The 57,671-nt window shown below is 71.6% G+C and carries 45 protein-coding genes, 8 tRNA genes, 1 pseudogene and 1 riboswitch (2 of these 55 cut by a window edge); of the genes and pseudogenes, 29 read left to right on the top strand and 25 right to left on the bottom strand.

Going from position 1 to position 57,671, the window contains the following annotated elements; all coding sequences use genetic code 11:
- Positions 1–1,119, bottom strand: the 5' portion of a protein-coding gene (locus IO33_RS0114885) for an ATP-binding SpoIIE family protein phosphatase (RefSeq protein ID WP_031164723.1). It extends 534 nt beyond the left edge of the window; the window shows 1,119 of its 1,653 coding nt (coding positions 1–1,119); its start codon is at positions 1,117–1,119; the stop codon falls past the left edge of the window.
- 131 nt (positions 1,120–1,250) lie between these two features.
- Positions 1,251–2,630, bottom strand: coding sequence for an NAD(P)/FAD-dependent oxidoreductase (locus IO33_RS0114880; protein ID WP_031164721.1), 1,380 nt, complete (start codon positions 2,628–2,630; stop codon positions 1,251–1,253).
- Between the two features lie 376 nt (positions 2,631–3,006).
- Here IO33_RS0114880 and IO33_RS0114875 point away from each other — a divergent pair, with 376 nt between their 5' ends.
- Together IO33_RS0114875 and IO33_RS0114870 are read left to right on the top strand one after the other, a co-directional pair.
- Complete coding sequence (locus IO33_RS0114875) at positions 3,007–3,771, top strand: TetR/AcrR family transcriptional regulator (RefSeq protein WP_031164718.1); 765 nt, start codon at positions 3,007–3,009, stop codon at positions 3,769–3,771.
- Positions 3,772–4,011: 240 nt separating this feature from the next.
- The gene (locus IO33_RS0114870; protein WP_031164715.1) at positions 4,012–5,928 is read left to right on the top strand and encodes a sigma-70 family RNA polymerase sigma factor; all 1,917 of its coding nucleotides are present in this window, start codon (positions 4,012–4,014) and stop codon (positions 5,926–5,928) included.
- Positions 5,929–5,934: 6 nt separating this feature from the next.
- On the opposite strand, the gene IO33_RS0114865 is transcribed toward IO33_RS0114870, so the two are convergent.
- The gene (locus tag IO33_RS0114865) at positions 5,935–9,264 is read right to left on the bottom strand and encodes an ATP-binding protein (RefSeq protein WP_031164713.1); all 3,330 of its coding nucleotides are present in this window, start codon (positions 9,262–9,264) and stop codon (positions 5,935–5,937) included.
- Between the two features lie 457 nt (positions 9,265–9,721).
- A complete protein-coding gene (locus tag IO33_RS0114860; protein ID WP_031164710.1) occupies positions 9,722–11,797 on the bottom strand; it encodes an asparagine synthase-related protein in 2,076 nt (691 codons plus the stop codon).
- Between the two features lie 690 nt (positions 11,798–12,487).
- Between IO33_RS0114860 and IO33_RS0114855 the strand changes: the two genes are divergently transcribed.
- The 4 genes from IO33_RS0114855 (at position 12,488) to IO33_RS0114840 (ending at position 17,487) form a co-directional block, all read left to right on the top strand.
- A complete protein-coding gene (locus IO33_RS0114855; RefSeq protein WP_031164708.1) occupies positions 12,488–13,912 on the top strand; it encodes an NsdA family TPR-like regulatory protein in 1,425 nt (474 codons plus the stop codon).
- Positions 13,913–14,001: 89 nt separating this feature from the next.
- Positions 14,002–15,210 carry an L-2-hydroxyglutarate oxidase gene (lhgO, locus tag IO33_RS0114850; RefSeq protein WP_031164705.1) on the top strand — a complete coding sequence of 403 codons (1,209 nt, stop codon included), beginning with the start codon at positions 14,002–14,004 and terminating at the stop codon, positions 15,208–15,210.
- Positions 15,211–15,258: 48 nt separating this feature from the next.
- Positions 15,259–16,083, top strand: a complete 825-nt coding sequence (trmB, locus tag IO33_RS44140; protein WP_031164703.1) for a tRNA (guanosine(46)-N7)-methyltransferase TrmB — start codon at positions 15,259–15,261, stop codon at positions 16,081–16,083.
- Positions 16,084–16,125: 42 nt separating this feature from the next.
- Positions 16,126–17,487 carry a PrsW family intramembrane metalloprotease gene (locus IO33_RS0114840; protein ID WP_031164701.1) on the top strand — a complete coding sequence of 454 codons (1,362 nt, stop codon included), beginning with the start codon at positions 16,126–16,128 and terminating at the stop codon, positions 17,485–17,487.
- A gap of 39 nt (positions 17,488–17,526) precedes the next feature.
- Here the strand turns inward: IO33_RS0114840 and IO33_RS0114835 are convergent, their stop codons facing one another.
- Together IO33_RS0114835 and IO33_RS0114830 are read right to left on the bottom strand one after the other, a co-directional pair.
- A complete protein-coding gene (locus tag IO33_RS0114835) occupies positions 17,527–18,471 on the bottom strand; it encodes an aldo/keto reductase (protein ID WP_031164699.1) in 945 nt (314 codons plus the stop codon).
- Positions 18,472–18,613: 142 nt separating this feature from the next.
- Positions 18,614–19,642, bottom strand: a complete 1,029-nt coding sequence (locus IO33_RS0114830) for a M23 family metallopeptidase (RefSeq protein WP_031164697.1) — start codon at positions 19,640–19,642, stop codon at positions 18,614–18,616.
- Positions 19,643–19,651: 9 nt separating this feature from the next.
- Positions 19,652–19,828, bottom strand: a riboswitch (cyclic di-AMP (ydaO/yuaA leader).
- 344 nt (positions 19,829–20,172) lie between these two features.
- On the opposite strand from IO33_RS0114830, the gene IO33_RS0114825 reads away from it, so the two are divergent.
- A tRNA-Met gene (locus IO33_RS0114825) sits at positions 20,173–20,246 on the top strand.
- Between the two features lie 120 nt (positions 20,247–20,366).
- On the opposite strand, the gene IO33_RS0114820 is transcribed toward IO33_RS0114825, so the two are convergent.
- The gene (locus tag IO33_RS0114820; RefSeq protein ID WP_031164695.1) at positions 20,367–21,500 is read right to left on the bottom strand and encodes a dihydrofolate reductase family protein; all 1,134 of its coding nucleotides are present in this window, start codon (positions 21,498–21,500) and stop codon (positions 20,367–20,369) included.
- Positions 21,501–21,554: 54 nt separating this feature from the next.
- Between IO33_RS0114820 and IO33_RS0114815 the strand changes: the two genes are divergently transcribed.
- Both IO33_RS0114815 and IO33_RS0114810 read left to right on the top strand, forming a co-directional pair.
- Complete coding sequence (locus tag IO33_RS0114815) at positions 21,555–22,106, top strand: MarR family winged helix-turn-helix transcriptional regulator (protein ID WP_031164693.1); 552 nt, start codon at positions 21,555–21,557, stop codon at positions 22,104–22,106.
- A gap of 156 nt (positions 22,107–22,262) precedes the next feature.
- Positions 22,263–22,916 carry a GTP cyclohydrolase II gene (locus IO33_RS0114810; protein ID WP_031164690.1) on the top strand — a complete coding sequence of 218 codons (654 nt, stop codon included), beginning with the start codon at positions 22,263–22,265 and terminating at the stop codon, positions 22,914–22,916.
- 92 nt (positions 22,917–23,008) lie between these two features.
- Here the strand turns inward: IO33_RS0114810 and IO33_RS0114805 are convergent, their stop codons facing one another.
- Positions 23,009–24,430: a DHA2 family efflux MFS transporter permease subunit gene (locus tag IO33_RS0114805; RefSeq protein WP_031164688.1), complete on the bottom strand. Its 1,422-nt coding sequence runs from the start codon at positions 24,428–24,430 to the stop codon at positions 23,009–23,011.
- Positions 24,431–24,459: 29 nt separating this feature from the next.
- Positions 24,460–25,098: an NADPH-dependent FMN reductase gene (locus IO33_RS0114800; protein ID WP_245235787.1), complete on the bottom strand. Its 639-nt coding sequence runs from the start codon at positions 25,096–25,098 to the stop codon at positions 24,460–24,462.
- Positions 25,099–25,251: 153 nt separating this feature from the next.
- Here IO33_RS0114800 and IO33_RS0114795 point away from each other — a divergent pair, with 153 nt between their 5' ends.
- Both IO33_RS0114795 and IO33_RS44135 read left to right on the top strand, forming a co-directional pair.
- Complete coding sequence (locus IO33_RS0114795; protein WP_245235786.1) at positions 25,252–25,965, top strand: TetR/AcrR family transcriptional regulator; 714 nt, start codon at positions 25,252–25,254, stop codon at positions 25,963–25,965.
- A 354-nt stretch (positions 25,966–26,319) separates the two neighbouring features.
- Complete coding sequence (locus tag IO33_RS44135; protein ID WP_051926721.1) at positions 26,320–26,973, top strand: DUF2637 domain-containing protein; 654 nt, start codon at positions 26,320–26,322, stop codon at positions 26,971–26,973.
- Positions 26,974–27,453: 480 nt separating this feature from the next.
- On the opposite strand, the gene IO33_RS0114780 is transcribed toward IO33_RS44135, so the two are convergent.
- The 4 genes and pseudogenes from IO33_RS0114780 to IO33_RS0114765 all read right to left on the bottom strand — a co-directional run bounded on the left by IO33_RS0114780 (position 27,454) and on the right by IO33_RS0114765 (position 32,015).
- Positions 27,454–27,526, bottom strand: a tRNA-Lys gene (locus IO33_RS0114780).
- 110 nt (positions 27,527–27,636) lie between these two features.
- Entirely contained in the window at positions 27,637–29,142 is a 1,506-nt protein-coding gene (locus tag IO33_RS0114775; protein WP_031164679.1) for an amino acid permease, read from the bottom strand.
- A 103-nt stretch (positions 29,143–29,245) separates the two neighbouring features.
- Positions 29,246–31,251 (bottom strand): annotated as a pseudogene (locus IO33_RS44130) (DEAD/DEAH box helicase).
- A gap of 251 nt (positions 31,252–31,502) precedes the next feature.
- A complete protein-coding gene (locus IO33_RS0114765; RefSeq protein ID WP_031164677.1) occupies positions 31,503–32,015 on the bottom strand; it encodes a hypothetical protein in 513 nt (170 codons plus the stop codon).
- A 230-nt stretch (positions 32,016–32,245) separates the two neighbouring features.
- Between IO33_RS0114765 and IO33_RS0114760 the strand changes: the two genes are divergently transcribed.
- The 5 genes from IO33_RS0114760 (at position 32,246) to IO33_RS0114740 (ending at position 34,701) form a co-directional block, all read left to right on the top strand.
- Positions 32,246–32,587 (top strand): metallopeptidase family protein, encoded by a 342-nt coding sequence (locus IO33_RS0114760; RefSeq protein ID WP_209438858.1) that lies wholly within the window; start codon positions 32,246–32,248, stop codon positions 32,585–32,587.
- 171 nt (positions 32,588–32,758) lie between these two features.
- Positions 32,759–34,339 carry a metallophosphoesterase family protein gene (locus IO33_RS0114755; protein WP_031164673.1) on the top strand — a complete coding sequence of 527 codons (1,581 nt, stop codon included), beginning with the start codon at positions 32,759–32,761 and terminating at the stop codon, positions 34,337–34,339.
- A gap of 80 nt (positions 34,340–34,419) precedes the next feature.
- A tRNA-Glu gene (locus tag IO33_RS0114750) sits at positions 34,420–34,492 on the top strand.
- Positions 34,493–34,528: 36 nt separating this feature from the next.
- Positions 34,529–34,603 (top strand) — tRNA-Asp (locus tag IO33_RS0114745).
- A gap of 24 nt (positions 34,604–34,627) precedes the next feature.
- Positions 34,628–34,701: transfer RNA gene (locus tag IO33_RS0114740), tRNA-Phe, on the top strand.
- A gap of 133 nt (positions 34,702–34,834) precedes the next feature.
- On the opposite strand, the gene IO33_RS0114735 is transcribed toward IO33_RS0114740, so the two are convergent.
- A complete protein-coding gene (locus IO33_RS0114735; protein ID WP_031164671.1) occupies positions 34,835–35,035 on the bottom strand; it encodes a DUF1918 domain-containing protein in 201 nt (66 codons plus the stop codon).
- A 374-nt stretch (positions 35,036–35,409) separates the two neighbouring features.
- A complete protein-coding gene (locus IO33_RS0114730) occupies positions 35,410–36,141 on the bottom strand; it encodes a glycosyltransferase family 2 protein (protein ID WP_031164669.1) in 732 nt (243 codons plus the stop codon).
- Between the two features lie 169 nt (positions 36,142–36,310).
- On the opposite strand from IO33_RS0114730, the gene IO33_RS0114725 reads away from it, so the two are divergent.
- From IO33_RS0114725 to IO33_RS0114705, 5 genes are all read left to right on the top strand, one after another.
- Positions 36,311–36,505, top strand: coding sequence for a DivIVA domain-containing protein (locus IO33_RS0114725; RefSeq protein WP_031164667.1), 195 nt, complete (start codon positions 36,311–36,313; stop codon positions 36,503–36,505).
- 17 nt (positions 36,506–36,522) lie between these two features.
- Positions 36,523–36,831, top strand: coding sequence for a hypothetical protein (locus IO33_RS0114720; protein ID WP_425347964.1), 309 nt, complete (start codon positions 36,523–36,525; stop codon positions 36,829–36,831).
- A gap of 56 nt (positions 36,832–36,887) precedes the next feature.
- Complete coding sequence (gene hrpA / locus IO33_RS0114715; protein ID WP_031164663.1) at positions 36,888–40,832, top strand: ATP-dependent RNA helicase HrpA; 3,945 nt, start codon at positions 36,888–36,890, stop codon at positions 40,830–40,832.
- 95 nt (positions 40,833–40,927) lie between these two features.
- A tRNA-Asp gene (locus IO33_RS0114710) sits at positions 40,928–41,002 on the top strand.
- Between the two features lie 335 nt (positions 41,003–41,337).
- The gene (locus IO33_RS0114705) at positions 41,338–41,529 is read left to right on the top strand and encodes a DUF6274 family protein (RefSeq protein WP_031164661.1); all 192 of its coding nucleotides are present in this window, start codon (positions 41,338–41,340) and stop codon (positions 41,527–41,529) included.
- A gap of 461 nt (positions 41,530–41,990) precedes the next feature.
- Here the strand turns inward: IO33_RS0114705 and bldC are convergent, their stop codons facing one another.
- Together bldC and IO33_RS0114695 are read right to left on the bottom strand one after the other, a co-directional pair.
- Entirely contained in the window at positions 41,991–42,197 is a 207-nt protein-coding gene (gene bldC, locus IO33_RS0114700; protein WP_003949541.1) for a developmental transcriptional regulator BldC, read from the bottom strand.
- Between the two features lie 518 nt (positions 42,198–42,715).
- Complete coding sequence (locus IO33_RS0114695) at positions 42,716–43,558, bottom strand: DUF8083 family protein (RefSeq protein WP_031164659.1); 843 nt, start codon at positions 43,556–43,558, stop codon at positions 42,716–42,718.
- Positions 43,559–43,758: 200 nt separating this feature from the next.
- Between IO33_RS0114695 and IO33_RS0114690 the strand changes: the two genes are divergently transcribed.
- Positions 43,759–44,865, top strand: coding sequence for a Leu/Phe/Val dehydrogenase (locus IO33_RS0114690; RefSeq protein WP_031164656.1), 1,107 nt, complete (start codon positions 43,759–43,761; stop codon positions 44,863–44,865).
- A gap of 290 nt (positions 44,866–45,155) precedes the next feature.
- The gene (locus tag IO33_RS47290; RefSeq protein ID WP_069780012.1) at positions 45,156–45,407 is read left to right on the top strand and encodes a DUF3073 domain-containing protein; all 252 of its coding nucleotides are present in this window, start codon (positions 45,156–45,158) and stop codon (positions 45,405–45,407) included.
- An 81-nt stretch (positions 45,408–45,488) separates the two neighbouring features.
- Here the strand turns inward: IO33_RS47290 and purM are convergent, their stop codons facing one another.
- The 5 genes from purM to IO33_RS0114660 all read right to left on the bottom strand — a co-directional run bounded on the left by purM (position 45,489) and on the right by IO33_RS0114660 (position 50,271).
- Complete coding sequence (gene purM, locus IO33_RS0114680) at positions 45,489–46,556, bottom strand: phosphoribosylformylglycinamidine cyclo-ligase (protein ID WP_031164652.1); 1,068 nt, start codon at positions 46,554–46,556, stop codon at positions 45,489–45,491.
- 35 nt (positions 46,557–46,591) lie between these two features.
- Positions 46,592–48,121: an amidophosphoribosyltransferase gene (gene purF / locus IO33_RS0114675; protein ID WP_031164650.1), complete on the bottom strand. Its 1,530-nt coding sequence runs from the start codon at positions 48,119–48,121 to the stop codon at positions 46,592–46,594.
- A 202-nt stretch (positions 48,122–48,323) separates the two neighbouring features.
- Positions 48,324–48,758, bottom strand: a complete 435-nt coding sequence (locus tag IO33_RS0114670) for an META domain-containing protein (protein ID WP_245235785.1) — start codon at positions 48,756–48,758, stop codon at positions 48,324–48,326.
- Positions 48,759–48,824: 66 nt separating this feature from the next.
- Complete coding sequence (locus tag IO33_RS0114665) at positions 48,825–49,622, bottom strand: maleylpyruvate isomerase family mycothiol-dependent enzyme (protein WP_031164645.1); 798 nt, start codon at positions 49,620–49,622, stop codon at positions 48,825–48,827.
- 10 nt (positions 49,623–49,632) lie between these two features.
- Positions 49,633–50,271 (bottom strand): TetR/AcrR family transcriptional regulator, encoded by a 639-nt coding sequence (locus IO33_RS0114660; RefSeq protein WP_031164643.1) that lies wholly within the window; start codon positions 50,269–50,271, stop codon positions 49,633–49,635.
- Between the two features lie 96 nt (positions 50,272–50,367).
- On the opposite strand from IO33_RS0114660, the gene IO33_RS0114655 reads away from it, so the two are divergent.
- The gene (locus tag IO33_RS0114655; RefSeq protein WP_031164641.1) at positions 50,368–51,831 is read left to right on the top strand and encodes an MFS transporter; all 1,464 of its coding nucleotides are present in this window, start codon (positions 50,368–50,370) and stop codon (positions 51,829–51,831) included.
- A gap of 50 nt (positions 51,832–51,881) precedes the next feature.
- Here the strand turns inward: IO33_RS0114655 and purL are convergent, their stop codons facing one another.
- The 3 genes from purL to purS are packed head-to-tail and all read right to left on the bottom strand — an operon-like array spanning position 51,882 to position 55,086.
- The gene (purL, locus tag IO33_RS0114650) at positions 51,882–54,140 is read right to left on the bottom strand and encodes a phosphoribosylformylglycinamidine synthase subunit PurL (protein ID WP_031164639.1); all 2,259 of its coding nucleotides are present in this window, start codon (positions 54,138–54,140) and stop codon (positions 51,882–51,884) included.
- Positions 54,137–54,817: a phosphoribosylformylglycinamidine synthase subunit PurQ gene (gene purQ, locus IO33_RS0114645; RefSeq protein WP_031164636.1), complete on the bottom strand. Its 681-nt coding sequence runs from the start codon at positions 54,815–54,817 to the stop codon at positions 54,137–54,139. The genes purL and purQ overlap by 4 nt, the downstream gene beginning before the upstream one ends.
- Positions 54,814–55,086, bottom strand: a complete 273-nt coding sequence (gene purS / locus IO33_RS0114640; RefSeq protein WP_031164634.1) for a phosphoribosylformylglycinamidine synthase subunit PurS — start codon at positions 55,084–55,086, stop codon at positions 54,814–54,816. The genes purQ and purS overlap by 4 nt, the downstream gene beginning before the upstream one ends.
- 310 nt (positions 55,087–55,396) lie before the next feature.
- Here purS and IO33_RS0114635 point away from each other — a divergent pair, with 310 nt between their 5' ends.
- From IO33_RS0114635 to IO33_RS0114615, 5 genes are all read left to right on the top strand, one after another.
- Entirely contained in the window at positions 55,397–55,714 is a 318-nt protein-coding gene (locus tag IO33_RS0114635) for a histone-like nucleoid-structuring protein Lsr2 (protein ID WP_031164632.1), read from the top strand.
- A 169-nt stretch (positions 55,715–55,883) separates the two neighbouring features.
- A tRNA-Gly gene (locus IO33_RS0114630) sits at positions 55,884–55,955 on the top strand.
- Positions 55,956–56,033: 78 nt separating this feature from the next.
- Positions 56,034–56,109 (top strand) — tRNA-Gly (locus tag IO33_RS0114625).
- 129 nt (positions 56,110–56,238) lie between these two features.
- A complete protein-coding gene (locus tag IO33_RS0114620; RefSeq protein WP_031164630.1) occupies positions 56,239–57,183 on the top strand; it encodes an ABC transporter ATP-binding protein in 945 nt (314 codons plus the stop codon).
- Positions 57,184–57,329: 146 nt separating this feature from the next.
- Positions 57,330–57,671: the 5' portion of an ABC transporter permease gene (locus tag IO33_RS0114615; protein ID WP_425347963.1), read on the top strand. It continues 489 nt past the right edge of the window; the window shows 342 of its 831 coding nt (coding positions 1–342); the start codon lies at positions 57,330–57,332; the stop codon falls past the right edge of the window.

Below are 57,671 nucleotides of genomic sequence, written 5' to 3'. Positions count from 1 at the left end.
TTCGAGTGCGGCGATGCCCTCGTCCAGGTCCTCGTCGCGGCGCTCGACCAGGCCGTCGGTGTACAGGACGGCGGTGGCGCCGGGGCCGAGGGCGATGGAGCCGGAGGAGTGGATCCAGCCGCCGGTGCCGAGCGGCGGGCCGGTGGGCTCGTCGGCGCGGGAGACCGTGCCGTTCTCGTCGCGGACCAGGATCGGGAGGTGGCCGGCGGAGGCGTAGACCAGGCGGCCCTCGTTGGGGTCGTGGACGGCGTAGACGCAGGTGGCGATCTGGTTGGCGTCGATCTCGGTGGCGAGACCGTCGAGGAGCTGGAGCACCTCGTGCGGGGGCAGGTCGAGGCGGGCGTAGGCCCGGACGGCGGTCCGCAGTTGGCCCATCACCGCCGCCGCGCGCACCCCCCGCCCCATGACGTCGCCGATGACCAGTGCGGTGCGACCGCCGCCGAGGGTGATCACGTCGTACCAGTCGCCGCCGACCGCTGCCTCGGTGCCGCCGGGCTGGTAGGTGGCGGCGATGCGCAGGTCGTCGGGCTGTTCCAGCTCCTGGGGGAGCAGGGAGCGCTGGAGGGTGACCGCCGTCTCCCGCTGGCGGCGCTCGCTGGCGCGCAGGCGCTCGGCGGCTTCGGCGTGGTCGGTGACGTCGGTGGCGAAGACGAGCACGCCGGCGTCCCGGTCGCCGTCCTCGGCGACCGGGGTGCAGGTGAAGGTGTAGGAGCGGCCGTCGACGGCCTTGCGGGACTTCAGGGTGCGGGGCTTGCCGCTGCGCAGCACCTGGTCGAGGAGCGGCAGCAGGCCCAGTGCGGCGAGTTCCGGGAGGGCCTCGCGGGCGGGCTCTCCCGTCTCCCGTACGCCGAAGGCCGCCGTGTAGGCGTCGTTGACGTAGGCGATGCGGTGGTCCGGGCCGTGTACGAGCGCGACGAGGGCCGGGACGCGGTCGAGGACGTCACGCACGGGCAGTTCGTCGACGGCGGACACCGCGGGTGTGCCGTCGGCCGGCTGTTCGGCGCGGGCCGCGGGCACGGAGCCTTCCCCCCGCCGGTCCGGGGAGACCGGGGCCTCGGTCCGCGCGGCGGCGCGGCGCTGTGTTCCGGGGAGCCGGGCGCTCCAGCGCGTGAAGTTCACTTGGGAAGAAGCCTCGTGGGTGCTGTGGGCGGGCGGGTGGCCCCGCCGCGGACGTGGGGCAGTCTGGCAGGGGCGGCGCCGCGGCGACATCCGTCAGACGCCTGGGCGGGCCGGGTAGTTCCTGGGTCCGGTCAGGACGACCCCTTCGGGTCGTCCGAGGGGCTGTGAGGAGCCTTTCCACCGGCCGCGAGTTCGAACTCCGCTCGCGGATGTTCGAGCGAGCCGAGCGAGACGATCTCCCGTTTGAAGAGCCCGGCGAGGGTCCACTCGGCCAGGACGCGGGCCTTGCGGTTGACGGTGGGCACCCTGCTGAGGTGGTAGACGCGGTGCATGAACCAGGCAGGGTAGCCCTTCAGCTTGCGCCCGTAGACCTGGGCGACGCCCTTGTGCAGGCCGAGGGAGGCGACGGAGCCGACGTACTTGTGCGCGTACGTCTCCAGGGGCTCGCCGCGCAGTGTGTGGGCGATGTTGTCGCCGAGGAGCTTGGCCTGGCGGACGGCGTGCTGGGCGTTCGGCGCGGTCTCGGTGCCGGGCTCGGCGGCGGTGACGTCGGGTACGGCGGCCGCGTCGCCCGCGCCCCAGGCGTGTTCCGCGCCGTCGACGGTCAACCGGGCGGTGCACCTCAGCCGGCCGCGTTCGGTGAGCGGCAGGTCGGTCGCGGCGAGCAGCGGGTGCGGTTTGACGCCGGCGGTCCACACGAGCGTACGGGTGGGGAAGCGCTGGCCGTCGCTGAGGACGGCGACGCGGTCGGCGCAGGAGTCCAGGCGGGTTTCGAGGAGCACCTGGATGTTGCGGCGGCGCAGCTGGGTGACGGTGTAGCGGCCCATCTCCGCGCCGACCTCGGGCAGGATCCGGTCGGAGGCCTCCACGAGGATCCACTTCATGTCCTCGGGGCGGACGTTGTGGTAGTAGCGCGCGGTGTAGCGGGCCATGTCCTCCAGCTCGGCGAGCGCCTCGACGCCCGCGTAGCCGCCGCCGACGAAGACGAAGGTGAGGGCGGCGTCGCGGATCGCGGGGTCGCGGGTGGAGGAGGCGATGTCCATCTGCTCGATGACGTGGTTGCGCAGGCCGATGGCCTCTTCGACGGTCTTGAAGCCGATGCCGTACTCGGCGAGGCCGGGGATGGGCAGCGTGCGGGAGACCGAGCCGGGGGCGAGGACGAGTTCGTCGTAGCCGAGGAGTTCGGCCGCTCTGCCCTCGCCGGCGGTGGCGAGCGTGTGGACGGCGGCGGTGCGTACGGCGTGGTCGACGGAGGTGACCTCACCGACGACGACGTGGCACCGGTGCAGAACGCGGCGCAGCGGTACGACGACGTGGCGAGGGGAAATCGAACCCGCGGCTGCTTCGGGGAGGAACGGCTGGTACGTCATGTAGGGGTCGGGGGTGACGACGGTGATCTCGACCTCACCCCGCTTGAGCTCGCCCTTCAGCTTCCGCTGCAGACGCAGGGCCGTGTACATCCCGACGTAGCCGCCGCCGACAACCAGAATGCGCGCACGTTCCTTCACCATCCCATGACGCACCCGGCGCAGGTGTTTGTCCACAGCCCCGGCAAATTGTGTGACTGGTGGCCGGGTGTACGCGGGGCCGGGCCCGCTGTCCGGGCAGGACGAAAGGGGCCAGGTCAGCGGGGGCGGGCAAGGGGGATGGAAGGTGGGGAAACAGGACGTACGAGACCCGTACTCCGATCGGGGGGCGCACTGTGCGGAACCTGCCCCTTCTGAATTGACTCCCTCTCAACTATGTTCGTGTGTCGACGGGGTGTAGGGAATGTGGTCGAGCGGGTGCCGCGACGGGCGGACCCGGTCGAGACCGGTGCATGTTCCGCGCACTCCGCATTCAGTTGCGGGGAGTCTCCGGGGGGAGACGTCATTACCGGGGGAACACATGCATGTTCAGGACACGCATTGGTCATCTGTCACCGCGATCGCGTCCGGCGGTGGCGCGGTGAGCGCGGCGGCGGGCAACGGACGCGCGGACGCGTCGCGTACGACGCCGCTGCGCGTGGACGCACAGCGCAATCTGGAGCACGTGCTGCGTGCGGCGCGTGAGGTGTTCGGCGAGCTGGGGTACGGCGCGCCGATGGAGGACGTGGCGCGGCGCGCGCGGGTGGGTGTCGGCACGGTCTACCGGCGCTTTCCGAGCAAGGACGTGCTGGTGCGGCGGATAGCCGAGGAGGAGACGGCACGGCTGACCGACCAGGCGCGGGCCGCGCTGGGGCAGGAGGACGAGCCGTGGTCGGCGCTGTCGCGGTTCCTGCGGACGTCCGTGGCCTCGGGGGCGGGGCGGTTGCTGCCGCCGCAGGTGTTGCGGGTCGGCTCCGCGCAGGGCTCCGCCGGTTCGGCCGAGTCCTTCGAGGGGGCTCGGGTGCCGCAACAGCGGGTGCAGCCGGGGGCCGGTGAGCTGCGGCTGGTGCCGGAGTCCGGCGGGGCCGGCGAGGACAGCGGGGTCGGGGCGCTCCTGGAGGTGGTCGGGCAGCTGGTGGAGCGGGCCCGGGCGGCCGGTGAGCTGCGGGCGGACGTGTCCGTGGGGGATGTGCTGCTGGTGATCGCGACGGCGGCGCCGTCCCTGCCGGATGCGGCGCAGCAGGCGGCGGCGTCCGCGCGGTTGCTGGACATCCTGCTGGAGGGGCTTCGGTCTCGGCCGGTGTAGGAGCCGGGAGAGGTGCGGGGTGCGGAGTCGTCGGGCCGCGGGTCCGTCGTGGCTGGTGGCGCCGTTCCCCGCGCCCGGAGAGGAGCACGGTCCGCTCTTTCGAGTGGTGATCGCGCGCCTGTGCTGACCAGAGCCCTCGGATGAGTGGATGCCGTGCACATGCGGGTCTTGACCGAAAGACGGTGTGGCACGCTGAGCCGGTGACGGGTTGGGCTGGGCCGGTGCCGGGGGCTTTCCGCGATGGGCGTTGACGGGTGGGACGGGTCACGCGACGACGACGCGGGCGCGGAGGCCGCCGGGCTGACCCCGCCCCAGGTGCCCCGTCAGGGCGGACGTCCGGCTTCCGCCGACGGGCGGAGCGACACGAGCGTGCCCGCCCAGCGCGAGGGCAGTGTGCTGCCGCCGCGCCGGCGGTTGCCACCCGACGACGGCGACCTGATCGAGCGGATGCGCGCGGGTGACGACTCCGCCTACGAGGAGCTGTACCGGCGGCACGCGGACGCCGTACGGCGGTATGCCCGCACCTGCTGCCGGGACGGGCACACCGCCGACGACCTCACCGCCGAGGTCTTCGCCCGGATGCTGCAGGCGGTGCGCGGGGGATCCGGGCCCCAGCACGCCGTTCGCGCCTATCTGCTGACCTCCGTGCGGCGGGTCGCCGCGCACTGGACCAGGTCGGCCCGGCGGGAGCAGCTCGTCGACGACTTCGCAGGCTTCGCCCAGCAGGCGAGCCGGGTCCCGGCGGTCTCCGACGGCACCGCGTCCGCGGGCGCCTTCGGGGCGGGTTACGACCTGGGCGCCGACGTACGCGCGATGCACGAGGCCGAGCAGTCCCTGGCCATGCGGGCGTTCCGCTCGCTGCCCGAGCGCTGGCAGGCCGTGCTGTGGCACACCGAGGTGGAGGACGAGTCCCCGAGCGAGGTCGCCGTGCTGTTCGGGCTGGACGCCAACGGCACCCGGGTCCTCGCCAGCCGCGCGCGCGAGGGGCTGAAGCAGGCCTATCTGCAGGCCCACGTCAGCGCCTCGCTCGCCGGCGACGAGGAGTGCGCCCGCTATGCCGACCAGCTCGGCACCTACGCCCGCCGCAAGCTGCGCGTCCGCGCCGAGCGGGGTCTGCGCAAACACCTGGAGGAATGCGCCAGGTGCCGGCTGGCGGCCGCGCAGATCGAGGAGGTCGCCGACGGTATCCCCGGTGTCGTGCCGGTCGCGGTCATCGGCTGGTTCGGGACCGCCGGGTACGCCAAGGCGCTCGGGATCGTCGCCGGCAGCGCGGGGGCCGGGGCGGCCGGTGCCGCCGCCGCGGCCTCCGGGTCGTCGGGTGGTGCGGGCGGCGCGGGCGGGGCCGCGGCCTCCGAGGGGCTCGGGGCGCCGGTGAAGGCGGGAATCGCGGCCGGCGTGGTCGCGGTGGCCGCCGCCGCGGTGGCGCTCGCCCTGGTGAACGACAGCCACCCGCCGGCGAAGGAGGCGGCCAAGCCGTCGCCGTCCACACCGATCGTGCGGCCCGAGCCGCCGAAGCCCACCCCGCCGAAGCCGAGGCGGAAGCCCACTCCCGAGCCGGTCGCACTGGCTCCCGAGCCGGCCCCCACCCCGACGCCGACACCCACTCCCAGACCGGCGCCGAAGCCGGCCCCGCGCCCGGCCTCCACTCCCACTCCCACTCCCACCCCGACGCCGACGCCGGTCCCCAAGCCCCCTCCGAAGCCCACTCCGCCGCCGGCGACCACCGTCTACGAGCTGAGCGAGCTCAACTACGACCTCACCGGCGACGGCACCCGCCCCGAGATCCTGCTCGGCCGAAGCAGCTGGGTGTGGCAGCGCTACGGCATGTCGGTGGACGGCACCCGGTACACACGCGGGGTGACCGTGCACGGCGGGTCTTCCGTCGCCGTCGCCCTCAACCGGCAGTGCACCGCCTACGACGCGCTGGCCGGCGTGGACGACCTGACACTCGGCCGCGGCAAGGTGTCCTTCTCCGTCTACGCCGACGGGGTCCGGCTGTGGCGGTCCGGGACGGTCAGGGGCCACGACCGGGCCGTACCCGTCCATGTGGACCTGACCGGGCGCAGGACCGTACGGCTCGTCGTGCGGGCGCGGGGCGACCTCTTCGACCGGGTGGCGTTCGCGGACTGGGCGGAGTCCCGGTTCACCTGCCGGTAGCCGTCCTCACCCGTGCGCGACGGCCGCGCCCGGCGCGTCGAGGTCCCGCAGCACACCGGCCACGTCGAGGGACGCGCCCCGGTCGCGCTCGGCCGCGTACCGCTCGGCGGCCAGGACCGTGCGGGCTTCGGCCAGCACCCGGGCGGCCTCGCTGCGCTCCGGCTCGGGACGCCGGCCGTCGTCGCGCCAGCGGTCCGCCGCGGCGAACAGCCGGACCGCGCCGGCCAGATCACCGCACCGGGCCCGCAGCCCGGCCGCGGTGTCCACCAGCACCGCCGTGATCGCCTCGGAGCAGCGCTGGGCCACGGCGTCGCGCAGCGCCGCCGCGAGGATCGGCAGCCCGTGCCCGGGGCCCGACTCGTCGGCGGCGAGGAGCGCCTCGACGGTGCGCAGGGCCGACACGAACTGCGGTGGCGGGCTACCGCCGCGGGTCACCGCGCAGGTCGCCTCGTACAGCTCGCGGGCCTGGTCGGTCCGGCCCTCGTGCAGGGCGATGTGAGCGCGCATCAGCAGCACGAAGGCGCGGGACTCCGGCACCGCGTAGCGGTCGGCGGCGGCTCCCGCCTCGTCCAGGGCGGCCAGCGCGGTCTCGGGGTCGCCGGAGCGGTAGGCGATCTCGGCCAGCCGCGCCATCAGGAACGGCGACTCGGCGTAGGCGCCCACCTCGTAGGCGAGGCGCAGCGCCTCCTCGTACTCGGCGCGTGCCTCGTCGAACAGGCCGCGCGCCATGGCCGCCTCGCCGGCCGCGCTGCACACCTGGGCGCGCATCCAGCGGTCCCCGACGCGCGGGCCGAGCGTCCGCAGCTCGGCCAGGTCCTCGTCCACACCCCGCAGGTTGCCGGGGGAGTCGACGGTCACATGGGCGCGGTACATCAGGGAGACGGCGATCTCCCAGTCACCGCCGTGCGCACGGCAGTTGGCGACGGCCGCGGCCATGTCCGGGCTGAGGTCCACCGGGCCGCCCAGGTAGTAGGAGGTCAGCGGCCAGACGATGCCGGGGAGGCGGGCGGCCTGCGGACCGCCGGGCTCGAAGGCGGCCCGGACGCGCGCGATGTACTCCGGGGCCCGGGGGTCGGACGCGAGGTGTTCGGGACCCGACTCGGAGATCAGGAACAGGTCGAGCATCCGCAGGTCCATCCGCAGCTCCCGCAGCGGATGCCCTCCCTCGCCGTCGGGGGCGGCGACGAGGGCGCCGATCGGATCGGCCGACTCCACCAGGGCCGCCAGCGCCTCCGGGCCGTCGGCGGCATCCGCAAGAGACCCGGAGGGACGGGAAGCCTCGCGGGTGTCGAGGGCCACGCCCAGGCGCAGGACCAGGCGGACCCAGGACGCCGCCTCCTGACGGTGGTTGCGCAGCCACCAGAACCAGCCGATGGCCAGGACGATCGCGCCCGCCTCCGTTTCGTCGCCGGCGCGAACGGAGCGGTCCAGGGCCGCCCGGATGTTGTCCAGTTCGGTCTCCAGGCGGGAGATCCAGGGCAGCTGGTCCGCCGACCGCAGACGCGGCTCGGCCTCCTCGACCAGGGCCCGCACCCACGCGCGGTGCCGGCGCTCGGCCGTGGCGCGCAGGCCGGGGGACTCGTCCGCACGCTCGGTGGCGTACTCGTGGATGGTCTCCAGCATGCGGTAGCGCATGCCGCCCGTGGCGTCCGGAGCGGCGACGACGAGGGACTTGTCGACCAGGGCGCCGATCAGGTCGGCGGCCGGGCCGGTGCACACGGCCTCGGCCGCCGTGAGGTCCCAGCCGCCGGCGAACACCGAGACCTCGCACAGCACCGCGCGCTCACGCTCGTCCAGCAGGTCCCAGGACCAGTCGACGACCGCGCGCAGGGTCTGCTGGCGGGGCAGGACCGTGCGGCTTCCGGAGGTGAGCAGGCGGAAGCGGTCGTCGAGCCGGTCGGCGATCTGCCGCGGGGTGAGCAGTCTGAGCCGGGCGGCGGCCAGCTCGATGGCGAGCGGCAGCCCGTCCAGGCGGCGGCAGATCTCCGCCACGGCCCCGGTGTCGGCGAGCACCGCCTCGGCGTCGGGACGGACGGCCTTCGCGCGCTCGGCGAACAGGCGGTGCGCCTGCTCCGGGACGAGCGGCTCGACCGGGCGCACCGACTCACCGGGGACGCCCAGGGGTTCACGGCTGGTCGCGAGGATCGTGAGCCCCGGGCAGTGGGTGAGGAGGGTCTCGGCGAGGGCGGCGGCCGCGCCGATGACGTGTTCGCAGTTGTCAAGGATCAGGAGTTGGCTGCGCGGGGCGCAGTACTCGATCAGCAGGGCGACGGGGTCGGCCTGCGGGGTCGCCAGCTCGTTGGTCAGCAGCACGGTCTCGCGCAGACCGAGGGCGCTGACCACCGCGCCGGGCACCGCCTCCGGATGGTCGAGCGGGGCCAGCTCGACCAGCCATGCCTGGGGAAGCCCTGCGGCGGCCTCCTCGGCGAGGCGGGTCTTTCCGGAGCCGCCCGGTCCGGTGAGCGTGACCAGGCGGGCCCTGTGCACATCCGAACGAATGGCTTCGAGTTCGGGTTCCCGCCCGACGAAGGACGTCAGACGGGGGCGGAGGTTGCCGGTGCGCTCGGGGGGTCGGGAGGGGGGCGCTGCTCTCCGGGTCTCCGGCTGGGTCGGTGGTGCCTGCTGTTCGAGCAACGACGCGTGCAGAGCCTTGAGTTCCGGACCCGGGTCGGCACCGAGGGTGTCGGCGAGGGTGCGGCGGGCGGACTCGTACGCGGCGAGGGCGTCGGCGGGTCGGCCCGTGTCGCGCAGGGCGCGGATGAGGAGGGCGTGCAGGGGCTCGTCCAGCGGGTGGGCCGCGGTGAGTTCCGTCAGCTCCGGTACGACCTCCGGGGCGCGGCCCAGTTCGAGGGCGGCGGCGGCCCGGGTGTGGGTCGCCGCCAGGCGCAGGGCCTCCGGGCGGGTCGCGGCGGTGCGGTCGGGCAGGTCGGCGAGGGCGGGGCCGTGCCAGAGGGCGAGGGCCTCGGTGAGCGTGCGGTGGGCGGTGGCCGGGTCGCCTGCGGTGAGGGCCTTGGTGCCGGTGTGGGTGAGGCGTTCGAAGACGTACAGGTCGATGTCGTCCTCGGTCGCTTCGAGGCGGTAGCCGCCGGGGGCGGAGGCGATGGCCCGCCTGCCGAGGGCCCGGCGGAGGCGGCCGACGAGGGCCTGGAGGGCGGCGGGGGCGTCGCTCGGGCGGTCGTCGGCCCAGATCTCGTCGATGAGGGTTTCGGGGGTGGTGGTGCGGTTCGGGCGGAGGGCCAGGGCGGTGAGGAGGGTGCGCAGGCGTTGGCCGCCGATGGGGATGAGGGTGCCCTGGTCGTCTGCTGCTTGGGTTACCCCCAGGATTCTGTACCGCACCGGGACATTGTCGCGGGGGCCGCGGGGGCGGGGCGACGGGGTTTCGCTCGACGCCGCCGAACCGACGCCCGGTACTGCGGCCGCGCAGGCCGGGGGCACTGCTCACCGAGGAGGAGCTGCGGCTGGGCGAGGGGGGTCGCTGCTCGCCGAGAAGGGGCTGCGCTGGACAGGGGGCCGCTGCTCGCCGAGGGGGCCCCGTCGCACCACCCGTACCGCCCTGGAGTCCCCCAGGCCGCCGAGGGGCGCGAGGAACTGCGCGACCAGCCACGACGAACCCACGGCGACCCACAACAGGACCCGCCAGGAAGGCCGGCCCCCCCAATCCTCCAAGCGCCGGCGGCCAAAACCCCCCAAGGGGCGCGAGGAACGCCGCGACCAGCCACCACGAACCCGCAGCACTCCACAACAGGACCCCAGTCGCCCGCATCCCAGCACTCACCCGCCGGAGGCCCGACGCTCAGCCGCCGGAGGCCAGCGCTCCTCTTCTCGGCTGGATCCCGGAGGGAACCGCACGGGCGCGTGCCGGTGTTCCCGTCCAGCAGGTGCCCCGGCGGGAGAGGAGGCGGTGGAGCCAGAGTTCGAGGGAGACGAGGTCGGCGAGGCCGTCCAGGGGCAGGGGCTCGCCGGCGGCCCCCGCGCGGAGCGCCTTGCGGATGACGCGGGCCTCCACCAGGCCGGCGTCGGCCAGGAGGGGGGTCGAGAAGAGATCCAGGAGGGGATCGGCCGCCACGCGCAGGCCCGCGCGTGCGGCGGCTGCCGACGAGGCGTGGGAGGGGGCGCCCCAGCCGGGCGGCAGGTCGGTGACGCCGGCGCCCTCCAGGACCGTGCGGAGGATGGCGGCGCGAGCGCCGGGCTGGACCCGCAGGGCTTCCGGCAGGGCGCGGCAGGCGCGGACGACCTGGTTGTCGAGGAACGGCGCGTGCAGGCGCTGCGAGCGGATCTCCGCGGCCTGTTCCAGGACGCGCAGGTCGGCGGCGTGGCGGGCGAGAGCGGCACGCGCGCGATAGTCACCGGGACGCTGGACGCCGGTTGCCGAGCGGTCCGCCTCCGCCTGCAGCAGAACCGATACTTCTGCCAGAGCCTCCCCCGTGAGCCAGCGCGCGGCCGGCCCGGGTCTGGCCCAGGTCAGTCCGGCGAGGGACGCGCCGACCGCGCCCACGGGCTCGTCGAACCGGCGCCGCATGAGCCGCTCGGCCAGCACCTCCAGGCCGGCCCGGTAGGGCGTGCGGGCGAGCCGGCGGGCGGCGCCGTACACGCGCGCGGGGACCATCACCGAGCCGTCGGCCTTGGCGAGTGCTGCGACCGGGCGGACCAGATGACGGCGTTTGCGGTCCATGAGGAGGTCGGCGAGGCGGGCGGGGTGGGCGTCCAGGACCTGGCGGGCGCCGTGGCCGGTGAAGTGGTCGGCGCTGCCGGCGGCGAGCCGGGCGCGGTGCCGGGCGGCCATGACCAGCGAGGGTCCGGGTTCGTCGGTGAGGGGGCCGTCGAGGTCGGCGTACGGCAGGGTCTCCTCGGCGCCGGTGACCACCACGTGGTGCAGCCGCGGGTTGGCGGCGAGGGCGCCGGCGCGTTCGAGTTCGGCCTCGCGGCCGGTCACGGCCAGGTCGTTGAAGGTGACGGCGAGGAGCCGTTCGCCCGCGCCGGTGCCGTGGCCGAGGAGTGTGCCGGGTCTGCCGGGCAGCCCGGCGGCCAGCAGCGCGAGGGTGCCGGAGGCGGGGCCGCCGGAGAGGTCGGCGCCGATGCCCGGCACCGGCATCCCGCGCCGGGCCCGCCGCTCGGCCGGACCCATGCCGGGCACCGGCCCGGGGTCGAGGTCGGGCACGTGCCGGGGTGCCGACAGCCGGGTGCGGACCGCCTCCACCAGGGCGTCGCGTACGGCGTCCACGGCGCGTTCGGGGTCGGCGGGGGCCGCGGCCACGGCGAGGGAGGCGACCGGCTCGTACCCGGCGATCTCACGCGCCCCGGCGCGCAGCACGAGGGCGTGCCCCGGCGGAACGCGCCGCACGCCCTCGTACGGGGTGGTGTCCCGCAGCGCGGCCGGTACGTCCGGGGCGGCGAGCAGGGCGGCCAGGTGGCCGAAGTCGAGGTTGGCCTCGATGAGGTCGGCGAGGGGCAGCGCGGCGGTGGCGTAGGCCGTACCGCCGGCCCAGGGGGTGTGGAAGACCGGGCGGGCGCCGGCGAGGTCGCCGCAGACGGTGATGCGGCGGCCCACCTTGACGACGGCCGTGTAGCTGCCCGGCCAGCCGGTCAGATGGCGCAGTGCGCCCCCGCGCGCGGTGAACAACCCGCGTCTCAGCTCCTCGTCGGAGGCGCCGCAGATGCCGAGGACGGCGATGTGGTTGTCGGCGTCGGCCCGCACCACGCGCACCTCGTCCGGGCGCCAGTCGCCGACGGCCCACAGCGGATCCGGGTCGCCCCACAGGAGTTGGGAGCCGACCGGGTGCAGGGTCTCGCCGTCGTAACCGGTGGCGCCCGCGGCACCGGTCACGGAGACGCCCGCGGCGGTGCTGCTCCAACCCACCAACCACCGCATCGACGCCTCCACAGGCTGTGGACAACAGTGCACCGTACGAACCGGACCCCCATGCTGCCATGAAGGGGGCGCCGTGGAGGGGCGGCGGCACCGGCTTCGGGCGAGGGAAGACCGAGGGGGCCGCGCGGGGAACACCGAGGTCGGGCCCGGCGACCACGACTCGAATGCGCCCCCTGTACGCTCCCCCAAAACGCCCTTCACGCCGTCAAGTTGCATGGTCGGAGCGGATGTCAACCGCGTCAAGCGGGGGCGATTTTCAGCCAAATACGCAGAGCGAAGCGGGAATTGAGCACGCTCCGTACAGGCCTGCGCAACGCGCTGCGGCGCGGACACGCGCACAGTCCGGGAGGCGGGCATCGCCTCCCGGACCGGTCCGCCACCCGCGGGGATGAAGGTGGCGGTGTCCCCCAGCCCACTGGATCCAGTACAGCGGGCCGACCCACGCAAGAGCCATGGAACCGCTCCCCCGGTGGCCGGAGAAGAGCGCACGGACGGGCGCACGGCCACACGGGCGGGGGCACGGGGCGACAGGCCGTGCACGGTGCGTACAGGACCGCACTTCCGTACGGACCACAATCCCGCCATCCGGAACAATGCCCCTTAACGCTTGGGATGCGGCGAACTACGCTGGGTTTACGAATGCCGCGTGGTTATGCCAGCACGGCAGCCGTCTGTGTCGAGGGGTGGCGCATGTCCAGGGAGCAACGCGGGCCGAACGAAAAGCTCGGCACCGTTCTCGCCCTCGCGGGAATCAGCAACGCAGGACTCGCGCGACGCGTCAACGACCTTGGCGCCCAACGCGGGTTGACTCTTCGCTACGACAAGACCTCGGTGGCACGCTGGGTCTCGAAGGGGATGGTGCCGCAGGGCGCGGCGCCGCACCTCATCGCGGCGGCCATCGGCCAGAAGCTCGGCCGCCCGGTGCCGCTCCACGAGATCGGCCTGGCGGACGCGGATCCCGCGCCCGAAGTGGGCCTCGCCTTCCCCAGAGACGTAGGACAGGCGGTGCGGAGCGCGACGGAGCTGTACCGTCTCGACCTCGCCGGCCGCCGGGCCGGCTCCGGCGGCATCTGGCAGTCCCTCGCCGGATCGTTCGCAGTGAGCGCATACGCAACGCCCGCCTCACGATGGCTGATAACCCCCGCCGACAGTTCGGTCGCGCGGGAGGCGGGCTCCGCCGAGGACTCCGGCGCACCGATCAAAGTCGGCCACAGTGATGTGCGCAAGCTGCGGGAGGCCGCCGAGGACGCCAGGCGGTGGGACTCCAAGTACGGCGGCGGGGACTGGCGTTCGTCGATGGTCCCCGAGTGCCTGCGGGTGGAGGCGGCGCCGCTGCTGCTCGGCTCCTACTCCGACGAGGTGGGCCGCGCCCTGTTCGGCGCCTCGGCCGAACTCACCCGGCTCGCCGGGTGGATGGCCTTCGACACCGGCCAGCAGGAGGCCGCGCAGCGGTACTACATCCAGGCGCTGCGGCTCGCGCGCGCGGCGGCGGACGTCCCGCTGGGGGGCTATGTGCTGGCCTCCATGTCGCTGCAGGCGACCTACCGCGGCTTCGGCGACGAGGGGGTCGATCTGGCGCAGGCCGCGCTGGAGCGGAACCGGGGGCTGGCGACCGCGCGCACGATGAGTTTCTTCCGGCTGGTGGAGGCGCGGGCACACGCGCGTGCGGGGGACGCGCAGGCGGCGGGTGCGGCACTGAAGGCCGCCGAGGGATGGCTGGAGCGGTCCCGGGAGGGCGACAACGATCCTTCTTGGCTTGGTTTCTATGGATACGACCGGTTCGCCGCGGATGCCGCGGAGTGCTACCGGGATCTGAAGGCGCCACGGCAGGTGCGGCGCTTCACCGAGCAGGCGCTGTCGAAGCCGACGGAGGAGTTCGTGCGGTCGCACGGGCTGCGGCTGGTGGTCTCGGCGGTGGCCGAGCTGGAGTCCGGGAATCTCGACGCCGCCTGCGAGCAGGGGGTGCGGGCCGTGGAGGTGGCCGGGCGGATCTCGTCCGCGCGCACCACCGAGTACGTGAAGGATCTGCTGCACCGGCTGGAGCCGTACGGGGACGAGCCTCGGGTGGTGGAGCTGCGGGAGCGGGCTCGGCCGCTTCTGATGGCTCCGGCGTAGGGAGATGCCGCTGAGCGGTACGGCACATCCCCGCGTTTGAAGCCACTGTCAGTGGCACAGTGCACTATCGGGAGTGGAGGTGGTGCTCGGTGCTGGTCGGGGCGTACGACTGTGATGTGCTCGTGGTCGGTGGGGGGATCGTCGGGCTGTCCACGGCGTATGCGATCACGCGGGCCGCGCCGGGCACGCGGGTCACGGTGCTGGAGAAGGAACCGGGGCCGGCCCGGCACCAGACGGGGCGCAACAGCGGGGTCATCCACAGCGGGATCTACTACCGGCCGGGCTCGCTCAAGGCGCGGTACGCGGTGCGCGGCGCCGCCGAGATGGTGAAGTTCTGCGCCGAGTACGGCATCGCGCACGCCGTCACGGGCAAGCTGATCGTCGCCACGGAGCGGGAGGAGCTGCCGCGGCTGCACGCGCTCGTGCAGCGCGGCCGGGAGAACGGCATACCGGTGCGGGAGCTGGGCGCCGCACAGATCGGTGAGTACGAGCCGGAGGTCCGCGGACTCGCCGCCATACACGTCGGCACGACCGGCGTGTGCGACTTCGTCGGGGTCGCACGGCAGCTCGCGCGGGCCTCCGGAGCGGACATCCGGTACGGCGCCCGGGTCGTGCGGGTCGACCGGCGGGCCGGTCTCGGCGTGGCCGTGCTGACCGCGGGCGGCGACGTCGTCCGCGCGCGCGTGCTGGTCAACTGCGCCGGGCTGTACTGCGACGAGGTGGCCCGGCTGACCGGGGACGAGCCCGAGGCGCGGATCGTGCCGTTCCGCGGGGAGTACTACGAGCTGGCGCGGCCCGAGCTGGTGCGCGGGCTGGTGTATCCGGTGCCGGACCCGGCGTTCCCGTTCCTCGGCGTCCATCTGACCCGGGGCATCGACGGAGGTGTGCACATCGGGCCCAACGCGGTGCCGGCGCTGGCCCGGGAGGGGTACGGCTGGGGAGTCGTACGCCCCCGGGAACTGGCCGGGACGGTGGCGTGGCCGGGATCATGGGCCATCGCCCGGCGGCACTGGAGATACGGCGCGGGGGAGCTGCGCCGCTCGGTGTCGAAGGGGGCGTTCCTGGAGGCGGTGCGCAGACTGCTGCCCGCGGTGGAGGCGGACGACCTGGTGCGGGCCCCTGCCGGAGTGCGGGCGCAGGCGGTGTTGCGGGACGGGACGCTGGTGGACGACTTCCTCATCCGCGAGGGCGCTCGGGCCGTGCACGTGCTGAACGCGCCCTCGCCCGCGGCCACCGCCTCGCTGCCGATCGGGCGGGAGGTCGGACGCCGGGTGCTGTCCATGCTCGGGTCGTTGTAGCGCACACCGGTCCGTTCGCCGGCGCCGCGCCGTAAAATCTGTCCTACTGTGTCTGACTTCCTCAACGCCCCCGAAGCCCCCTCGCCGACCCCCCACACCCCCGGCGTCTCCGTCCGGCATACCCGGGCCAAGGGGGAGCCGCGGTTTCCCGACGGCCCCAGGGCGGATCCCGCCGGGTCGCACTTCGAGCGGCGGATCCGGAGTTTCCAGCCGCGGCGCAGCCGGGTGACCGCCGGGCAGGCCGACGCGCTGCAGCGGCTGTGGCCCGCGTGGGGGCTCGACATCGACGGGCAGCGGGTCATCGACCTGGGTGAGCTGTTCGGGAACGACAACCCGGTGGTGCTGGAGATCGGGTTCGGGATGGGCGAGGCCACCGCGCGGATGGCCGCCGCCGACCCGGACACCGACATCCTCGCCGTGGACGTGCACACCCCGGGCCAGGGCAATCTGCTGAGCCTCGCCGACCGGATGGGCCTCACCAACGTCCGGGTGGCCAACGGCGACGCGATCATCCTGCTCAGGGAGATGCTCGCCCCCGACTCGCTCGACGGGCTGCGGGTGTACTTCCCCGACCCCTGGCCCAAGAAGCGGCATCACAAGCGGCGGCTCATCCAGCCCGAGTTCCTGACGCTCGCCGCGACCCGGCTCAAGCCCGGCGCCGTCGTGCACTGCGCGACCGACTGGGAGCCGTACGCCGAGCAGATGCTGGAGGTGCTCAGCGCGCACCCCGACTTCGAGAACACGCAGGCGGACGGCGGTTTCGCGGCGCGTCCCGCGTTCCGTCCGCTGACACGTTTCGAGGGACAGGGACTGGACAAGGGACACGTCGTGAACGATCTGCTCTTCCGCCGCGTACCGCACCGGGACCGATAATCCGCTCCAGCCCCTCGTCCCGTCACCGTTAGGGTCGATGCCGTGGCCACCAGTCCTCCGTTTCCGCCGTACCCGCCGGGCCCCGAGGGCCTTGTGCTCCGCCATCCGCACTGGTGGCAGCGCAGGTGGGTGCGGTACGGGGCGCTGATCACCCTGCTGGCGCTGTCCGGGCTGGTCATCCTCGCGCTGGTGCGCAGGCAGACCGGCACGGAGGGGTTCCTCGTCGGGCTCGGGCTGGCCATGCTGCCCGTGCCCTGGCTCATAGCCGCGTTCCGCTGGCTGGACCGGGTGGAGCCGGGCCCCTGGCGGAACCTGGTCTTCGCCTTCGCCTGGGGAGCGTGCGCGGCGGCGCTGATAGCCATCGTCGCCAACAGCTTCGCGACCAAGTGGATAGCCACCGCCACCGCCGACCCGGCCAGTGCCAACACTCTCGGCGCCACCGTGATAGCGCCCATCGTGGAGGAGTCAGCCAAGGCCGCCGCCGTGCTGCTGGTCTTCCTCTTCCGCAGACGTGACTTCACCGGGATCGTGGACGGGATGGTGATAGCCGGGATCACCGCCACCGGGTTCGCGTTCACCGAGAACATCCTCTACCTGGGCACGGCCTTCGGGACCGACCAGCTGACCGGCGGCAGCGGCATCGCCTCCGTCACCGCCGCCACCTTCTTCGTGCGCATCGTGATGTCCCCGTTCGCGCACCCCCTGTTCACCACCCTGACCGGCCTCGGCTTCGGCATCGCCGCGCTCTCCGCCGAGCGGCAGCGGGTCCGGCGGGCGCTGCTGCCGGTCTGCGGTCTGCTGCTCGCGATGAGCATGCACGCCTTCTGGAACGGCTCCTCCACGTTCGGTGAGTTCGGGTTCTTCGCCGTCTACGGCGGCTTCATGGTGCCCGTGTTCGGGCTGCTGACCTGGCTCGCGATCTGGACGCGGCAGCGGGAGCTGCGGACCGTGCGCGCGGAGCTGCCGGCGTATGTGCCGGCCGGGTGGCTCGGGCCTGCCGAGCCGTTCGCGCTCGGGTCGATGCGGGCGCGCCGGATGGCCCGTGACTACGCCCGCCACCACGCCGGCCGCCCCGCGGCGCGAGCCGTGGCGCAGTACGAGGCGTACGCGACGTCGCTGGCGTCCCTGCGGCAGCGGGGCCGCAGGGGGAAGGCCGGGGCGGACTTCGTCGTACGCGAGCGGGAACTGCTGGACGAGCTGTGGAACCGGAGGGAAGCGGCCCGGCCGGCCCTGGAGTACGCGGCCAGGGCCTCTGTTCCGGCACCGGTGTACTGGGCGCCGCAGCTGCCGGTGGCGTACGGGCCGGCGTACGGGTATCCGGCGGCGCCGATGCCCACGGCGTACGGGCCGGCGTACGGGTATCCGGCGGGGCCGTATCCCGCGGACAACCCGTACCGGTCGTAGCCGGCCGGGTCGCGGGGAGTCCGCCGCCGGCCGGGAAGGTTATGCGGACGCTTCCGTCAGCTTCGCCAGCTCCGCCTGCGTCAGCCTCAGCTGCGCCACTCCCAGCAGGGCCGGGAGCTGGTCCACCGTGCGGGCCGAGGCGATCGGGGCCGTGATCGTCGGCTGGGCGGCCAGCCAGGCGAGGGCGACCGTGGCGACGGGCGCCTCGTGGGCGGCGGCGATCTCGTCCAGGGCCGCCAGCACCTTCCGGCCGCGCTCGGAGTCGGCGTGCTTCGCCGCGGAGCCGGCACGAGCGCTGTCGACCTGGGTACCGGGGCGGTACTTGCCCGTGAGGAAGCCCGAGGCCAGGGAGAAGTAGGGCACCGCGGACAGGCCTTCCCTGGCGGCCAGGTCCTGCAGCGGGCCCTCGTAGGTGTCGCGGGAGACCAGGTTGTAGTGGGGCTGGAGGGCGACATAGCGGGCCAGGCCCTCGCGGGCGGAGAAGTCCAGGGAGGCCTGCAGGCGCTCGGGGGTGATGTTGGAGGCCGCGATGTGCCGGACCTTGCCCGCCTTCACCAGCTCGTCCAGCGCGCCGATGATCTCCTCGACCGGCACCTCGGGCTTGTCGAAGTGGGTGTAGTAGAGGTCGATGTGGTCGGTGCCCAGGCGGCGCAGGGAGGCGTCGGCGGCCGCCTTGATGTTGGCCGCGGACAGGCCCTGGTACTCGGGGTGCTGGCTCACCTTGGTGGCGATGACGACGCTGTCGCGGTTGCCGCGGGCCTTGACCCACTTGCCGATGATCGTCTCGGACTCGCCGCCCTTGTTGCCCTCGATCCAGGCGGAGTAGGCGTCGGCGGTGTCGATGAAGTTGCCGCCCGCGGCCGTGTAGGCGTCGAGGACGGCGAAGGAGGTCTCCTCGTCGGCGGTCCAGCCGAAGACGTTGCCGCCCAGGGAGAGCGGGAAGACCTTGAGGTCGGAGGAACCGAGTGTGCGCAGAGAAGTCATGCTTCACGTCAACACCGGCGACGGATGATCGCATTCCGCCGCCGGCGTCGATTTCACACGTTTCACACGGATGACACGGATGCCACCGCCGGCGCGGATGACACCGATGCCACGGATGCCACAGCCGGCAGGGGTGGCACGGTCAGGGGGTGAGCCCCTTGTCCCGCAGCCACGGCGCCGGGTCGATGCCGGTGGCCTGGCCGCCGGGGTGGACCTCCAGGTGCAGGTGCGGGCCGGTGACGTTGCCGGTGGCGCCGATGCGGCCGATGACCTCGCCGGTGGAGACCTTCTGGCCGACGGAGACGTTGATCGAGGACTGGTGGCAGAACCACAGCTCGGTGCCGTCGTCCAGGGTGAGGACGGTGCGGTAGCCGTAGGCGCCGGCCCACCCCGCCTGGGTGATCGTGCCGCTGTGGATGGCCTTGATGAGGGTGCCGGTGGGGGCGGCGAAGTCGAGTCCGGTGTGGTAGCCGGAGGACCACATGGCGCCGGGCTGGCCGAAGGTGCCGGTGATCGTGTACGAGACGACGGGCAGCTGGTACTGCTTGGCCAGCTCGGCCAGGCGCTTGGCCTCGGCCGCCTTCTTGGCGTCGGCCTCGGCCTTCTGCTTGGCGGCGGCGGCCTTGGCGGCGGCGTCCTGCTCGGCCTTGGCCGCGGTGTCGGCGGTCTGCTTCTCGGCGGCGGCGAGCGCGACGGCGGTGGCCTTGCTGTCGGCCTTGCTCCGCTGCTGCTCGGCCTGGGCCATGATCCGGTTGCGCAGGGTCTCGCCGGCGTCGGAGTCCTTGCTGTCGGCCGAGGTCACGCCGGCGCTGCTGAGCGCGGTGGCATGCGCCTGGTGCGTGTCGGAGGAGTCGTCGCCGAAGAGGTGGCTGACGGAGTCCAGGTCCGGCAGGGATATGGAGACCGGCGGCTTGCCGGTGTTGGCGCTGGCCATGCCGCCCGCACCGACGGCGGCCACGACGCCGACGCCGAGGACGGTGGAGCTGCGCGCGAAGCCGCCGCGCTGCTTGGCGACACGGTGCCGGCCACGGACGGGGGCGAGGGATTCCTCGGTGGGGTTCCACTCCTCCCAGGGGCCCTCTTCGGTGCGGTAGGCGCCGTAGCCGAAGGTCTCGGGCTCGGCCTCCGCGGGCATGAACGGGGCTTCTGGGGCAGGCCGGTTGGACGCCACGCGGGCGTACTCCTTTCCTTCCTCCGCCTACCGGGTTAGCTGACGGGTTCGGAGCAGGAAGGTCTCCTACGCGCGTATACCGGGCGTGGACTCCGTGAGTTCACCGAGTTCACTGCGGCAGCCGCGAGATTCACCCCAGGGTTGGTGGTTCCCCGGTTCCCTTGCGGGATTCGGCGCGTGCGCGCGGAGCCGCCTCTTGTGACGGCTGGGACGACCGCGCTGCGTTATCGAACGTTAATAGACCTGCTGGTTACTTTCCAAGCCGTTCGGCTTGATCATTAACGTTTTCCGGGCCGGACTTACCGGCCAGGAGTGCGGCAAACCGGGCGAGTTGGCCAGCGTTCAGGAGTCTCGGCGTTTTTGATGGTGACTCAGATGTTATGCGGAGGGCTGCCGTCCGGTCACCCTCGGTGAAGGTGATCACGGGGTCGGGGCGGCGGTGAACCGCCTCGGGTGAGCGGGCGGCCGGCGCCCCGGGACAAGCGGTGTGCGTAGCGCCCTGAACATGAGGTACTCTGGAGTCACAACGACGCGGGGTGGAGCAGCTCGGTAGCTCGCTGGGCTCATAACCCAGAGGTCGCAGGTTCAAATCCTGTCCCCGCTACTGAAGACTCAGGGCCGGAAGCCAGTGATGGTTTCCGGCCCAGAGTGTTTTCCCCGGTCAGCGGGGCCACCCCGCCCCCGAAGGGGCGCGAGGCCGTGCCGGCTGTGCGGCTCCGACGCCTCACCCGAGCAGGTGGGCGTTCGGCGCCTTGGCAAGCGCCTCCAGTTCCGGCAGTACGACCACCTCGGCGCCCCCCTTGACCAGGACACCCGTGCCGTCGGCCGAGGAAACGAACGTGTCCGGCTCCCGCCAGGCCGTGACCACCCTGCGCACCCCCGCCCGCAGAATCAGCGCGGCACACGGCGCCGGCCGCGAGGCACGCCGGGCGCACGGCTCCAGACTGCTGTAGACCGTGGCGCCGGCCAGCCGGGGATCCGCCGGATCGATCTTCGCGAGCGCCGCCTCCTCGGCGTGGACGACCGAGTCGCCCCCCTCCCGCGAGTGGCCCCGGGCGAGCTCCGTGCCGTCGGCGGCGACCACCACCGCGCCGACGCTGAACGCCGTCTTCGAGACCGGACACCGCTCCGCCAGCCGGCAGGCGGTCCGCAGCCAGTGCCGGTCGGCGGCGGTGGGGACCGGGCCGGTGCCGGGGGCGGTGGGCTCGTAGCGCATGAGGACCACGTCCTCGATACGGCGGGTCTCCGTCAGACGCAGCCGGCCGGCCTGGAAGGTGCCCGGACCGAACAGGCGAGGGGCGGCCGGGTCGCCCACGAACAGCGGGGCGAGGACCAGCTGGAGCTCGTCGGCGAGGCCCAGCTGGAGCAGCTGGGTGTGGACCGTGCCGCCGCCCTCGACCATCAGGCGCCGTACGCCGCGCACGTCGTGCAGGTGGGTCAGCAGGGCGCGCCAGTCGAGGCCGGGACCGAGCGGGACGATGCCGGCGGCGTCGCCGAGGCGGTGGGCGGCCCGTTCGGCGCCCCGGTCGGTCGTGTAGACGAGCTTGTCGCCGCCGGTGTGCCAGAAGTTGGCGTCGGGATCGAGGTCGCCGGTGGCGGTGACGGTCACCTTCAGCGGGTACTCCGGCCTGCCCTCGGCCAGGCGGGCGGCGCGGCGCTCGGCGGAGTTGACCAGCAGCCGGGGGTTGTCGGCACGGATGGTGCCGGCGCCGATCAGGATCGCGTCGACCGAGGCCCGTACCGCGTCGACCCGGTCGAAGTCGGCCGGGCTGGACAGCAGCAGTCGTTCGGGGCCGGTGTCGTCCAGATAGCCGTCGAGGGAGACGGCGGCGGACAGCAGCACATAGGGGTACGACATCGGCGCGCTCTCCCGGCTCTTGGTTCAAGTTTGAAACAAACCTACACTGGCAGCATGACGACCCGCTGGCTCACTCCCGAAGAGCAGCGCGCCTGGCGCGCGTACCTCGCCGCGACGCACCTCCTGGAGGACGCGATCGACCGGCAGCTCCAGCAGGACGCCGGCATGCCACACCTGTTCTACTCCGTGCTGGCCAACCTCTCCGACGCGCCCGACCGGCGGCTGCGCATGACCGATCTCGCCGAGACGCTGAAGATCACGCGCAGTCGGCTGACGTACGCGGTGAACCGGCTGGAGCGGGACGGGCTGGTGCGCCGGGAGGACTGCCGCTGGGACAAGCGCAGCAGCATCGCCGTGCTGACGGACGAGGGGACGGCCGTGCTGGAGCGTGCGGCGCCCGGGCACGTGGAGACCGTCCGGGCCACCCTGTTCGACCGGCTCACTCCGGAGCAGGTGGGGCAGCTGGAGGAGATCTTCACCGGGATCGCGCGCGGGCTGCAGGGCGGCGGCACCGAGCCCGGGGCGGAGGACGTGCCCTGGCGGCGCCGGTCGTCCTGTCCGTCGACCGAGCCTCCCCCACCGCTCCAGCCACCCCGGTCACCGTAGTCACTCCAGGCGCGCCCAGACCCCAGGCAATCCAGCCACCCGGGTCACCCCAGTCACTGCAGGCGCCAGAAAAGCAATTGCTTTAACTTTTAAGCAGGGGGTAGGGTCCTTCGTATCACTGCTTCAAATCTGAAGCAAACGCCCGGAGGGATCCGCATGCCCGACACCCCTGCCGCCACGCCGCGTGCCCGCGTCCGGGTACCGCTGCGCTTCCACGACGGCTACAGCGTGGACGCCGAACTCGTCACCTTCCACGGCCTGGCCGACGGCGAGGAGCATGTCGCCGTCGTCCTCGGCGACCCCGGCCCGGTCCCCCTGGTGCGCCTGCACTCCGAGTGCCTGACCGGCGACGTCTTCGGCTCGGCCCGCTGCGACTGCGGACCCCAGCTGCGCGAGGCGGTCGAGCGCATCGCCGGCACCGGAGGCGTCCTGCTCTACCTCCGCCAGGAGGGCCGCGGCATCGGCCTCTACAACAAGCTCGACGCCTACGCCCTCCAGGACCAGGGCCTCGACACCTACGAGGCGAACGCCGCGCTCGGCCTGCCGGAGGACGCCCGCGACTACACCGCCGCCGCGCAGATGCTCAGCGCCCTCGGCATCACCGAGCTGGACCTGCTGTCCAACAACCCCGACAAGGCCGAGCAGTTGCGCGCACGGGGCGTCGTCGTGCGGGACCGGGTGCCGACCGGCGTCTTCACCACGGCCCACAACGTCCGCTACCTGCGCGCGAAGGTCCTCCAGACCAGCCACACCCTGCCCCTGACGGAACTGACGGAGCTGACGGAGCTGACGGAGCTGACCGCGGGCTGATCCCCGCGCAGCCCGTCGGCCCTGGACCTGGACCTGGCCCTGGCCCGGGTCATGGGCAGGGTCATGGGCAGGGGGTCTCGGGGTTCCGTCCCTCACCGCGCATGGCCACGGCCCGGGAGGCGCAGGGCGGGCAGGGCCGCAAGGGCCAGGAGCGTCGCCGCGACCGCGTACGCGGTGCGGAAACCGGACGGGTGCATGCCCGCCGAGCCCAGCACCACCGACAGGACGGCCGTGCCGACGGAGGCACCCATCTGGGAGTCGATGCTCAGCGCGGTGCTCGCCGCGGGCAGCCGCTCGCCGGGCAGCTCCCGGCTCGCGGTGGTCATCGTCGGCATCAGCACCATGCCGGTGCCGACGCCCATCACCATGGCCGAGGCGACCATCCGCCAGGGCGCGACCCCGGGCACCCCGGACTGCCAGGCCAGCAGGGCCATCCCGAGGGCGGCGACCGCGATGCCGGCCGGGATCAGCCGGCGCGGGGCCACCCGGTCGATCCGGCGGGCCGCGATCTGCATCGTCACACCGACGACGAGGCCGACCGGAGTGCCCAGCAGCCCGGTCGCGGTGGCGCTCAGGCCCCGCACCTGCTGCCAGTACAGCGGGCCGAGCAGCATCGAGCCGAAGTAGCCGCACGTGAACAGCGCGAGAGTGCCGGCGCCGGCGGCGAAGGTGCGGTCGCGCAGCAGCCGCAGGTCCAGCAGCGGTGCGGAGACGGTGAGCGCCCGCCGCACGAAGGCCACCGCGAGGGCGGCACCGGCGAGCGTCGGCACGAGGGCGCCGGGCGCGCCGAAGTCGCCGCGCTCACCGCCGCGGGCCAGGCCGTACAACAGCAGGGCCAGCCCGGGCGAGAGCATCAGCAGGCCGGGGAGATCGAGGCGGGCGGCGCTCTTCCCGGCTCCGTTCGCCGGCGTGTCCGGTGGCAGCAGCCGTAGGGCGAGGGTCAGAGCCAGGGCGCCCACGGGCAGGTTGACCAGGAAGATCCAGTGCCAGGAGGCGGCGTCGACCAGCCAGCCGCCGAGTACCGGCCCGGCGACCGGCCCGACCAGGACGGGCAGCCCGCCCACGGCCATCGCGCGGCCGAGCCGGCTGCGGTCGGCGGCGCCCATCACCATCGCCATGCCGACCGGCTGCAGCAGCCCGCCGCCGAGTCCCTGCACCGCCCGGAAGGCGATGAGGCTGCCCGCGTCCCAGGCGCACGCGGCGAGCAGCGAACCCAGCGTGAACAGGGTGAGGGCGGTCATGTAGGTGCGCTTGGCGCCGATGCGGGCCATGGCCCAGGCGGCGGTCGGGACGACGGCCGCCAGTGCGAGCGTGTACGCGGTGGCGGTCCACTGGATCGTCTCCAGCGAGGCGCCGAAGGACTGCGAGAGCCGGCGCAGCGCGACGTTGACGATCGTCATGTCGAGCACCGCCATCACGCTGCCGACGACGGTCACGGCCAGGGTGCGGTTCAGGGCCGTGGACGGGACCGGGGCCGGGCGGGCCGGGGTCACGGCGGGCGCGGTCGCAGGCATCTCCCCCACCTCTCCTGCCGTCCCCGGCCTCAGCCCGCGTACGGGCGCTCGGCCCGCGCGGTCCGCAACGCCCGCCCCCACCAGGTGAGTTGACCGAGCATGCCCTTGGCGGCACCGGCGCACACGGCCGCGTCCCGCGGTGCGCCGTCCTCACCGAGGCCGGACCAGGGCCCGTGCAGGCTGACCGAGTCACGCACGGTCGTCGCGTGCAGTTCGGCGAAGACCAGCCGGAGCTGCTCGACCGCGCGCAGCCCGCCACCGAGGCCGCCGTACGAGACGAAACCCACCGGCTTGGCGTGCCACTGGGTGTGGTGCCAGTCGATGAAGTTCTTCAGGGACGCCGGGAAGCTGTGGTTGTACTCGGGCGTGACGACGACGAACGCGTCGGCGGCGGCCAGCCGTGGCGAGACCTCCCGCAGCACGGCGGCGGCCTCGGGGCCCGGCGTGCCGCCCCAGCCGGGCAGCACCAGCGGCAGGGGGGTCTCGGCGAGGTCGATGACGTCGAAGTGTAGGCCCTCGTCCCCGGCGGCGGTGCCGAGGAACCAGTCGGCGACGGCGCGGCCCTGCCGGCCCTCCCGGACACTGCCGACGAGGACGGCGACGCGCAGCGGCGCCTCGTCGCCGACGGGCACGGCGACGGTGACGGCTTCCTTGCTGGTGACAGACACAGGTGTCCCCCTTCTGCGGCGGTACGGCCGCCGGTGCGGCCCCCGGACAACAAAGTACAACGTGCGTTGTGGAAATTACAACGCTCGTTGTAACTCGGGTAGAGTGGCTGGTCAGGGGAGTCAGGTGGCGGGTCAGGTCACGAGGAGGCAGGCGTGGGCGAGGCGGGTGTGGACGAAACGAACGAGTCCCGGCTGGCGAAGGCGCGACGCGAGGTCTCGCCGCGCAGGCTGGAGAAGCAGATGGCGATCGCGAGCGCGTCGTGCACGCTCTTCGGCCGCGAGGGCTACGCGCGTGCCTCCGTCGACGCACTGGCCGCCGAGGCGGGCATCTCCACGCGCACGCTCTACAACCACTTCCCCGGCGGCAAGGCGCAGCTCTTCGAGACCGTGGTGACCTGGACGTCCAACGAGGTCCGCGACGCCCAACTGGCCCGCCTGCGCGCGGTGCTGGACCCCGAGAGGCCGCCGCGCGCCGGGGACCTGGAACGCGACCTGGTCGCCCTGGCCCGCGCCTTCGTCGGCCTCATGGCCGACTACCCGAACCACTTCGCCCTCGTCCGCCACATCCACGCGGAGGCCGACCATGTGCCGGCGGAGGTCCTCAAGGCCTGGTACGAGGCGGGCCCGGGACCGGTCGGCCGCGCCCTCGCCGAGGCGATGCGCCGACTCGCCGACACCGGCCTGCTCGACCTGCACGGCGACGCGGCGATGACCGCCGCCCACTTCCTGGCCCTGACCACCCACACGATCGTCCAGTCCACCAACTACGGCGTCCGCCCGCTGCCGCAGGCGGAGACGGAACGCCTGATCGGCGGTGGGGTGGCGGCGTTCCTGCGGGCCTACGGGCGTACCGGCCCCACCCGTTGAGCATCGGGTCCTCAGCCGAATCCACCCTCACTATATTCACGGGATGAAATTTCCCGGCTACTCGCATTTTCCCTATGTGCTGTCATCGGACCCGCCGAATACTGCTTTCGGGCCACGGAAACACCCGAATGCCGGACACCCGCGCCGCCCGAGGGGCTCGTTAGGCGGTCGTGACACGGACTGAGAGGCTCGCGGCCGGGTATCTTCGCTCGGCGCTCACATTTCAGATGGACCCCGACGACAGCGACGCACGCTTTGACGGGTGCTCAGATCTCCTCGACGAGTTCCTGAGGAGAATCACCCAGCTGGAAACTGAGTACCTGCAGGCGATGGTGGGGCTATAGGACTTACGTGATGGACAGGATCCAGGACGAAGACATCTTCAGCGACTCCGAGTTCAGCACGATCGAGATAGAGTGGGACCCGGTCGAAGAGCTGGCCCAGATGCTGTCCGCCGCGTCCGGCGCGAACCCCGAACCGAACCAGGCGCACGAACGGTCCAGCCACAGGCGGGCCCGCCGGCGGATCCGCGCGGAGCCCCGCTCGCCCGAGAACAACCGAAGCGCTCATGTGACGATTCTGATCGCGACGATCTCGGTGTGCGCGATCTGCATGCTGGGCTGGTCGTTCTCCTATTCCTACACCCAGCTCCGCGCCACCGCCTCCTCCGTACTCCCGATGAGACTCGCCCAGTGGTGGCCGCTGACGGTGTACGGGCCGTGGCTCGTGGCGGCCCTTTCCATTCTGCGGGCCACCGTGCAGTGCCGGAGTGCGCGGAGATCCTGGGGAGTGGTGCTGGGCGCCTCCGCCATGGCGGTCGCCCTGTGCGTCAGCCATTCATCACATTCACCGCTTTCACTGATCATCTTCGGAATTCCACCGATCACCGCACTGGTGTGTTTCTGGGAGATCGTCGGCCAGGTCTCGTCCAAGGTGTCCAAGCCCCGGCATGCCGCGCACAGCCGGCGGAACTCCAAGCCGCAGACGCCGCCGTACGAAACCCCATGAGGCGCGCACGAGGCCGCTGAAGCGTCGTCCGGGCCGGCCGGAACCGGCCCGGACAGTGGCGCCCGCGGTCACCGACCGTATGCGTTCGACATGCGGAGTGTGCGGGTCTACGCAAGCCTGGGTCTCACATTCCCCCACGACGCACGTCTGGCGGGAGGACCCAGAAAGGACCGCTCACCATGCGACACATCAGTGCACTCTTCATCGCCGCGCTCCTTGCAGCCTTTGCGATCCCGGCGGGTGCCGCTTCGGCCGCCCCCTCCCATGTGTGCGACACCCACACGATTAGCTCGCTCTGCTGGTGACCTCTTCTTGAACCGGGACAGGCCACGACCGTGGAGGTCGCGGCCTGTCCCCGTCCCCGGATCCGGCCCCCGGGTCGCGTCCGGTAGCCGAAAAACGAAGCAGCGTCCGGGTCAGCCGAAGCCGACCCGGACGCTGCTTAGCAGGTCAGAGGGGGTGAACCCTCCCCCGCAGCCGTAGGCCCTGTGGGACTCGAACCCACAACCAATGGATTAAAAGTCCACTGCTCTGCCAATTGAGCTAAGGGCCCAGGCGATGTTGCCTGTCCGAGCATAGCCGGACGAGGCCGCGTCTCCGATCGGGTATCGGTGACCCGGCCGCGTCGGGTGGGGTTCGGAACGGGAAGAGCGGGCCGGATGGTTACTTTTCGACCAGACTCGGCGTGGCGCTCCGCTCCCCGGCGAGGAACCAGTGGCGGGCCGAGGCCAGCCACCAGGCCGCCGCGAAGCCGAGGACGGCGAGGACGGCGAAGGGCGCGTAGTTGAAGGTCTTCCAGGTGACCGGGGAGACCTGCGGCAGCATGAAGAGAACCGTGATGACCACGACCCAGGTCACCGAGACGACGCCGACCGCCCCCGACCAGCGGCCCAGGTGCCAGGGGCCGCGTTCGAAGGCGGCGCCCCTGCGGACCCGCAGGAAGGTCGGGATGACGTACGCGATGTAGAGGCCGATGACCGCGATCGACGTCACCGCCGCGTAGGCCGTCGAGTTGATCAGATACGGCAGGCCCAGGGCCAGGGCGCCCAGCGCGGCCAGCCAGACCGCCGCCACGGGGGTGCGGGTGCGCGGGCTGACCGTGTGCCAGACGCGGGAGAACGGCAGCGCCCCGTCGCGCGAAAAGGCGTAGATCATGCGGCTGTTGGCGGTGACGGACGCCATCCCGCAGAACAACTGGGCGCCGATGACGACCAGGAGGAGGAGCTTGCCGGTGGTGGCGCCGAGTGCGTCCAGGAGGATCTGGGCCGGGGGCGCACCCGTCGGGGACGCGAGCTCCCCGTCGTAGGACTGGATGGCGAAGGTGAAGCCCAGCAGCAGTACGAAGCCGGCGATCCAGGACGTCCAGATGGAGCGGACGATGCCCTTCGGACCGGCCGTGGACGCGTCGTGGGTCTCCTCGGTCATGTGGGCGGAGGCGTCGTAGCCGGTGAAGGTGTACTGGGCCATGAGGAGGCCCAGGAGGACGACGTACGGGCCGCTGCCCCAGCCCGTCTCGTTGACGAAGTGCGTGAACACGAAGGACGCCGACCGGTGGTGATCGGGGACGAGCGCCAGCGCGCCGACGATCACCGCCACGCCCAGTACGTGCCACCAGACGCTCACGCTGTTCAGGAACGCGACGATGCGCACCCCGAAGGTGTTCAGCAGGCCGTGCAGCACGAGGATCGCGGCGAACAGGAGGACCGTGCGGCCGGGGGTCACCTCGAAGCCGAACTGCAGGTTCAGCCAGGCGCCGAGGAAGGAGGCCGCACCGAAGTCGATGCCGGCGGTCACCGCGACCTGGCCCAGCACGTTGAACCAGCCGGTGAACCAGGCCCAGGCCGCCGCCGAGCGCGGTGGTGCGAGGCGGTGGGCCCAGAAGTACAGGCCGGCCGAGGTCGGGTACGCCGAACAGATCTCGGCCATCGAGAGGCCGACGAACAGCGTCATCAGGCCCACCGCCACCCAGCCCCAGGTGATCACCGCGGGCCCGCCGGTGGTCATGCCGAAGAGATAGAGGGTCAGGCAGCCGGACAGCACCGAGATGATCGTGAAGGAGACGGCGTAGTTCGAGAACGCCGACATCCGCCGGGCGAGGACCTGTGTGTAGCCGAGCTGGGCCAGCCGCTCCTCGTCCGACAGCCCACCCACTCTCGCGTCTTCTGTCATGCCCCCAGCAATTCCCTCGACGAGGGCGTGACATGCGTCACGCGGTGACGGAAAAGGGCCCGCACGACCGGAGTCGTACGGGCCCTCGTCGGGTCACTCGGCGTCAGCCGTTGCGCTTCCAGCGCGGCTTGTCCTCACGGCGGCCGAAGGAGCCGTTGCCGCGGTGGTCGTCACGGCGGCCGTAGGGGCGCTCGTGGCCGCCGGTGCGAAAGCCCGGGCGGTCGTCGCGGCGGTCGCGGTTGAACGGACGGTCGCTGCCCCGGTGCCCGCCACGCTCGTGAAGCCGCCCCGGTCGTCACGGCGCTCGAAGGAACGGCCACCACGGTCGTCACGACGGTCACGGTCGAACGGACGGCGCTCGTCGCGACGCTCGAAGGAACGGCCACCACGGTCGTCACGACGCTCGGAACCACGGTCGCGGTCGAACGGGCGACGCTCGTCACGCCGCTCGAAGCCACGGCCACCGCGCTCACCCCGGTCGCCCCGCTCGTCGCGGCGCTCGAAGCCCCGCTCGCCACGGTCACGGTCGAAGGTCCGGCGCTCCCGGCGCTCGTACGGCGCCGAGGCCGCCGGGCGCTCCTCGCGCTCGGTCTCGCGCTCCGCCGGCTGCTCGGCCACCGCGAGCTCCTCGGCCGCCGTCGCCTGCGCCTCGGCCACCGCGGCCTCGGGGTCCTCGCCGCGCTCGCGGGCGACCCGGGCCACCAGCCGGTCGGCCTCCTCGCGCAGCTCGGTCGCACGACGCTGGGCGCGCTCCAGCTGCTTGGTGAGCTGGGCGACCTCACGCTCGGCCTGCTGGGCCGCGTTGCCCGCGGACTCCGCCTGGACCTCGGTCATGGAGCGGGCGCCGGTGATCTCGGCGACCTCCGGGTCGAAGGCGGCGCCACCCTGGATGATGTGGCGCGCGGCGTCGACGCCGGCGTCCTCCATCAGACGGAAGATCTGGCGCCGCTGGTGCGGCAGGGACAGCGAGACGACCGTGCCGGTACGGCCCGCACGGGCGGTACGGCCGGCGCGGTGCAGGTAGTCCTTGTGGTCGCCGGCCGGGTCCACGTTCAGGACCAGGTCGATGCCGTCGACGTGGATGCCGCGCGCGGCGACGTCCGTCGCGACCAGGACGTTGACGTACCCGTCCTTGAAGTCGGCCAGGGTGCGGGTGCGGGCGCCCTGGGTCATGCCGCCGTGCAGCGCGTCGGCCTTCACGCCGGCCTCGCGCAGCTGCTCGGCGACGCGGTCGGCGCCCAGCTGGGTGCGGACGAAGATGATCGTGCGGCCCTTGCGGGAGGCGATCGCGGCGGTGACCGGCGCCTTGTCCTTGGGCTTCACGATGAGGATGTGGTGCGACATCGTCGTGACGGCGCCCTGGGCCGCGTCCACCTCGTGGGAGACGGGGCTGTTCAGGTAGCGGTCGACGAGGGTCTGGATCTCGTTCTCCATCGTGGCGGAGAAGAGCATGCGCTGGCCGCCCGCCGGGACCTGGTCGAGCAGCTCGGTGACCTCGGGCAGGAAGCCCAGGTCGGACATCTGGTCGGCCTCGTCCAGGACGGTGATCTGCACGTCCTCCAGGGAGCAGGCGCCGCGGTTGATGATGTCGCGCAGGCGGCCCGGGGTGGCGACGAGGATGTCGACACCGCGCTCCAGGGCGTAGATCTGGTTGCCCATGGAGGTGCCGCCGCAGACGACCTTCATCTTCAGGCCGACGACGTCGCCGTACGGCTGGAGGGCGTCCGCGACCTGCATGGCCAGCTCACGGGTCGGGGTGAGGATGACGGCGCGGGGCCGCTTCTTCTCGGTGCGGCCGCCGGCCAGCTGGGCCAGGGTCGGCAGACCGAAGGAGAGGGTCTTGCCGGAGCCGGTGCGGCCACGGCCGAGGATGTCCTTGCCGACCAGGGCGTCCGGGATGGTCGCCGCCTGGATCGGGAAGGGGGTCGTCACGCCGTTCTGTGCGAGCTTGCGCACAACGCCCTCGGGGAGGCCGAGGTCGGCGAAGGTGGTCTGGGGGGTGGTGTCGGCGGCCTCGGGGGCCTCGGTGACCTCGGTCGTCACGTCGACGAGTTCGTTTTCGAGCTCGTTCTCGGACACGACGAACTGATCAGCACTGGACACGGACATGCGTATGCGAAACCTTCCGGAGTCTCTTCGGCACGCGCCCGTCAACTCCGTGATTCGCTCACGACCGCCTCAATGCGGTCCGCCACGGCAAAGGAGAGTACGCGCCACACGGCGCGCTCTGTGGTGGCGCCGGGCAAATGGGATCAAACGATCTACCACCATACGCACCCAACACCCCTGAAGGCAAACCGAGCCTCATAGTCGCAGGTCAGCTCGGCACTCGCGGCTCGGCTCGGCGCCCGCTCGGCCCCTCACGCGGGCACCCCGGCCGTGGGCGCGGGCTCACGCTGGACGAGCTGCGGTCCGGTCTCCTCGTGCGCCGAGGAGGACGGCTCGGCCGACGGCGGCTCGGAGGTCGCCGGGGGCGGGGTGGAGGCCGGAGGCGGCTCGGGCGGGGCGGAGGTGACCGGCGGAGCCGGCGGGGCCTTGGTCGGCGCCGGGTCCACGGGCCCCGCGGTCTTGCCGGGCTTCGCCGGGGCCGGGGAGGCGCTGTCCTCGGCGGACGGGGTGGCCGACGCGGAGGCCCGCTCCTTCGGCTTGGCCTTGCCGCCGCGGCCGTGCTTGCTGTCGCCCGCCGCCCTTTCCCGGCCCAGGCCGCGGGCGCCGGCCACCGGGCCGCCGTCGGGCGCCTTGCCGCCGTGCTGCCCCGCCGAGTGCGAGGGCCTGGCCGGGCTCGCGTCGTCGCCCACGTTCACACAGCCGGCGGCAGCGGCGAGGGCCAGCACCGTGACGGTGAGCCGGACGGGTACGGGCAAGGGGCGCACGGCGGCCACCTCCGGAGGCGAGGAAAGGAGTCAACCTCCCCAACTCCCGCTACCCACAAGAGGACACGCGCCCCGCACGCATCCCCGGCCGGCCGCACCCGCGTCCACACCGGACCCCCGCGGGCGTGCGGGCGGGCGTCGCCGGCACCGGAGTGGGCAGCCGGACCGGCCGGGGGCCCCGCATCCTCCCGACTCGGGAGGCCCTCCCCGACAATGGCCCTGTGCTGGAAATGACACGCGACAGGTTCGAAGAACTGGTGAGTGAGGCCCTGGACCGGATCCCGCCGGAGCTGACGCGGGTCATGGACAACGTGGCCGTCTTCGTGGAGGACGAGCCGCCCGCCGACGACCCGGAGCTGCTGGGGCTGTACGAGGGCACCCCGCTCACGGAACGCGGCGAGTGGTACGCCGGGGTCCTCCCGGACCGCATCACGATCTACATGGGCCCGACCCTGCGCTACTGCGAGACGGCGCAGGACGTGGTCCAGGAAGTGGCCGTGACGGTCGTCCACGAGGTGGCGCACCACTTCGGCATCGAGGACGCGCGGCTCCACGAGCTGGGCTGGGGCTGACCTCCCGGTGCCCCGCACACCGCGCGAGGAACGCGCGGCGGGGGCGCCGACGGGCCCGGACGAGACCTGGACGAGGCCTCCGCCGACGGGCCCGCGCCGAGGCCCGAACGAGGCCCGGATGAGGCCGGCGGGAGCCGCATATCCACACCGGGCCCTGGGCATACGGCACCAATGGTCCGCGTCCCCATCGCCGCTCTCCGCACGATGACGAACCGCATGCTGTCCACCCGCCGCGGCAACCGCCCGCCGCACACCCCGGAACTCGCCCCCCGCTCCCGCCCCTGGCTCCAGGCCCTCGGCCTCGCGGCCGTCGTCCTGGCCGGCGCCTGGCTGGGCCTGCTGATCGTGGGGAACGTACGGACCCCGGTCGGCCCCATGAACACGACGATGGCGTTGCGCCCGTCCCTCAGCGGCGGCACGAGGATCAACATCTCGCCGCTGGGCGCGCTCTCCCTGGACAGCCATGTGGCACCGGTCCGCCTGGACGTGAACGTGGACCAGCTCGACCCGCTCCGCTCCCAGGCCCTGGTCGATCACCCCGAGCGGATCTCCGGCCTCCAGGACGAGGTCGCCGAGGACGTCGAGCGCGGCACGCTGGACCTGGCCGTGCGCTCCTGCGTCGCCGTGGTCGTCGGCGCCTCGGCCCTCGGTCTCGCCGTCTACCGCAGTCCCCGCCGGGCCCTCGCCGCCGGCGGCCTCGCCCTGGCGCTGCTGGCGGCCTCCGGGGCGAGCGCGTACGCCACCTGGAACCCGAAGTCGATCCTCGAACCGCGGTTCTCCGGGCTGCTCAGCTCGGCGCCGCAGGTCGTCGGCAACGCGCGCAGCATCGTCACCGATTTCGACGTCTACCAGAAGGAGCTGGCCCGCCTGGTGACGAACGTGACGAAGCTCTACGACGTCACCTCCACGCTTCCGGCCTACCAGCCGGACCCCTCCACCATCCGGGTCCTGCACGTGTCGGACATCCATCTCAACCCGGCGAGCTGGAAGATCATCTCCTCGCTGGTGGAGCAGTACAAGGTGAACGTGATCGTCGACTCCGGCGACACGATGGACCACGGCACGGCGGCGGAGAACGGCTTCCTGGACCCGATCCGGGACCTGGGGGTGCCCTACGTCTGGGTGCGCGGCAACCACGACTCCCGGACCACCCAGCGCTATCTGGAGCGGATGAAGAACGTGCACGTCCTGGACGACGGACGCGCACAGACCGTCGGGGGCCTGCGCTTCGCGGGCATCGGCGATCCGCAGTTCACCCCCGACCGCTCGGTGGTGCCCGGCGGAGACGCGGCCGAGCAACTGGCCGGCGACCGGCTGGCCAGCGCCCTGCGCGACCGGCGGGCGGCCGGGACACCGGTCGATGTCGCGGTCGCCCATGAGCCGGTCGCGGCCCGCGAGACGGACGGCGAGGTCCCGCTGGTGCTGTGCGGCCATCTGCACCACGAGGGGGACGAGAAGCTGCCCTACGGCACCCGGCTGCGCATGGAGGGCTCCACGGGCGGCAGCGGGCTGCGCGCGGTGGAGCGCACCTATCCGGCCCCCATCGAGGCCTCGATCCTCTACTTCGACCGTGCCGGCCACCGGCTGCAGGCCTGGGACGCGATCAAACTGGGCGGGCTGGGCGAGACGACGGCCGAGGTCAGCCGCCACCTGGCCGACGAGGCCCTGGGCCGGCGGCCGCACCGCCGGCAACCGGCCGCCACCCCCACCCCGACGGCCCCTTCGCGGACCTCTTTCACGCCCTCGCCGTAAACCGTTTTGGCGATCCTCCCCGCCATCCCATATGCTTCTCACGTCCCCGACGCGCTGAGAAGCGCCCAGGCGGGCCGATAGCCCTCATCGTCTAGCGGCCTAGGACGCCGCCCTTTCAAGGCGGTAGCACGGGTTCGAATCCCGTTGGGGGCACGCAACACCGTGTGCGACACTGTTGCACGCACGCTTGGTCCTGTGGAGCAGTTTGGAGTGCTCGCCACCCTGTCAAGGTGGAGGCCGCGGGTTCAAATCCCGTCAGGACCGCTGGTGTTTCACGTGAAACACCGTGGCTGGGTAGCTCAGTTGGTACGAGCGTCCGCCTGAAAAGCGGAAGGTCGCCGGTTCGACCCCGGCCCCAGCCACAGCCGCCCTACCAGGGCATACACCCCCTCCGGATTCTTCCGGAGGGGGTGTTTTCGTGTCGGCTACGCCAACCGGTACGCCAACGGCTCCTACAGAGCGGCGGACCCACCTTCGCGGAGCGAGCTACCGCAGCTAGAACTGCTCACTAGCCTTGCGGTGATCGATGACGCTGTCCGGCCCCGGAGACATGATCGTCTCGTGACCGTTCTCAGCCCTCACCCTGTAGGGCGGAGTCCCGTTCGGCCCGAGGACTTCCACGATCTCCACCACGTGATCCTGTTGCCCGACGACACGTCCATGGACGACGAGCCGGTCACCCTTGCTGGCGTGCATTTCCCTCTCCTCTTCTCGTAGAGATCCGGGACAGTCCATCCCCCACGCTGGCGCGCCCAACCGCCGGTTTCAGGACTGTCGCACCAAGATCACTCGCTTGGGCGAGAGGGACGATGTGAGGCGGAACACCCAGGTCGAGCAGAAGCCCATGGACCACTCCACGGTGAGCGGCAACACTGCCGACAGATCCGGCGGTGGCATCTTCAACGGCGGCGGCACGCTGACGCTGACGAATTCCCGAGTACGCGACAACGCCCCGGAGACAACTGCGCTCCGCCCCACACTGTCCCCGGCTGCACAGGCTGACTTCGACAGCCCGTCCGAGGTTCGGAGGCCCTTCCGGAGATCTTCGGAGGGGCTGTTCTCGTGTCGGCCTACTGCCACTTCCAGCCAGACTCGCGCAGGGCGCCGGCGCGTTGTATGAGCGCGTCGATCCGGGTGGCCGCTTCAGCCGGTTCCCAGTAGTGGTGCGATGCCGTCGTCTGGCCGGGGTGCTTGCGATAGAGGACGCTCGGCTCCGCTATGAACTCTCCCGGTGCCACGGCTTCCGCGGCGAGGAGCAGGGCAACCGTCTCGGCTCCGGACAGGGCCTGCCAGCCGCCCAACGCGAGCACCAGGCGACGGTGCGCGGCGAATGTGGTCGCCTGAACGGACAGACGGTGCTCCTGCACCTCGCGGTAGAAGCGGGCCGGCTCCAAGGGGCCGCCCGGAGGGTCGTAAGGACCCGGTGCGGTGCTCCCGTCCTGGTGGAGGTCGACGCAGGCGGACACGCACCACGCCACGCGTTCCAGGGTCTCGATGTCCCTCTCCAGCGCGCCCGGCAGCAGGACGTCATCCGCGTCCAGGGTCCGGATCAGGTCTCCTGTCGCGCGCGCGAGAGCGTGTGTACGCGTCACCGCTATGCGCGCTCGCAGTCCGGTCCCGAAGGTGACCCTGGGGTCGCTGGGCAGGCTGTTCGCGGGGATGCCCGAGGTGCCGTCCTCCTGCACGCACCATTCCCATTGCCAGTCGTCTGGGAGCTTTTGTTCGCGCAGGGACTCGTAGGTGTCACGGAGGAAGTGGTGGCCGCCGTTGTGGACGGCGGTGATGACGCTGATGGTCGGCATACAAGGGGTCCTGCCAGAGACGGATGTGCCCTCCGTGATCATGACATGAACCAATGGCCAAGGTTTTACATTCAGTGCCCTGCGTGTCGGCCGACTCCCCGGCCGGCGGAGACCACCGCACACGTATCGTCGTACCGGACCGGTCCGCGCCGGCCTGTAGGGGGCATCCGTGGCAGACGACTTCCGGGGTTTCGACATCGCTCGGCGTGGCTATGACCGCGCCCAGGTGGACGCCTATCTGGCCGGCCTGGCCGCACCTGCGGCAGCGGGCCCGCCGCCGCCCGTCTTCGACATCGTCCGGCGCGGCTACGACCGTGCGCAGGTGGACGCGCGGATCGCCGAGCTGCGAAGTGGGGGACGATGAGTCAGCAGGAGGGCGGAGTGACGCACGACACCGGGCTCGAGAAGGACTGGGCCCGGTACGGGCTGCTCGCGGTCGTCATCAGCAACATCGCGATCACCAGTGTCGCGATCTTCGGCATCTGGCGGCTCAACGGCGACAAAGCGGTGATCGTCGGCATCCTCACCGCCGCGTTCACCGCGGTCAGCGGCATGACGACCGCCTACCTGGGCATCAAGGCCGTCTCCAACACCGCCCGGTCGATCGCCCTCGGCAACGGCCCCCGGGCCCGGCAGCACGACACCGCACCGGCCCCGCCCACGCCGGCGCCCGCCCAGCGCACCCCCTAGGCCGCCGGTCAAATCGTTCGCGTGTTTTTTGGGCGGGGTGAGATCCTGGACCGCGTATGTCTACGCATCCCGCCCCCGCCCTCGGCGCCCTCGCCCCCCGTCTGACCGAGCTGTCGCTGCGCGACGCACAGCGGCTCGGCCGACGGCTCGAAGGCGCGCGCAAGATCCGTAAGCCGGAGGCCCGTGCCGCCGTCCTCGCCGAGATCGAGGGCGAGATCGGCAGGGCCGAGGAACGGATCGGTGCACGGCGTGCCCGCGTGCCCGCCGTCACGTACCCCGAACAGCTGCCGGTCAGCCAGAAGAAGGACGACATCGCGGCGGCCATCCGCGATCACCAGGTCGTCATCGTCGCCGGTGAGACCGGCTCCGGCAAGACCACGCAGATCCCGAAGATCTGTGTGGAGCTGGGGCGTGGCGTGCGCGGCATGATCGGGCACACGCAGCCCCGTCGTATCGCCGCCCGGACCGTCGCCGAGCGGGTCGCGGAGGAGCTGCGGACGCCCCTCGGTGAGACCGTCGGCTGGAAGGTGCGGTTCACCGACCAGGTGAACCCGGACGCCACGTTCATCAAGCTGATGACGGACGGCATCCTTCTCGCCGAGATCCAGACGGACCGCGAGCTGCGCGCCTACGACACGATCATCATCGACGAGGCCCACGAGCGGTCCCTGAACATCGACTTCCTGCTGGGCTACCTCGCCCAGCTGCTGCCGAAGCGGCCGGACCTCAAGGTCGTCATCACCTCGGCGACCATCGATCCCGAGCGCTTCTCCCGGCACTTCGGCGACGCGCCGATCATCGAGGTCAGCGGCCGGACGTACCCGGTGGAGGTGCGCTACCGCCCGCTGCTGGAAGAGGAGTCCGAGGACACCGACCGGGACCAGATCACCGCGATCACCGACGCCGTCGAGGAGCTGATGGGCGAGGGGCAGGGCGACATCCTCGTCTTCCTGTCCGGTGAGCGGGAGATCCGGGACACGGCCGACGCGCTGGAGAAGAAGAAGTACCGATTCACCGAGGTGCTTCCGCTCTACGCCCGGCTCTCGCACGCCGAGCAGCACCGGGTCTTCCAGGCACACACCGGGCGCAGGATCGTTCTGGCCACCAACGTCGCCGAGACCTCCCTGACCGTCCCCGGCATCAAGTACGTCATCGACCCCGGCTTCGCCCGGATCAGCCGCTACAGCCACCGCACCAAGGTCCAGCGTCTGCCGATCGAGCCGATCTCGCAGGCCAGCGCCAACCAGCGCAAGGGCCGCTGCGGCCGTACGAGCGACGGCATCTGCATCCGGCTGTACAGCGAGGACGACTTCCTCGCCCGGCCGGAGTTCACGGACGCGGAGATCCTGCGCACGAACCTCGCCTCCGTCATCCTGCAGATGACCGCGGCCGGCCTCGGCGACATCGAGAAGTTCCCGTTCATCGACCCGCCGGACCACCGCAACATCCGCGACGGTGTCCAGCTGCTCCAGGAGCTGGGCGCGCTGGACCCGTCCCAGAAGGACGTCCGCAAGCGGCTCACCGACACCGGCCGCAAGCTCGCCCAGCTGCCCGTCGACCCGCGCCTGGCCCGTATGGTCCTGGAGGCCGACCGGAACGGCTGTGTCCGTGAGGTCATGGTCATCGCGGCGGCCCTGTCCATCCAGGACCCGCGCGAGCGCCCGGCCGAGAAGCAGACGCAGGCGGATCAGCAGCACGCCCGCTTCAAAGACGAGACCAGCGACTTCCTCGCCTATCTGAACCTGTGGCGGTACGTCCGCGAGCAGCAGAAGGAACGCGGCTCGTCGTCCTTCCGCCGCATGTGCAAGCAGGAGTACCTGAACTTCCTGCGCATCCGCGAATGGCAGGACATCTACACCCAGCTGCGTACGGTCGCCAAGCAGATGGGCATCCACCTCGTCGAGGAGGACGCCCCCGCCGACCGCATCCATGTCTCGCTCCTCGCCGGCCTGCTCTCCCACATCGGGATGAAGGACGTGAAGGACGGCAACAAGAACGAGTACCTGGGCGCCCGCAACGCCAAGTTCGCGGTCTTCCCGGGCTCGGCGCTGTTCAAGAAGCAGCCCAGGTTCCTGATGTCGGCCGAGCTGGTGGAGACGAGCCGGCTCTGGGCGCGGGTCAACGCGAAGATCGAGCCCGAGTGGGTCGAGCCGCTGGCCGGGCACCTCCTCAAGCGGACGTACAGCGAACCGCACTGGGAGAAGGACCAGGCGGCCGTGATGGCGTACGAGAAGGTCACGCTGTACGGCGTCCCGATCGTGGCCCAGCGGAAGGTGAACTACGGCCGCATCGACCCGCAGACGAGCCGCGAGCTGTTCATCCGCAACGCGCTGGTCGAGGGCGACTGGCGTACCCACCACAAGTTCTTCGCCGACAACCGCAGGCTCCTCAGCGAGGTCGAGGAGCTGGAGCACCGGGCGCGGCGCCGGGACATCGTGGTCGACGACGAGACCCTCTTCGACTTCTACGACCAGCGGGTGCCCGAACACGTCGTCTCCGGCGCGCACTTCGACTCCTGGTGGAAGCGGAAGCGGCACGAGCAGCCGGACTTCCTGGACTTCGAGCGGGAGATGCTCATCCGGGAGTCGGCGGAGGCGGTCACGAAGGCCGACTACCCGGACAGCTGGCGGCAGGGTCAGCTGACGTTCCGGGTGACGTACCAGTTCGAGCCGGGCGCGGACGCGGACGGTGTGACGGTCCACATCCCGCTGCAGGTCCTCAACCAGGTCACGGACGAGGGCTTCGACTGGCAGATCCCGGGCCTGCGCGAGGAGGTCGTGACGGAACTGATCCGCACCCTGCCGAAGCCGATCCGCCGCCACTACGTGCCCGCGCCGAACTACGCGAGGGCGTTCCTGGAGAAGGCGGCCCCCCTGCAGGAGCCGCTGACGGTGACGATGGCGCGCGAGCTCAAGCGGATGGTCGGCGTGCCCTTCGAGGCGGACGACTTCGACTGGGCCAAGGTCCCCGACCACCTCAAGATCACCTTCCGGATCGTCGACGAACGGCGCCGGAAGCTGGCCGAGGACAAGGACCTGGAGACGCTGAAGCTCAGGCTGAAGCCGAAGGCGCGGAAGGCCCTCTCCCAGGCGGCCGCGGCCACGGCCTCCCGCGAGGGCGGCGAGTCCCTGGAGCGCAAGGGTCTGACCGACTGGACGATCGGCCCGCTGACCCGGGTCTTCGAGACCCGCCGCGCCGGCCAGCCGGTCAAGGCCTACCCGGCGCTGGTGGACGACGGCGACACGGTCTCCGTGCGGCTCTTCGACACCGAGGCCGAGCAGGCCGAGGCGATGTGGAAGGGTACCCGGCGGCTGATCCTGCGGAACATCCCGGTGAACCCGGCGAAGTTCGCGTCCGAGAAGCTGACCAACCAGCAGAAGCTGGCGCTGTCCGCCAACCCGCACGGGTCGATCCAGGCCCTGTTCGACGACTGCGCGATGGCGGCGGCCGACAAGCTGATCGCGGACTTCGGCGGGCCGGTGTGGGACGAGGAGTCGTACCGGAAGCTGTACGACAAGGTGCGCGCGGAGATCGTCGACACGACGGTCCGTACGGTCGCCCAGGTGCAGCAGGTCCTCGCGGCCTGGCAGGCCTGTGAGCGCCGCCTGAAGGCCTCCGGCAGCCCCGTGCTGCTGGCGAACCTGACGGACGTCCGCAAGCAGCTGGACGCCCTTGTGAAGCCCGGTTTCGTCACGTGGGCGGGCATACGACGCCTGCCCGATCTGATGCGCTACCTGGTGGCCGCCGACCGGCGCCTGCAGCAGATGCCCACAGGCGTCCAGCGGGACACCACCCGCATGGAGAAGGTCCACGAGATGCAGGACGAGTACGCCTGGCTGCTGGAACAGCTCCCCCAGGGCCGCCCGGTCCCGCAGCAGGTCCTGGACATCCGCTGGATGATCGAGGAGCTCCGGGTCAGCTACTTCGCCCACGCCCTCGGCACCGCGTACCCCGTATCCGACAAGCGGATCGTGAAGGCGATCGACGCGGCCGCGCCGTAATCACTCGCACACAGAGGGTGAGTTCGACCAGGCGGGCTCACCTCCTGTACAGTCTCTTCTCGCAGCGCAACGCAGAACAAAGCGCCGCGAAACCTGGTCCTGTGGAGCAGTTTGGAGTGCTCGCCACCCTGTCAAGGTGGAGGCCGCGGGTTCAAATCCCGTCAGGACCGCGCTCAGGAGAGGCCCTCATCCAATCGGATGGGGGCCTTCCGCATGCCGCGTCATCGAAGGGCCCGCATCCGGCAACGGAAGCGGGCCCTTCCCCATGCGCGCCCTCTCCACCGGCCGCCTCGCCGCCCTGGAAGCCGTGTCCGCGGTGGAGTCGCACGTCGGCACGTTCAGGGCCGGGGCGGGGGCCGGGGCGGCGGTCCCAGGAGTCACTCCGGTGGCGGTAGGGGCGGCCCGGCCGCACCGGCGGAGCCGTCCGGCGCCCTTGACGGCGGCACATCGCGCCGGTACCCAGGGACCAGGGCCCGTTCCCCTGTGCGGTCCGCGGAGGTGGCGTATGGCGGCATCGGTCAGGCACGAGACACGGGCGCTGCTGAGGGCGCACCTGTCGGCCGCCTCGTCCTACCGGCATCTCACCCGCCACTGCCCCATCTGCCACCACCTGCTGCGGCTGGCGATGGACGCCGGCCCGCGGGTCCCGGAACCCGCCGACGAGGAAGCCGAGGACGAAAGTCCCCGCAGCGCGTGACCGGCGCCGGCCCCAACAGCCCACCGCGCGCGGGGCGCTGGAACGGGCGCTTCCACTAGCGCACGCATGCCGCCGGCAACAACTGCCGGGGCATGTGACAGGAGTCACCGCATGAGTTTTTGAAAGGTCGGTACTTACCCCCGCCCTACAACTGGTCAATTTAATATGTGCAATTGCACCGGCCCCAGAGATCCCGCACAGCGGTTCCGACAGCCCTGCCCAGACTCCGACAAGGCCGCTCACAGGGGCCCGCCCCCCGCTCCGACCAGCGCACAAAAAAGATCGCGCTGGACTCGGCGGAGTCCAGCGCGATCCACGACGCACCCTGTGGCGCTGCCTACAACGTTCTCTTCGGCTTGGGCGAGGGGCCTGTTGGGGCAGGTCCCGCGTCGCTTGTAGCTAGGGTTCCGAGCGCCTCGGCCGGTTGGGGGACCTGCCGTCTTGCCCGGTTATGCGGTTGTTCAGGCCTCGCTGCGCTGCTGCGGGATGCCCGCGAGAAGAGCGCGGACCTCGGCCTCGCGGTAGCGGCGGTGCCCGCCGAGCGTACGGATGGACGTGAGCTTGCCGGCCTTCGCCCACCGCGTGACCGTCTTGGGGTCGACACGGAACATGGTGGCGACCTCAGCCGGGGTCAGCAGCGGCTCGGCATCAGGGGTGCGAGCGGTCATGAGCGGCCTCCTCGGGAGAACCGAACCTTCTCGGTTCTTTCCTCTAAATTCTGCACCTTGACCCGCGTTGCCCGAAATGGCGGACGCGAGTCGAGTCGGTTATAGGACGAACGGCTTGTCCTCGGCACTACAACTACACCATCTGTCCAGCCGCGTCGGCCAAACCGATGGAATTGCCCTCCCAGGTGTTCATCAGCGACGGAAGCCGATGGACCATGCCATAGCGGACAGTCACGCCACTGTGACGATCAGTCACAGGGCGATCAGGAGGCACCAGACCCCCCAAAGCAGGCAATGCTGAGAATCCGCCCACAGTGGAGCATAGTTGGGCGGACGGAGCCCTCCCCGGACTCCTTGTCCTATTTTGGCATGAGGGGCGGCACTTAGGGCAAGACTCTTGTAAGTGCTGTCCATCACCCTTGAGGCAAAAGTCCAGATCGGGACCAACATCCCGTCAGATGGGCAAGTGCCGTAGACCGTACGTCGTTCGACGCCGTTTGAGCCGTGACCTACGTCACTCAGTTCGCGGAACGCCGGTCCCGTACCGCCCGCCACCGCTCCACGAGCCGCACATAGGCCTCTCCGGCCGCCGCCCCGTCACCCCGGCGCAGCGCCTCGATGCCGCCGGCCACGTCCGCCGCCGAGTGGTCGCCCTCCAGCTCACCGGCCGGCAGCACATGCACCAGGCCGCCGTAGTCCAGCTCGACCAGCGAGCGCGGGTGGAACTCCTCCAGCCAGCGGCCGACGTCCACCAGGCCGTCGATCAGCGGGCTCTCCTCGACCGCGTCCCTCAGCGCGCGCAGCGCCCGCGCCACCCGGCGCCGGGCCTGCACCATGGGCGTGCGGTAGCGCAGCAGCGGCGGCACCTCCGCGGTGCCCTTCTCGTACCGCCGCTCCTCGTCGGAGACCAGCACGAACCAGTTCAGCGGCACCTGCCAGGTCGCCGTGCGGATCCACGGGCGGGCGTCGGGGTTGCGGGCGAGCCAGCGCTCGTAGTCCTGGGCCGCCTGGCGGCGTACGACCGGGGGCAGCACCGCGTCCAGCACCGGTGCCGGCAGCTCCTCCGCCAGCTCGCCGAGCGCCTGCCAGCCGCGCAGCCGGGTCCGCCACGGGCACACGCAGAGCACGCCGTCGACCTCCGTCACGAAGGCGTCGCCGCTCTCGTGCACCGGCACCGCGACCGGCGGGGTGGGCAGCAAGTCCGCCAGGGAGCGCCGCAGTTCGTCCTGGCAGGAAGGGTGCTCGGAACGGCGGGCGTAACGCTCCCAGTGGCCGCGCTCCGGCTCCGGGAAGGCGCCCAGCGGCTCGTACACGCGCAGGTACGCGGCATAGGGGACGACCACGGAGGACACCTTCGGCACGCCTGCTCCCTCCCCATCGGGCCCCGCTCGAAACCACTGCAAATCGTGCCACGGTCATGCGTGCACAAGAGGCTCGGGAGAGTGATCCTGAACACTGCACGGATGGTGGTCGCGCCAAGGCTCTACGCTCATGCCACGGCACCCCGCCACCCGTACGGGGTCCGACCCCACTCGCCGCTCTTTACACAGGAGTCACCACAGTGACCGACGTAATTGGCGCACCTGCTGATGTCCTGCACACCCTGTTCCAGTCGGACCAGGGGGGCCATGAGCAGGTCGTGCTCTGCCAGGACCGCGCGTCCGGCCTGAAGGCCGTGATCGCCCTCCACTCCACCGCCCTGGGCCCGGCCCTCGGCGGCACGCGCTTCTACCCCTACGCGACCGAGGCCGAGGCCGTCGCCGACGCCCTCAACCTCGCGCGCGGGATGTCGTACAAGAACGCCATGGCCGGCCTCGACCACGGCGGTGGCAAGGCCGTGATCATCGGCGACCCCGAGCGCGACAAGACCGAGGAGCTCCTCCTCGCCTACGGCCGCATGGTCGCCTCGCTCGGCGGGCGCTACGTCACCGCGTGCGACGTCGGCACCTACGTCGCCGACATGGACGTCGTGGCCCGTGAGTGCCGCTGGACCACCGGCCGCTCGCCCGAGAACGGCGGCGCCGGCGACTCCTCGGTGCTCACCGCCTTCGGCGTCTACCAGGGCATGCGCGCCTCCGCCCAGCACCTGTGGGGCGACCCCACGCTGCGCGGCCGCAAGGTCGGCGTCGCCGGCGTCGGCAAGGTCGGCCACCACCTGGTGAAGCACCTGCGGGACGAGGGCGCCGAGGTCGTCGTCACGGACGTGCGCGCGGACGCCGTCCAGCGGATCCTCGACCAGTACCCGGTGGGCGTGACGGCGGTCGCCGACACCGAGCAGCTGATCCGGGTCGAGGGGCTGGACATCTACGCCCCCTGCGCGCTCGGCGGCGCCCTGAACGACGGCTCCGTCCCGGTGCTCACCGCCAGGGTGGTGTGCGGCGCGGCCAACAACCAGCTCGCCCACCCGGGCGTGGAGAAGGACCTCGCCGACCGCGGGATCCTCTACGCGCCGGACTACGTGGTGAACGCCGGCGGGGTCATCCAGGTGGCCGACGAGCTGCACGGGTTCGACTTCGACCGGTGCAGGGCGAAGGCCGCGAAGATCTTCGACACCACGCTGGCCATATTCGCACGTGCGAAGGAAGACGGTATTCCGCCGGCCGCGGCGGCCGACCGGATCGCCGAGCAGCGGATGGCCGAGGCCCGCGCCGGGCACACCGCACACTGACCCGGTCGCACACGTGAGCGGTACCCGCCGGCGGGAACTTAGAGAGAACTCTCACTTCCACCGGCGGGTCGTTCCCCGATAAGTGGTTAAAATCGCCACTGACCAGCGAGGACAGGGCGCCTCGAAGGTCCTGGGCACACGCGCGTGCTGCGGGCGACGTACCGTATGGGCGCGGGCTCAGGTACCGTGGAAGCCCTACGGACCGGCCTCTCCGCGGAGGGTCCGTTCCAGATCATGAACGCGTGTCAGACTCTGGGGCCATCAAGCCCCGTCACCGAGGGGGTCGAGCCATGGGGCGCGGCCGGGCCAAGGCCAAGCAGACGAAGGTCGCCCGCCAGCTGAAGTACAACAGCGGTGGGACTGACCTGTCACGGCTGGCCAGTGAACTGGGCGCATCGACTTCGAGCCAGCCGCCGAACAGCGAGCCGTTCGAGGACGATGAGAATGAAGAGGACGATCTTTACTCTCGTTATGCCGACCTCTATGAGGACGACGACGAGGATGAAGACGACGGTCCCTCACAACATCGTCGCGGCGCTTGACCTTGCACTGAGCACTCGCCCGGTCGGTGGCACTGCCACCGACCGGCTTCTGTGCTACCCGCAGGTCAGCCGGCGGCGCCTCTAGACCGAGTACGTCCCGACCATCTCGGCACCGGTCTCCTTCTCGCCCCGGTCGGTGATCTCGCCGGCCACCCATGCGTCGACGCCACGGTCGGCCAGGGTCGCGAGCGCCACCTCGGTGGACTCCTCGGGGACGATCGCCATCATGCCGACGCCCATGTTGAGGGTCTTCTCCAGCTCCAGGCGTTCGACGTTCCCGGTCTTGCCGACCAGGTCGAAGATCGCGCCCGGGGTCCAGGTGGCGCGGTCGACCACGGCGTGCAGGCCGTCCGGGATCACCCGGGCCAGGTTGGCCGCGAGCCCGCCGCCGGTGATGTGGCTGAAGGCGTGCACCTCGGCCGTGCGGGTCAGCGCCAGGCAGTCCAGCGAGTAGATCTTCGTGGGCTCCAGCAGCTCCTCGCCGAGGGTGCGGCCCAGCTCCGCGATCTCCGTCTCCAGGGCCAGGCCCGCGCGGTCCAGCAGGACGTGACGGACCAGGGAGTACCCGTTCGAGTGAAGCCCGGAGGCCGCCATGGCGATCACCGCGTCACCCTTACGGATGCGATCCGCGCCGAGCAGCCGGTCGGCCTCCACGACGCCCGTACCGGCGCCGGCGACGTCGAAGTCGTCCGCGCCCAGCAGGCCGGGGTGTTCGGCCGTCTCGCCGCCCACCAGGGCGCACCCGGCGAGCACACAGCCCTCCGCGATGCCCTTCACGATGGCCGCGACACGCTCGGGGTGGACCTTGCCGACGCAGATGTAGTCGGTCATGAACAGCGGCTCGGCACCGCACACCACGATGTCGTCCATGACCATGGCGACCAGGTCGTGGCCGATGGTGTCGTAGACGCCCATGCGGCGCGCGATGTCGACCTTCGTGCCGACGCCGTCCGTGGCGGAGGCGAGCAGCGGGCGCTCGTAGCGCTTGAGGGCGGAGGCGTCGAAGAGCCCGGCGAAGCCGCCGAGGCCGCCCAGGACCTCGGGGCGCTGGGTCTTCTTCACCCACTCCTTCATCAGCTCGACCGCGCGGTCGCCCGCCTCGATGTCGACGCCCGCCGCTGCGTAGCTGGCACCAGTTGTCTCAGACATGACTGTGAGAGCTTTCGTGTCGTACTGCAGGGGTGTTACGGGCGGCGGATCGCGTCGGCCGCGGCCGTGGCGGCGGGACCGGCCGCCAGCTCGGTCTCCAGCAGCTGCTTGCCGAGCAGCTCCGGGTCCGGAAGCTCCATCGGGTACTCGCCGTCGAAGCAGGCGCGGCACAGGTTCGGCTTGGCGATGGTGGTCGCCTCGATCATGCCGTCGATGGAGATGTAGGCGAGCGAGTCGGCGCCGAGGCTGGTGCCGATCTCCTCGATGGTCATGCCGTTGGCGATCAGCTCCGCGCGCGTGGCGAAGTCGATGCCGAAGAAGCAGGGCCACTTCACGGGCGGCGAGGAGATCCGGATGTGGACCTCGGCGGCGCCGGCCTCGCGGAGCATGCGGACCAGGGCCCGCTGGGTGTTGCCGCGCACGATCGAGTCGTCGACGACGACCAGGCGCTTGCCCTTGATGACTTCCTTCAGCGGGTTCAGCTTCAGCCGGATGCCGAGCTGGCGGATGGTCTGCGAGGGCTGGATGAAGGTCCGGCCGACGTAGGCGTTCTTCACCAGGCCGCTGCCGAAGGGGATACCGGAGGCCTCCGCGTAGCCGATCGCGGCCGGGGTGCCGGACTCCGGGGTCGCTATGACCAGGTCGGCGTCGACGGGGGCTTCCTTGGCGAGCCGGCGGCCCATCTCGACGCGCGAGAGGTACACGTTCCGGCCGGCGATGTCGGTGTCCGGGCGGGCCAGGTACACGTACTCGAAGACACAGCCCTTGGGCTTCGCTTCTGCGAATCGGGAGCTGCGCAGGCCGTTCTCGTCGATGGCGACGAACTCGCCCGGCTCGATCTCGCGGACGAAGCTGGCGCCGCAGATGTCGAGGGCGGCGGACTCGGAGGCGACCACCCAGCCGCGCTCCAGGCGGCCGAGGACCAGCGGGCGGATGCCCTGCGGGTCGCGGGCGGCGTAGAGGGTCTGCTCGTCCATGAAGACGAGCGAGAAGGCGCCCCGCACCTTCGGGAGGACCTGGTGGGCGGCCTCCTCGATGGTCAGCGGCTTGCCGTCCTCGTCGACCTGGGCGGCGAGCAGCGCCGTCAGCAGGTCGGTGTCGTTGGTGGCCGCGACCCGGGTGGAGCGGCTGTTGTTGTCTTTCGGCAGTTCGGCGACCATCTCGGCGAGCTGCGCCGTGTTGACCAGGTTGCCGTTGTGGCCGAGCGCGATCGAGCCGTGCGCGGTGGCGCGGAACGTCGGCTGGGCGTTCTCCCACACGGAGGCGCCGGTGGTCGAGTAGCGGGCGTGTCCGACCGCGATATGACCCTGGAGCGAACCGAGCGAGGTCTCGTCGAAGACCTGGGAGACCAGGCCCATGTCCTTGAAGACGAGGATCTGGGAGCCGTTGCTGACCGCGATTCCCGCGGATTCCTGACCCCGGTGCTGGAGGGCGTAGAGCCCGAAGTACGTGAGCTTTGCGACCTCTTCACCCGGAGCCCAGACGCCGAAGACGCCGCAAGCGTCCTGGGGGCCCTTCTCGCCGGGAAGCAGATCGTGATTGAGTCGACCGTCACCACGTGGCACGCCACCGAGTGTAGGCGAGATCGACCACTGGTCCGAATTGGGGATGCGCGGCCGTAACCGGCACACCGGTCGGGATCACCTTGTCGGTTTCCTCGTTTACGCAGGTCAGCGCGATTTCATCGAGATGGGTGCGGCGGTGGGGGAGCTGCCGGGCGGCACTCGTGGGTGCCTTTCGCCCGGTGCGCGAGTGAGGCGTCGCACATCAATCGGGCGCGGTGTGGCTGAGATGGATGCGGTCGCCGTCGCCGTCGGTGAGCGTCAGCCTGCCGTCGCCGGTCCTGGCGACGAGGGTGCCGGTGGTGAGGGCCCGGGCGAGGGCGCGCTCGAAGTCCATGCGGTCCGGGGCGCAGGCCATCCGGGTGGTGCGCAGGTCGCCGAAGGTGATCCGGTCGCCGTGCACGGTGACCCGGGCGCTGAAGTGGTTGCAGCCCAGGTTGCCGGCCGCCGTGCCGTCCGCGTCGATGCGGAGGCGGGCGACGGAGGGCGCGTCGCGGGTCGTGTCGCCGACGGTGAGGCGGTCGACCCGCCAGTCGATGCCGGTCACCGGCTGCCGGTCGGTCACCGGACCACTGTGCGCCTTTCCGATGCCACAGGCCACCGTGAGCGGGACGAGTACGGCGGCCGCCGTCAGGGTCATGCGCTGCTTGTACCGGTTCATACGGGTTCGACGGGCGAGCGGTACGACCGGTTCCGTCCTCGGCGCCTAGGACATGAGCGGCAGCAGGCCCCCGATGTCCGCCCGCTCCCCGCTTGCCCTGACCTTGGCCTCCGCGAGGGCGTCCGGCCAGGCCAGGCGTCCGGTGGCGAGCCGGATCCAGGTCAGCGGGTCGGTCTCCACGACGTTGGGCGGGGTGCCGCGGGTGTGCCGGGGCCCCTCGACGCACTGCACCACGGCGTACGGCGGGATGCGCACCTCGGTGGAGCCGCCGGGCGCCTTCACGGCGAGGGCGTCGGCGAGCAGCCGGGTGGCGGCGGCCAGGGCCTGGCGGTCGTAGGGCACGTCCAGGCCGGGCAGGGCGGCGTTGAGGTCGTCGGTGTGGACGACGAGCTCCACGGTGCGGGTGACGAGGTAGTCGTCCAGGGGCAGCGCGCCGGCGCTGGTCTGCAGCAGCCGGGAACCGGGGTGCTCGGCGAGCAGGGCGCGCAGGGCGGCGTCGACGTCCGTGAGGTGGGCGTCGAGGTCGGGGTGGTCCGCGGCGAGGCCACGGGTGAACTCGGCGATGGCACCGGAACCGGCGGCGGTGGCGAAGGGCCACTGCACGACCGTCGTGTCCTGCTTCGGCGGGGCCGGCCGGTCGAGGGCACGGTGCACGGCGGTGAGGGCCATGCCGATGTGCGCGATCAGATCGCGTACGGTCCACTCGCCGAGCCGGGTGGGCCGGGCGAGCTGCCCGGGGTCGAGACCGCGTACGGCCTCTCGCACGTGTGCGAACTGGGCGAAGACGGCTGCTCGCGTCCTGGCGGGGTCGTAGGCGCGGGCGCGCTTCCTGGCCGGTGGCATGGCGGTGAGCCTATGCCTTGACGGCGTAGCCCTTCAGGCCGTTTTCGACCAGGCCGAACGCGTGGCGCGCGCGCTCGACGGCGTCGGCCGCGATCGCCTCCGGGCTCTCGCCGACGGCGAGTCGGCGGTAGTGCTCCTCGACCAGGGCGTTGCGGGCCGCGGTCAGGGCGACGGCGGCGACCATGGCGAGCATCGGGTCACCGGTCTCCTCCGCGAGGAGGTCGGCCATCTCCCGGGTGCCGCGCCGGGAGGCCAGGAAGGCGCGCTCCATCAGCGCGCCCGTCTCCGAGACGACCTTGCGCACCTTGAGGAAGATCGGCTCGCTGTGCAGCCCGATGGAGGCGTCACGGGCCTCGACCATCTCCAGGAACTGCCGGCGTACGGCGTCCGCGGCGGACTCGCCCGGCAGCCGGTCGCGGACGGCCCGGGCGGCGTCCCGGAAGTGCTCCTCCATGGGATGGAAGACCAGGTCCTCCTTGGAGCCGAAGTAGTTGAAGACGGTCATCTTCGACACGTCGGACGCGTCGGCGATCTCCTGCACCGACACCTTGTCGAAGCCCCGCTCGGCGAAGAGGTCCAGGGCGGTCCGGTAGATCCGCCACATGGTGTCGCGCTTCTTGCGCTCCCGTAGTCCCAGCTCTTCGGCCATGCGGTCACCTTACCAAGGCGACATTTATACCGGGCTCAAATCTAATCCCGGATGAAACATTGACTCGGTACACAGAATGCGGGCATGGTGGTGCCCATGACCGAAACCCAGCGCAAGATCGGCTTCCTGGCCTGCCTCGTCACGATCGTGCTGGCCGTCCTGGACATGCAGATCGTGTCCGCGGCCACCGTGCCGATCGTCAGGGACCTCGACCCCGAGCACGGCATCGCCAGGATCCCCTGGCTGATCAGCGCCTTCTCGCTGGCGTCGGCCGCGATGCTCCCGCTGTACGGCAGGCTCTGCGACGTCCTCGGTCCCCGGCACGTCTTCCTCGGCGCCCTCGGCACCTTCCTGGCCGGCTCGGCACTGTGCGGAGCGGCACCGTCGATCGGCTGGCTGATCGCCTCCCGGGCCCTGCAGGGCATCGGTGCGGGCGGGCTGATGAGCGTGACCATGGTGGTGATCGCGCACCTCGGCGGGCCCGGCGAGAAGAAGAACAAGGGCGCCGGCACCGGCGGGATCGTCGCGGGCGGCGGCATGGCGGTCGGCCCCTGGCTCGGCGGCTTCCTCGCCGACCACGCGAGCTGGCGCTGGGCCTTCTACATCAACCTGCCACTCGGCATCGCCGCCCTGGTCGCCGCCGCCTACGCCCTGCGGCTGCCCCGGCACACCACGAGCCGCGCGATCGACTTCCCCGGCGCCGCCCTCGCCGCGGCCTTCTCCACCACCCTGCTGCTGGTCACCGAGTGGGGCGGCAGGCAGTACGCCTGGGCCTCCCCGCAGGTCCTCGGCCTGGCACTGGTCTCCGCGGCCTCGCTCGCCCTGTGCCTGCGCCGCCAGTTCACCACCGCCGAACCGATTCTTCCCCCGGCCCTGTTCCGCGTCCCCGAGCTGCGCCTCGGCTTCGCGATCCAGGCCCTCGTGGGCATCGCCATGACCGGCGCCATGTACTACGTGCTGGTCTATCTCCAGCTGGTCCGCGGCATCGCCAGCTCCTCCGCCGGCCTGTTCCTCATCCCCATGGCCGTCGGCATGACGGTGGTGGGTGTCGCGGCCGGCCGGCTGAGCGACCGCGGCTGGTCCGAGCGGACCTTCACGATCAGCGGTTCCGCCGTGACCGCCGCCGCCTTCCTGCTGCTCGCCGCCACCGGAACCCACACCTCCCTGTGGCAGCTGCGGGCGGCCCTGCTCCTCGTCGGCCTCGGCTTCGGCCAGCTCCTCGGCCAGTTGATCCAGCTGGTGCAGCAGACGGCCCCCAGGCCCCAGCTCGGCGTCGCGACGACCGCGATCCGCTTCTTCCAGACCCTCGGCGGAGCCCTCGGCGCCAGCCTCTTCGGCACCCTGCTGAACCGGCTCTACGACGGCCCCGGCGACGTCGGCGCCCTCGCCGCGCTGCGCGGCCCGGCCCGCACCGAGGGCCTGACGGCCTACGTCTCCGCCCTGGACACGGTGTTCCTGTGCCTGGCCGGGGTCATGACGCTGTCCCTGCTGCTCGCCCTGCGGCTGCCGCGGACCCGGCCGGTGCCGGCCGAGGGAAGCCGGGAGACCGTGGCCGCGTGAGAAGGGCCCCGCCCGGTGTCCCGGACGGGGCCCTCAACGGCGTACGGCGACTACGCCAGCAGCGCCGGGATGGTCTCCTCGTGCACCGTGCGCAGCTCCTCCAGTGTGAGCGTGAACTCGCCCTGGACCTCCACGGCGGCACCGTCCACGACACCGATACGGGTGGCCGGCAGACCCCGCGCACCGCACATGTCGTTGAAGCGGACCTCCTCCGAGCGCGGCACGGCGACGATCGCACGGCCGGCCGACTCGGAGAACAGGAAGGTGAAGGCGTCCAGACCGTCCGGGACGACCAGCCGGGCGCCCTTGCGGCCGAGCAGCGCGGACTCGACCACGGCCTGGACCAGACCGCCGTCGGACAGGTCGTGCGCGGAGTCGATCATGCCGTCGCGGGAGGCGGAGATCAGGATCTCGGCCAGCAGGCGCTCGCGCTCCAGGTCGACGGCCGGCGGCAGCCCGCCGAGGTGGTCGTGGACCACCTGAGACCACGCCGAGCCGCCGAACTCCTCACGGGTGTCGCCCAGGAGGTAGATCAGCTGGCCCTCCTCCTGGAAGGCGACCGGCGTGCGGCGGGCCACGTCGTCGATGACACCGAGGACCGCCACGACCGGGGTCGGGTGGATCGCGGCCTCGCCCGTCTGGTTGTAGAGCGAGACGTTGCCGCCGGTCACCGGGGTGCCGAGCTGCTGGCAGGCGTCCGCGAGACCGCGCACCGCCTCCGCGAACTGCCACATCACCGCCGGGTCCTCGGGCGAGCCGAAGTTCAGGCAGTCGGAGACGGCGAGGGGCTTGGCGCCGGTGGTCGCCACGTTCCGGTACGCCTCCGCCAGGGCCAGCTGGGCGCCTGTGTACGGGTCGAGCTTGGCGTAGCGGCCGTTGCCGTCCGTGGCGATCGCGACACCGAGGCCGCTCTCCTCGTCCACGCGGATCATGCCGGAGTCCTCCGGCTGGGCGAGGACGGTGTTGCCCTGCACGAAGTGGTCGTACTGCTGGGTGATCCACTTCTTGGAGGCCTGGTTCGGCGAGCCGACCAGCCTCAGGACCTGGCCCTTCAGCTCCTCGCCCGTCTCCGGGCGGGGGAGCTTGTTCGCGTCGTCGGCCTGCAGGGCGTCCTGCCACTCGGGGCGGGCGTACGGGCGCTCGTACGTGGGGCCCTCGTGGGCGACCGTACGCGGGTCGACGTCCACGATCTTCCCGCCGTGCCAGAAGATCTCCAGGCGGTCGCCGTCGGTCACCTCACCGATCACGGTGGCGATGACGTCCCACTTCTCGCAGATCTCCAGGAAGCGGTCGACCTTCTCGGGCTCCACGACCGCGCACATGCGTTCCTGCGACTCGCTCATGAGGATCTCCTCCGGCGAGAGCGTGGAGTCGCGCAGCGGGACGTCGTCCAGGGTGACGCGCATGCCGCCGGAGCCGTTGGACGCCAGCTCGGACGTGGCGCAGGACAGGCCCGCCGCGCCGAGGTCCTGGATGCCGACGACCAGCTTCTCCTTGAACGCCTCCAGGGTGCACTCGATGAGGAGCTTCTCCTGGAAGGGGTCGCCGACCTGGACGGCCGGGCGCTTCGACGGCTTGGCGTCGTCGAAGGTCTCCGATGCGAGGATCGACGCGCCGCCGATGCCGTCGCCGCCCGTCCGGGCCCCGTACAGGATGACCTTGTTGCCGGCGCCCGAGGCCTTCGCGAGGTGGATGTCCTCGTGCCGCATCACGCCGATGGCACCGGCGTTGACCAGCGGGTTCCCCTGGTAGCAGGAGTCGAAGACGACCTCGCCGCCGATGTTCGGCAGGCCCAGGCAGTTGCCGTAGCCGCCGATGCCCGCGACCACGCCGGGCAGCACACGCTTGGTGTCGGGGTGGTCGGCGGCGCCGAAGCGCAGCGGGTCCACGACGGCGACCGGGCGGGCGCCCATCGCGATGATGTCGCGGACGATGCCGCCCACGCCCGTGGCCGCGCCCTGGTAGGGCTCGACGTAGGAGGGGTGGTTGTGCGACTCGACCTTGAAGGTCACGGCGTAACCCTGGCCGACGTCCACCACACCGGCGTTCTCACCGATGCCCACCAGCAGCGCGTCGCTCTGCGGCGCCTTCTCGCCGAACTGGCGCAGGTGGACCTTGGAGGACTTGTACGAGCAGTGCTCGGACCACATGACCGAGTACATGGCGAGCTCGGCGCCGGTCGGGCGGCGGCCGAGGATCTCCACCACCCGCTCGTACTCGTCCTTCTTCAGACCGAGTTCGGCCCAGGGCAGCTCGACGTCGGGGGTCGCGGCCGCGTGCTCGACCGTGTCCAGAGGCGTCCGGCTCATGCGTTGACCAGCTTCTTGAGGATCGAGGTGAAGAACGGGAGCCCGTCGGTACGGCCCGTACCGATCAGCGGCTCGACGGCGTGCTCGGGGTGCGGCATGAGGCCGACGACGTTCCCGGCCTCGTTGGTGATGCCGGCGATGTCCCGCAGCGAGCCGTTCGGGTTGAAGTCCACGTAGCGGAAGACCACCCGGCCCTCCGCCTCCAGCTTGTCGAGCGTGTACTCGTCGGCGACGTACCGGCCGTCCATGTTCTTCAGCGGGATGTGGATCTCCTGGCCCTGGCGGTAGTCGCCGGTCCAGGCCGTCTCCGCGTTCTCCACCCGCAGCTTCTGGTCGCGGCAGATGAAGTGGAGGTGGTCGTTGCCGAGCATCCCGCCCGGGAGGAGGTGGGCCTCGGTGAGGACCTGGAAGCCGTTGCAGATGCCGAGGACCGGAAGCCCGGCCTTCGCCTGCTCGATGACCGTCTCCATCACCGGCGAGAACCGGGAGATCGCCCCGGCCCGCAGATAGTCGCCGTAGGAGAAACCGCCGGGGAGGACCACGGCGTCGACCTGCCTGAGGTCCTTCTCCTTGTGCCACAGGGCGACCGGTTCGGCGCCCGCGAGGCGGATCGCGCGCTGCGTGTCCCGGTCGTCGAGGCTGCCCGGGAAAGTGACGACGCCAATACGAGCGGTCACTTCGCCGCCTCCGCGACTTCCGCGGGCTCTTCCACCTTGACGGTGAAGTCCTCGATCACGGTGTTGGCGAGGAAGGATTCCGCGAGATCGTGGATGCGGGCGAGCGCGGCGGCGTCAACGGGCCCGTCAACTTCCAGTTCGAAACGCTTTCCCTGACGTACGTCCGAGATCCCTTCGAAACCCAGGCGCGGCAGCGCACGCTGGACCGCCTGGCCCTGGGGGTCGAGGATCTCCGGCTTGAGCATGACGTCGACTACGACGCGTGCCACTGGCACTCCCGGTGTGTGGTGCTGAGCAGGTTCCTTCAGACTACCCGCACAAAATTTCTACGCGGGTAGAGTTGTAGGAAACTACGTGAGGCGCATCACGATCGGGTGTCGAAGCCGTACCACCGTGAAAAGTTCTGGGAAAGTTCGACGGTCCGTCCGGCCCGCCTATTGTCAGCGGACACGCGGACGGATTTAGTCGGGCTTCACTTTTTATTGCCGGGCACTGTACAAATGAATTGGCAATAGCCGATACTCGGCACGTCATCGCCGTTGAGCTGTATCGACGTGCCGCACGAAGGGACCGATATTCGTGGCGCAAAAAGTCGTGGTCACTCTCTTTGACGACATCGACGGCTCGGAAGCGGCGGAAACGATCGCCTTCGGACTCGACGGCAAGTCGTACGAGATCGACCTGAACGAAACCAACGCCAAGAAACTGCGCAAGGCGCTCGCGCCCTACGTGGAGGCCGGCCGCAAGCGCTCGCGGTCCGGCAAGGCGTACAAGCAGACGGAGGTCGCCCCCGACCCGGCGGCCGTCCGCGCCTGGGCCCAGGCCAACAAGATGGACGTCCCGGCCCGCGGCCGCATCCCCAAGAAGGTCTACGAGGCCTTCAGCGCCGCGCAGTGAAGCCCGCGAAGGGGCGGCCCTCAGGGTCCGTCAGCGGACCCTGAGGGCCGTGCACTTGGGCATAACGGGCAGCAGGGGGGAGCCGACTTGCGCGACCCCCCTGCTGATCAGCTAATGTCTGGAGCACGCCGAGGGGCGAGGCCGAAGAGCCGACAACCCCGAGGACCGTGCGGGTGTAGTTCAGTAGCAGAACATCCCCCTTCCAGGGGGAAGGCACAGTGTGCGATTCCTGTCACCCGCTCCGACACCGGTCATGACCACCTTGTGGATCAGGTAGGCTGGTGTTCGCACCGATCGGTGGGAGCCGGTCGGGAGCAGTGCGGACGTAGCTCAGTTGGTAGAGCGCAACCTTGCCAAGGTTGAGGTCGCGAGTTCGAGCCTCGTCGTCCGCTCCAGGGAAAGCCCCGGTCATCACGACCGGGGTTTTTTCGTGCCCTCACGCCCCCGCGCCTCTGACATTTGTCATGCCGGGCGATGACAGCGCGCACTGCCGACCAGGCCCGGGCGCCGGGACGCTGGGTCCCATGCACTACGACGAACACGAACACGTGATTGAGGTCACCGATCTCAGGCGCGTCTACGGGGGCGGGTTCGAGGCCGTACGCGGAATCAGCTTCTCCGTGGCCCGCGGGGAGATCTTCGCCCTGCTCGGGACCAACGGCGCGGGCAAGACGTCGACGGTCGAACTGCTGGAGGGGCTCGCCGCGCCCGCCGGGGGCCGGGTCCGGGTCCTCGGCCACGATCCCTGCCGGGAGCGCGCGGCCGTACGCCCCCGCACCGGTGTGATGCTCCAGGAGGGCGGATTCCCGGCCGAGCTGACCGTCGCCGAGACCGCCCGGATGTGGGCGGGCTGCATGAGCGGGGCACGGCCGGAGGCCGAAGTGCTGGAGTTGGTCGGGCTCGCGCAGCGGCACGGGGTGCGGGTCAAGCAGTTGTCCGGCGGCGAACGGCGGCGGCTCGACCTGGCGCTCGCCCTGCTCGGCGATCCCGAAGTGCTGTTCCTGGACGAGCCGACGACCGGGCTCGACGCGGAAGGCCGCCGGGACACCTGGGAGTTGGTGCGCAGCCTGCGCGACGCGGGCACGACCGTGCTGCTCACCACGCACTACCTGGAGGAGGCCGAGGGCCTCGCCGACCGGCTCGCCATCCTGCACGAGGGCCGGATCGCCGCCGCCGGGACCCCGGCCGAGGTCACCGCCGGCCGCCCCTCCCGGATGGCCTTCGAACTGCCCGACGGCTACTTCCTGGGCGATCTGCCCCCGCTGGCCGACCTCGGCGTCTGCGCCCACGAGAGCGACGGAAGGGTCGTACGGCTGCAGACCACCCAGCTGCAGCGGACCGCGACCGGCGTCCTGACCTGGGCCGCGCGGACCGGCGTCGAGCTGCGCGGGCTGGACGTGCGGTCGGCGTCGCTGGAGGAGGCGTTCCTGGGGATCGCCCGCGAACAGGCACGGGGGGTGGCGGCATGAGCGGGGCCGGAGCGGGCGCGAGGGGACGCGGTGCGAGCGAAGTCGGACCGGGTGCCGGAGACGGCAGCGGCACCGCGGCGCGCGGCGGAGGCGGAGTGCGTGCCGGGGACGGTGACGCGGGCGGGATCGCAATGGAGGGATGTGGCGTGAGCGGCGTCGAGGTGACGGGCCGGAACGGCGGCGTACGGGACGGCGGCGTGCGGAGCGGCGACCGGGCGGCGGCGGGCCGCCGGCTGCGGGCGCTGGCCCGCGCCGAACTCACCCTGCTCGGACGCAACCGCGGGGTCGTGTTCACCGCGCTGGCCGTGCCGCTGCTGCTGCCGTTCAGCGTGCGGCCCGCCATCGACCAGCTGGACCTGAAGAAGCAGGGGCTGACCATCGGCACCACCCTGCTGACGGCCGCGATCGGCTTCTCCTTCCTCTTCGCCGTCTACACCTCCCTGGTCAACGCCTACGTCGCCCGCCGCGAGGAACTCGTCCTCAAGCGG

Source organism: Streptomyces durhamensis (assembly GCF_000725475.1).
GTDB lineage: Bacteria > Actinomycetota > Actinomycetes > Streptomycetales > Streptomycetaceae > Streptomyces > Streptomyces filipinensis.
This window is presented reverse-complemented; position numbering and strand designations above follow the sequence as displayed.

Bases quoted from the DNA above. Each gene is read 5' to 3' on its own strand.
- IO33_RS0114880 (WP_031164721.1), bottom strand. From the start codon at position 2,630: ATGGTGAAGGAACGTGCGCGCATTCTGGTTGTCGGCGGCGGCTACGTC.
- IO33_RS0114875 (WP_031164718.1), top strand. From the start codon at position 3,007: ATGCATGTTCAGGACACGCATTGGTCATCTGTCACCGCGATCGCGTCC.
- IO33_RS0114870 (WP_031164715.1), top strand. From the start codon at position 4,012: ATGGGCGTTGACGGGTGGGACGGGTCACGCGACGACGACGCGGGCGCG.
- IO33_RS0114860 (WP_031164710.1), bottom strand. From the start codon at position 11,797: ATGCGGTGGTTGGTGGGTTGGAGCAGCACCGCCGCGGGCGTCTCCGTG.
- IO33_RS0114855 (WP_031164708.1), top strand. From the start codon at position 12,488: ATGTCCAGGGAGCAACGCGGGCCGAACGAAAAGCTCGGCACCGTTCTC.
- IO33_RS0114835 (WP_031164699.1), bottom strand. From the start codon at position 18,471: ATGACTTCTCTGCGCACACTCGGTTCCTCCGACCTCAAGGTCTTCCCG.
- IO33_RS0114820 (WP_031164695.1), bottom strand. From the start codon at position 21,500: ATGTCGTACCCCTATGTGCTGCTGTCCGCCGCCGTCTCCCTCGACGGC.
- IO33_RS0114815 (WP_031164693.1), top strand. From the start codon at position 21,555: ATGACGACCCGCTGGCTCACTCCCGAAGAGCAGCGCGCCTGGCGCGCG.
- IO33_RS0114810 (WP_031164690.1), top strand. From the start codon at position 22,263: ATGCCCGACACCCCTGCCGCCACGCCGCGTGCCCGCGTCCGGGTACCG.
- IO33_RS0114805 (WP_031164688.1), bottom strand. From the start codon at position 24,430: ATGCCTGCGACCGCGCCCGCCGTGACCCCGGCCCGCCCGGCCCCGGTC.
- IO33_RS44135 (WP_051926721.1), top strand. From the start codon at position 26,320: ATGGACAGGATCCAGGACGAAGACATCTTCAGCGACTCCGAGTTCAGC.
- IO33_RS0114775 (WP_031164679.1), bottom strand. From the start codon at position 29,142: ATGACAGAAGACGCGAGAGTGGGTGGGCTGTCGGACGAGGAGCGGCTG.
- IO33_RS0114760 (WP_209438858.1), top strand. From the start codon at position 32,246: ATGACACGCGACAGGTTCGAAGAACTGGTGAGTGAGGCCCTGGACCGG.
- IO33_RS0114755 (WP_031164673.1), top strand. From the start codon at position 32,759: ATGGTCCGCGTCCCCATCGCCGCTCTCCGCACGATGACGAACCGCATG.
- IO33_RS0114735 (WP_031164671.1), bottom strand. From the start codon at position 35,035: ATGCACGCCAGCAAGGGTGACCGGCTCGTCGTCCATGGACGTGTCGTC.
- IO33_RS0114730 (WP_031164669.1), bottom strand. From the start codon at position 36,141: ATGCCGACCATCAGCGTCATCACCGCCGTCCACAACGGCGGCCACCAC.
- hrpA (WP_031164663.1), top strand. From the start codon at position 36,888: ATGTCTACGCATCCCGCCCCCGCCCTCGGCGCCCTCGCCCCCCGTCTG.
- IO33_RS0114705 (WP_031164661.1), top strand. From the start codon at position 41,338: ATGGCGGCATCGGTCAGGCACGAGACACGGGCGCTGCTGAGGGCGCAC.
- bldC (WP_003949541.1), bottom strand. From the start codon at position 42,197: ATGACCGCTCGCACCCCTGATGCCGAGCCGCTGCTGACCCCGGCTGAG.
- IO33_RS47290 (WP_069780012.1), top strand. From the start codon at position 45,156: ATGGGGCGCGGCCGGGCCAAGGCCAAGCAGACGAAGGTCGCCCGCCAG.
- purM (WP_031164652.1), bottom strand. From the start codon at position 46,556: ATGTCTGAGACAACTGGTGCCAGCTACGCAGCGGCGGGCGTCGACATC.
- IO33_RS0114670 (WP_245235785.1), bottom strand. From the start codon at position 48,758: ATGACCCTGACGGCGGCCGCCGTACTCGTCCCGCTCACGGTGGCCTGT.
- IO33_RS0114665 (WP_031164645.1), bottom strand. From the start codon at position 49,622: ATGCCACCGGCCAGGAAGCGCGCCCGCGCCTACGACCCCGCCAGGACG.
- IO33_RS0114660 (WP_031164643.1), bottom strand. From the start codon at position 50,271: ATGGCCGAAGAGCTGGGACTACGGGAGCGCAAGAAGCGCGACACCATG.
- IO33_RS0114655 (WP_031164641.1), top strand. From the start codon at position 50,368: ATGACCGAAACCCAGCGCAAGATCGGCTTCCTGGCCTGCCTCGTCACG.
- purL (WP_031164639.1), bottom strand. From the start codon at position 54,140: ATGAGCCGGACGCCTCTGGACACGGTCGAGCACGCGGCCGCGACCCCC.
- IO33_RS0114620 (WP_031164630.1), top strand. From the start codon at position 56,239: ATGCACTACGACGAACACGAACACGTGATTGAGGTCACCGATCTCAGG.